The sequence below is a fragment of the Paraburkholderia sp. UYCP14C genome (assembly GCF_004197395.1).
In the GTDB taxonomy this organism is placed as follows: Bacteria; Pseudomonadota; Gammaproteobacteria; order Burkholderiales; family Burkholderiaceae; genus Paraburkholderia.
This window is the reverse complement of sequence record NZ_SELS01000023.1, coordinates 57,672-114,495: the sequence shown is the minus strand read 5'-3', so window position 1 is coordinate 114,495 and position 56,824 is coordinate 57,672. Positions and strand designations below refer to the sequence as shown.

53 protein-coding genes and 2 pseudogenes (2 of these 55 only partly in view) are annotated in these 56,824 nt (G+C 63.7%); 24 read left to right on the top strand and 31 right to left on the bottom strand.

All coding sequences use genetic code 11. The features are described 5' to 3' along the window. Positions 1-1,088, bottom strand: the 5' portion of a protein-coding gene (locus tag EVC45_RS22000; protein ID WP_129960344.1) for a methionine--tRNA ligase. It extends 421 nt beyond the left edge of the window; 1,088 of the gene's 1,509 nt are visible here — the first part of the coding sequence; its start codon is at positions 1,086-1,088; the stop codon falls past the left edge of the window. Then, a complete protein-coding gene (locus tag EVC45_RS21995) occupies positions 1,088-1,471 on the bottom strand; it encodes a cupin domain-containing protein (RefSeq protein WP_129960343.1) in 384 nt (127 codons plus the stop codon). The genes EVC45_RS22000 and EVC45_RS21995 overlap by 1 nt, the downstream gene beginning before the upstream one ends. A gap of 379 nt (positions 1,472-1,850) precedes the next feature. Here EVC45_RS21995 and EVC45_RS21990 point away from each other — a divergent pair, with 379 nt between their 5' ends. The 3 genes from EVC45_RS21990 to EVC45_RS21980 all read left to right on the top strand — a co-directional run bounded on the left by EVC45_RS21990 (position 1,851) and on the right by EVC45_RS21980 (position 4,578). Beyond that, the gene (locus EVC45_RS21990) at positions 1,851-2,732 is read left to right on the top strand and encodes an MOSC N-terminal beta barrel domain-containing protein (RefSeq protein WP_248295213.1); all 882 of its coding nucleotides are present in this window, start codon (positions 1,851-1,853) and stop codon (positions 2,730-2,732) included. A 63-nt stretch (positions 2,733-2,795) separates the two neighbouring features. Then, positions 2,796-4,217, top strand: coding sequence for an aminotransferase class V-fold PLP-dependent enzyme (locus EVC45_RS21985; RefSeq protein WP_129960342.1), 1,422 nt, complete (start codon positions 2,796-2,798; stop codon positions 4,215-4,217). Positions 4,218-4,281: 64 nt separating this feature from the next. Further along, positions 4,282-4,578 (top strand): hypothetical protein, encoded by a 297-nt coding sequence (locus EVC45_RS21980; protein WP_306770783.1) that lies wholly within the window; start codon positions 4,282-4,284, stop codon positions 4,576-4,578. A 418-nt stretch (positions 4,579-4,996) separates the two neighbouring features. Here EVC45_RS21980 and EVC45_RS21975 read toward each other — a convergent pair whose 3' ends face one another. Further along, the gene (locus EVC45_RS21975) at positions 4,997-5,620 is read right to left on the bottom strand and encodes a hypothetical protein (RefSeq protein WP_129960341.1); all 624 of its coding nucleotides are present in this window, start codon (positions 5,618-5,620) and stop codon (positions 4,997-4,999) included. A gap of 59 nt (positions 5,621-5,679) precedes the next feature. On the opposite strand from EVC45_RS21975, the gene EVC45_RS45685 reads away from it, so the two are divergent. Continuing rightward, positions 5,680-5,820, top strand: coding sequence for a hypothetical protein (locus EVC45_RS45685; RefSeq protein ID WP_168991509.1), 141 nt, complete (start codon positions 5,680-5,682; stop codon positions 5,818-5,820). 20 nt (positions 5,821-5,840) lie between these two features. Here EVC45_RS45685 and EVC45_RS21970 read toward each other — a convergent pair whose 3' ends face one another. The 3 genes from EVC45_RS21970 to EVC45_RS21960 form a co-directional block, all read right to left on the bottom strand. Further along, positions 5,841-9,734: a hypothetical protein gene (locus EVC45_RS21970; RefSeq protein ID WP_129960340.1), complete on the bottom strand. Its 3,894-nt coding sequence runs from the start codon at positions 9,732-9,734 to the stop codon at positions 5,841-5,843. A 169-nt stretch (positions 9,735-9,903) separates the two neighbouring features. Next, a complete protein-coding gene (locus EVC45_RS21965; protein ID WP_129960339.1) occupies positions 9,904-10,227 on the bottom strand; it encodes a hypothetical protein in 324 nt (107 codons plus the stop codon). A 924-nt stretch (positions 10,228-11,151) separates the two neighbouring features. Beyond that, a complete protein-coding gene (locus tag EVC45_RS21960) occupies positions 11,152-11,358 on the bottom strand; it encodes a helix-turn-helix domain-containing protein (RefSeq protein WP_306770786.1) in 207 nt (68 codons plus the stop codon). Between the two features lie 129 nt (positions 11,359-11,487). On the opposite strand from EVC45_RS21960, the gene EVC45_RS21955 reads away from it, so the two are divergent. Both EVC45_RS21955 and EVC45_RS21950 read left to right on the top strand, forming a co-directional pair. Beyond that, a complete protein-coding gene (locus tag EVC45_RS21955; RefSeq protein WP_129960338.1) occupies positions 11,488-11,910 on the top strand; it encodes a hypothetical protein in 423 nt (140 codons plus the stop codon). 223 nt (positions 11,911-12,133) lie between these two features. Continuing rightward, positions 12,134-12,622, top strand: a pseudogene (locus EVC45_RS21950) (ATP-binding protein); the annotation flags it as partial. 332 nt (positions 12,623-12,954) lie between these two features. Here EVC45_RS21950 and EVC45_RS21945 read toward each other — a convergent pair. Further along, positions 12,955-13,485, bottom strand: coding sequence for a hypothetical protein (locus EVC45_RS21945; protein ID WP_306770785.1), 531 nt, complete (start codon positions 13,483-13,485; stop codon positions 12,955-12,957). Positions 13,486-13,864: 379 nt separating this feature from the next. Here EVC45_RS21945 and EVC45_RS21940 point away from each other — a divergent pair, with 379 nt between their 5' ends. Next, positions 13,865-14,401, top strand: a complete 537-nt coding sequence (locus EVC45_RS21940) for a TlpA disulfide reductase family protein (protein WP_129960337.1) — start codon at positions 13,865-13,867, stop codon at positions 14,399-14,401. 61 nt (positions 14,402-14,462) lie between these two features. Here EVC45_RS21940 and EVC45_RS21935 read toward each other — a convergent pair whose 3' ends face one another. The 7 genes from EVC45_RS21935 to EVC45_RS21905 all read right to left on the bottom strand — a co-directional run bounded on the left by EVC45_RS21935 (position 14,463) and on the right by EVC45_RS21905 (position 22,629). Further along, positions 14,463-15,812, bottom strand: coding sequence for a sigma-54 dependent transcriptional regulator (locus tag EVC45_RS21935; RefSeq protein WP_129960336.1), 1,350 nt, complete (start codon positions 15,810-15,812; stop codon positions 14,463-14,465). A gap of 31 nt (positions 15,813-15,843) precedes the next feature. Beyond that, on the bottom strand, positions 15,844-17,862 hold the full coding sequence (locus EVC45_RS21930) for an ATP-binding protein (RefSeq protein ID WP_129960335.1): 2,019 nt from the start codon (positions 17,860-17,862) through the stop codon (positions 15,844-15,846). Positions 17,863-17,907: 45 nt separating this feature from the next. Beyond that, positions 17,908-19,200, bottom strand: coding sequence for a dicarboxylate/amino acid:cation symporter (locus EVC45_RS21925; RefSeq protein WP_129960334.1), 1,293 nt, complete (start codon positions 19,198-19,200; stop codon positions 17,908-17,910). Between the two features lie 382 nt (positions 19,201-19,582). Then, positions 19,583-20,335 carry a glycerophosphodiester phosphodiesterase gene (gene ugpQ, locus EVC45_RS21920; protein ID WP_129960333.1) on the bottom strand — a complete coding sequence of 251 codons (753 nt, stop codon included), beginning with the start codon at positions 20,333-20,335 and terminating at the stop codon, positions 19,583-19,585. 98 nt (positions 20,336-20,433) lie between these two features. Continuing rightward, positions 20,434-21,441: a lipoyl synthase gene (lipA, locus tag EVC45_RS21915; RefSeq protein ID WP_129960332.1), complete on the bottom strand. Its 1,008-nt coding sequence runs from the start codon at positions 21,439-21,441 to the stop codon at positions 20,434-20,436. 16 nt (positions 21,442-21,457) lie between these two features. Then, entirely contained in the window at positions 21,458-22,183 is a 726-nt protein-coding gene (gene lipB, locus EVC45_RS21910) for a lipoyl(octanoyl) transferase LipB (RefSeq protein ID WP_129960331.1), read from the bottom strand. Between the two features lie 119 nt (positions 22,184-22,302). Next, positions 22,303-22,629: a DUF2917 domain-containing protein gene (locus EVC45_RS21905; RefSeq protein ID WP_062125729.1), complete on the bottom strand. Its 327-nt coding sequence runs from the start codon at positions 22,627-22,629 to the stop codon at positions 22,303-22,305. Between the two features lie 98 nt (positions 22,630-22,727). On the opposite strand from EVC45_RS21905, the gene EVC45_RS21900 reads away from it, so the two are divergent. Further along, on the top strand, positions 22,728-23,711 hold the full coding sequence (locus EVC45_RS21900) for a transcriptional regulator GcvA (protein ID WP_129960352.1): 984 nt from the start codon (positions 22,728-22,730) through the stop codon (positions 23,709-23,711). Between the two features lie 21 nt (positions 23,712-23,732). Here EVC45_RS21900 and EVC45_RS21895 read toward each other — a convergent pair whose 3' ends face one another. From EVC45_RS21895 to EVC45_RS21850, 10 genes are all read right to left on the bottom strand, one after another. Then, positions 23,733-24,002, bottom strand: a complete 270-nt coding sequence (locus EVC45_RS21895; RefSeq protein WP_129960330.1) for a DUF493 family protein — start codon at positions 24,000-24,002, stop codon at positions 23,733-23,735. Beyond that, positions 23,974-24,942, bottom strand: coding sequence for a D-amino acid aminotransferase (locus EVC45_RS21890; RefSeq protein ID WP_129960329.1), 969 nt, complete (start codon positions 24,940-24,942; stop codon positions 23,974-23,976). Before EVC45_RS21890 ends, EVC45_RS21895 begins: the two co-directional genes overlap by 29 nt. 13 nt (positions 24,943-24,955) lie before the next feature. Beyond that, positions 24,956-26,185: a D-alanyl-D-alanine carboxypeptidase family protein gene (locus EVC45_RS21885; protein ID WP_129960328.1), complete on the bottom strand. Its 1,230-nt coding sequence runs from the start codon at positions 26,183-26,185 to the stop codon at positions 24,956-24,958. A 320-nt stretch (positions 26,186-26,505) separates the two neighbouring features. Next, complete coding sequence (locus EVC45_RS21880) at positions 26,506-27,150, bottom strand: alpha/beta hydrolase (RefSeq protein ID WP_129960327.1); 645 nt, start codon at positions 27,148-27,150, stop codon at positions 26,506-26,508. 32 nt (positions 27,151-27,182) lie between these two features. Continuing rightward, entirely contained in the window at positions 27,183-27,506 is a 324-nt protein-coding gene (locus tag EVC45_RS21875; RefSeq protein WP_129960326.1) for a ferredoxin, read from the bottom strand. 135 nt (positions 27,507-27,641) lie between these two features. Then, positions 27,642-28,799: a VanZ family protein gene (locus tag EVC45_RS21870; protein ID WP_129960325.1), complete on the bottom strand. Its 1,158-nt coding sequence runs from the start codon at positions 28,797-28,799 to the stop codon at positions 27,642-27,644. A gap of 31 nt (positions 28,800-28,830) precedes the next feature. After that, positions 28,831-29,457, bottom strand: a complete 627-nt coding sequence (locus tag EVC45_RS21865) for an ABC-type transport auxiliary lipoprotein family protein (protein ID WP_129960324.1) — start codon at positions 29,455-29,457, stop codon at positions 28,831-28,833. A gap of 30 nt (positions 29,458-29,487) precedes the next feature. Further along, positions 29,488-30,468 (bottom strand): MlaD family protein, encoded by a 981-nt coding sequence (locus tag EVC45_RS21860; protein ID WP_129960323.1) that lies wholly within the window; start codon positions 30,466-30,468, stop codon positions 29,488-29,490. Positions 30,469-30,514: 46 nt separating this feature from the next. After that, complete coding sequence (locus EVC45_RS21855) at positions 30,515-31,393, bottom strand: ABC transporter ATP-binding protein (protein WP_129960322.1); 879 nt, start codon at positions 31,391-31,393, stop codon at positions 30,515-30,517. Then, positions 31,390-32,523: an ABC transporter permease gene (locus EVC45_RS21850; RefSeq protein ID WP_129960321.1), complete on the bottom strand. Its 1,134-nt coding sequence runs from the start codon at positions 32,521-32,523 to the stop codon at positions 31,390-31,392. The genes EVC45_RS21855 and EVC45_RS21850 overlap by 4 nt, the downstream gene beginning before the upstream one ends. A 145-nt stretch (positions 32,524-32,668) precedes the next feature. On the opposite strand from EVC45_RS21850, the gene EVC45_RS21845 reads away from it, so the two are divergent. From EVC45_RS21845 to EVC45_RS21835, 3 genes are all read left to right on the top strand, one after another. Beyond that, positions 32,669-33,607 (top strand): biotin--[acetyl-CoA-carboxylase] ligase, encoded by a 939-nt coding sequence (locus EVC45_RS21845; protein ID WP_129960320.1) that lies wholly within the window; start codon positions 32,669-32,671, stop codon positions 33,605-33,607. Further along, complete coding sequence (locus tag EVC45_RS21840; RefSeq protein WP_129960319.1) at positions 33,604-34,443, top strand: type III pantothenate kinase; 840 nt, start codon at positions 33,604-33,606, stop codon at positions 34,441-34,443. The genes EVC45_RS21845 and EVC45_RS21840 overlap by 4 nt, the downstream gene beginning before the upstream one ends. An 89-nt stretch (positions 34,444-34,532) precedes the next feature. Beyond that, positions 34,533-34,772: a hypothetical protein gene (locus EVC45_RS21835; RefSeq protein ID WP_129960351.1), complete on the top strand. Its 240-nt coding sequence runs from the start codon at positions 34,533-34,535 to the stop codon at positions 34,770-34,772. 68 nt (positions 34,773-34,840) lie between these two features. Here the strand turns inward: EVC45_RS21835 and rfaE2 are convergent, their stop codons facing one another. The 6 genes from rfaE2 to EVC45_RS21805 all read right to left on the bottom strand — a co-directional run bounded on the left by rfaE2 (position 34,841) and on the right by EVC45_RS21805 (position 41,176). Next, complete coding sequence (rfaE2, locus tag EVC45_RS21830) at positions 34,841-35,323, bottom strand: D-glycero-beta-D-manno-heptose 1-phosphate adenylyltransferase (RefSeq protein ID WP_129960318.1); 483 nt, start codon at positions 35,321-35,323, stop codon at positions 34,841-34,843. 154 nt (positions 35,324-35,477) lie between these two features. Continuing rightward, a complete protein-coding gene (locus EVC45_RS21825) occupies positions 35,478-36,353 on the bottom strand; it encodes a ferritin-like domain-containing protein (RefSeq protein ID WP_129960317.1) in 876 nt (291 codons plus the stop codon). A 591-nt stretch (positions 36,354-36,944) separates the two neighbouring features. Then, a complete protein-coding gene (locus tag EVC45_RS21820) occupies positions 36,945-37,742 on the bottom strand; it encodes a PhaM family polyhydroxyalkanoate granule multifunctional regulatory protein (protein WP_129960316.1) in 798 nt (265 codons plus the stop codon). 82 nt (positions 37,743-37,824) lie between these two features. Further along, positions 37,825-38,682 (bottom strand): enoyl-CoA hydratase/isomerase family protein, encoded by an 858-nt coding sequence (locus tag EVC45_RS21815; RefSeq protein WP_129960315.1) that lies wholly within the window; start codon positions 38,680-38,682, stop codon positions 37,825-37,827. A 54-nt stretch (positions 38,683-38,736) separates the two neighbouring features. Next, a complete protein-coding gene (locus EVC45_RS21810) occupies positions 38,737-39,990 on the bottom strand; it encodes an ABC transporter substrate-binding protein (RefSeq protein WP_129960314.1) in 1,254 nt (417 codons plus the stop codon). A 202-nt stretch (positions 39,991-40,192) separates the two neighbouring features. Beyond that, positions 40,193-41,176, bottom strand: coding sequence for a fumarylacetoacetate hydrolase family protein (locus EVC45_RS21805; protein WP_129960313.1), 984 nt, complete (start codon positions 41,174-41,176; stop codon positions 40,193-40,195). A 128-nt stretch (positions 41,177-41,304) separates the two neighbouring features. Here EVC45_RS21805 and EVC45_RS21800 point away from each other — a divergent pair, with 128 nt between their 5' ends. The 7 genes and pseudogenes from EVC45_RS21800 (at position 41,305) to EVC45_RS21770 (ending at position 49,552) form a co-directional block, all read left to right on the top strand. Continuing rightward, positions 41,305-42,231, top strand: a complete 927-nt coding sequence (locus EVC45_RS21800) for an IclR family transcriptional regulator (RefSeq protein ID WP_129960312.1) — start codon at positions 41,305-41,307, stop codon at positions 42,229-42,231. A 41-nt stretch (positions 42,232-42,272) separates the two neighbouring features. After that, the gene (locus EVC45_RS21795; protein ID WP_129960311.1) at positions 42,273-43,646 is read left to right on the top strand and encodes a DUF3108 domain-containing protein; all 1,374 of its coding nucleotides are present in this window, start codon (positions 42,273-42,275) and stop codon (positions 43,644-43,646) included. 151 nt (positions 43,647-43,797) lie between these two features. Then, positions 43,798-44,586: an alpha/beta fold hydrolase gene (locus tag EVC45_RS21790; RefSeq protein WP_129960310.1), complete on the top strand. Its 789-nt coding sequence runs from the start codon at positions 43,798-43,800 to the stop codon at positions 44,584-44,586. 119 nt (positions 44,587-44,705) lie between these two features. After that, positions 44,706-44,963: a DUF3567 domain-containing protein gene (locus EVC45_RS21785; RefSeq protein WP_129960309.1), complete on the top strand. Its 258-nt coding sequence runs from the start codon at positions 44,706-44,708 to the stop codon at positions 44,961-44,963. Positions 44,964-45,276: 313 nt separating this feature from the next. Further along, the gene (locus EVC45_RS21780) at positions 45,277-46,347 is read left to right on the top strand and encodes a homocysteine S-methyltransferase family protein (RefSeq protein ID WP_129960308.1); all 1,071 of its coding nucleotides are present in this window, start codon (positions 45,277-45,279) and stop codon (positions 46,345-46,347) included. Positions 46,348-46,427: 80 nt separating this feature from the next. After that, a pseudogene (metH, locus tag EVC45_RS21775) lies at positions 46,428-49,157 on the top strand (methionine synthase); the annotation flags it as partial. 197 nt (positions 49,158-49,354) lie between these two features. Continuing rightward, positions 49,355-49,552 carry an acid-shock protein gene (locus tag EVC45_RS21770; RefSeq protein WP_129960306.1) on the top strand — a complete coding sequence of 66 codons (198 nt, stop codon included), beginning with the start codon at positions 49,355-49,357 and terminating at the stop codon, positions 49,550-49,552. A 132-nt stretch (positions 49,553-49,684) separates the two neighbouring features. Here EVC45_RS21770 and EVC45_RS21765 read toward each other — a convergent pair whose 3' ends face one another. Beyond that, positions 49,685-50,011 carry a DUF1840 domain-containing protein gene (locus EVC45_RS21765; RefSeq protein WP_018419249.1) on the bottom strand — a complete coding sequence of 109 codons (327 nt, stop codon included), beginning with the start codon at positions 50,009-50,011 and terminating at the stop codon, positions 49,685-49,687. Between the two features lie 462 nt (positions 50,012-50,473). On the opposite strand from EVC45_RS21765, the gene argS reads away from it, so the two are divergent. The 6 genes from argS to EVC45_RS21735 form a co-directional block, all read left to right on the top strand. Then, positions 50,474-52,264 (top strand): arginine--tRNA ligase, encoded by a 1,791-nt coding sequence (gene argS, locus EVC45_RS21760; protein WP_129960305.1) that lies wholly within the window; start codon positions 50,474-50,476, stop codon positions 52,262-52,264. 61 nt (positions 52,265-52,325) lie between these two features. Further along, on the top strand, positions 52,326-53,147 hold the full coding sequence (locus tag EVC45_RS21755; protein WP_129960304.1) for an SPOR domain-containing protein: 822 nt from the start codon (positions 52,326-52,328) through the stop codon (positions 53,145-53,147). A 175-nt stretch (positions 53,148-53,322) separates the two neighbouring features. Beyond that, positions 53,323-53,961, top strand: a complete 639-nt coding sequence (locus EVC45_RS21750) for a thiol:disulfide interchange protein DsbA/DsbL (RefSeq protein ID WP_129960303.1) — start codon at positions 53,323-53,325, stop codon at positions 53,959-53,961. A 15-nt stretch (positions 53,962-53,976) separates the two neighbouring features. After that, entirely contained in the window at positions 53,977-54,750 is a 774-nt protein-coding gene (locus tag EVC45_RS21745) for an SDR family oxidoreductase (protein WP_129960302.1), read from the top strand. 3 nt (positions 54,751-54,753) lie between these two features. Beyond that, positions 54,754-55,572, top strand: a complete 819-nt coding sequence (locus EVC45_RS21740; protein ID WP_129960301.1) for a helical backbone metal receptor — start codon at positions 54,754-54,756, stop codon at positions 55,570-55,572. Positions 55,573-55,873: 301 nt separating this feature from the next. Further along, a protein-coding gene (locus tag EVC45_RS21735) for an ABC transporter substrate-binding protein (protein WP_129960300.1) crosses the window boundary here: on the top strand, positions 55,874-56,824 show its 5' portion. Its footprint extends 636 nt past the window's final position; only the first 951 of its 1,587 coding nucleotides appear in the window; the start codon lies at positions 55,874-55,876; its stop codon lies beyond the right edge, outside the window.

The following is a 56,824-nucleotide window of genomic DNA, read 5'->3' as shown; positions in this document are numbered from 1 at the left end:
TCGGGCGCCACCGACGCGAGATAGAGTCGGACGCTGTCGGGACAGGCTTCGGCGACCAGATCACGTATCCAGATAGCGTAGTTTCGGCTAGTAGATAAATTTTCCCCATTGAGCGTCAGAAACTGATTTGCATAGAAGCGTTGCTTGACCTTGTAACCTGGCATAGTCATCAACAGAGCCGGCATCGCAATCGCATGGCTGTAGAGGCAGTCGTATCCCATGAAATTCGCAAGAATGCTGCCGTCGGTCTTCCAATATTTTGCAAAAATAGCATCCTTGTTAGCATCGCCAGAGAAGAACTCTCGAAAGGAGGCGATGTAACCGGCAAGCGACATGAACCATGTTTGAACCCTGCACGAACCATCTGGCGCAAGGTCAAGTCCTCCGTCGTGCGGCCGTGTGACACCCCAGTCTTCCAGCGATGCGGACAGTGCTTGCTGAATCCAGGCTCGCGTTGATGTACGCAATGGCGTTTCCGCGAAAACCGCCTTAAGCCTGTTGGCAAAGGGACTAATACGAAGGAAGGCGCGATTTACGATCGGCCATGTATGCGCGCTGCCGCAAAGCTTGCATCGAAAATTCCGCATTTTCTTTGCATCTGGAGTGTTAGCGCAGTGTTCGCATTGGCTGGCGTCCGAATCCGCTCCGCAATGGTTGCAGTTCCCTCTTCCGAAGGCCTCGTAACCCCATACATCGCAGCTCGGACAGTATGGCTCCGCAGAATCGCGGAACTCTATTGCACCATCTTCCGCGGCAGAGCAAAAAATTTCACGAACCGCATCGCGGTAGTGGTGATTTCCGTATGGGGACATCCAATGATCGATTTCGATACCAGCAAGCTTAAGCGAACCGGTCATCTTCTCCGTGTTTTCGCGGGCGAGCTCGACGGGATCGCGATCGAGCTCACGGCCTCGTCGCAGCATGTACGACTCGTAATCATCTGAATATGAAACAAGGACGCAGTTGTGACCTCGTTGCCGTTGCGCACGGGCAAAGACGTCCGCTCCCAGGAATGGGCCCGATAGGTGGCCGATATGCAAATCGCCGTTGGGAGTTGGGGGCGTGATGGTAACAATAATATTTGCCATTATTTAGAAACCTCCGCCCCTGTTTCCCGAAAGAAACGAGACGCGTGATTTTCATCCCACCAAACCACGTAGAAGTGAAAATCCTCGTCCGTTTCATTTACAACGTAATGATCCGTATGCTTCGGAATCGCCGCGATATCTCCGAACTCAAAATCATACGTAGATTCTCCAATGACCAGTTTTGCCGATCCTTTCACGGCAATAAATATCTCCTGGTCAATTTGAGTATGCGGACGACTTCTGGTGTGCGGTTTTGCAATACACCATGCACCGCCAAATGGCATGGGGTATCCCTGCCACGGGAGTAGCTGCGAGCCATCCACATCAAAGTCGTAAACCATTTTCGACCAATCCATCTTTCGGAACATTTCGAAAGGCTGCATAACGTACTCCGCAAAAGATTTTTTCGTGGGCTTTGTCAATGCTTGTGAGCACCCTGCGTGATTTCGCACGGCGCAGTAAAAGCAGAACCATTGTTAATTGGCGCTGATAAGGACGCGGAGGCAAGGCAGCTCCGAGTGCCTGCGCAGTATTCGCGATGCTAAGGGCTATGAACAAGCCAATTGTTCTAAATCTTGAATTTAGAATTACTAAACCGAATGAAAAATAAAATGTAACATAATTCAATACGCATCAATTAGCTCAGCGCGGCTCGTTTGCATTGACAGATTACGCTCGATAATTTACTAATAGCCCCGCTACGTGAGAGCGAACAAATTCACAATACGTGAACTTGCGCACACGCGATTGGCTTTGACGGTCATGCTTATGTCACATATAAAATGCATTACGACTTATCCAATTAAATCTTGCGCAGGCATCGACCTCGAACATTGCACAGTCCTGGCTGACGGATTGAAGCTGGATCGCGAGTGGATGCTGATTGATGAGGAAGGCCATTTCTTGAGCCAGCGCCAAACGTCCGAGCTCGCGTTAGTGAAGCCAAGAATGTCTTCTGACGGAAAGAACCTGATAGTTTCTGCACAGGGCATGCAGGACCACGCACTACCAGACGCCTCAGCGACTGTAGTAACGGAGCAGCGCTACGCCGTCAGATTATGGCGCGATGACGTTCGTGTCATTGACGCAGGCGCGGAGGCGGCAGAGTGGTTTTCAGATTTTTTGGGAGTCAAATCTCGGTTGGTGCGCTTCGACAAAGGTGCGGAGCGGTTGGTAGACGAGAACTGGACTACCGCGCGCGCCACCACTCGATTGACTGATGGGTTCCCTTTTTTGATCATCGGACAAGGCTCTCTTGATGACCTTAACTCTCGTCTGGCATCGCGCGGCGTTGCTCCGGTGGAGATGAAACGGTTCAGGCCCAACATAGTAGTCGAAGGCTGGGAGCCATTTGAAGAGGACTACATAGAAAATATTTCCATTGAATTCGATGAAACCGAGCTCGTTTTCAGACTTTGCAAACCATGCACTCGATGTGTCGTTACAACGATAGACCAAGCGACAGGAAAACCGAGGACTAGCTCGCCTCATGAGCCTCTTGACACTCTGTCTTTGTATCGGCGAAGTCCTCGGATGGAAGGTGGAATCGTTTTCGGGCAAAACGCGGTGGTCTCCTCAGGAGAAGGAAGTGAATTGAGAGTGGGTCAGGAAGTCACCGCCGAGTTCGCCTTTCCGGACATGTGAATCAATACAGCGCTGCGCCTCCGTTCCACCGATCTTTCGTTGCTCATATATAAAAGGAAAATTATGAAAAGCCTGGCCCAAGAGACAGCGGTTCTCGACAACGCACTTACCTATGCAAAAAATTACATCGAAGGACTGGCGAACTCAAAAGTTAATGCCAGTGCCACGCTTGATGAACTCCGTGCTCGCTTCCTGAGCGCTCTGCCAGAGGACGGCACTGACGCGTGTGAGGTGATCGATCAACTCGTTAAGGATGCATCTGACGGCATCGTCGGGAGCGCTGGAGGTCGATTTTTCGCGTACGTAATTGGCGGAGCGTTGCCTGCCTCTGTTGCGGCTGATTGGTTAACGTCCGTTTGGGATCAGAACGCGGCCATGCACGCTAGCAGTCCGGCTGAAGGAGTAATCGAAGAGGTTTGCGGAGCATGGTTAAAGGACGTCCTGCATCTACCGGCCTCTGCGAGTTTCGCACTGACGACAGGCTCTCAGATGGCGCATGTAGTTGCACTAGCAGCAGCGCGGCATGCGCTTCTTGCACGGGTTGGATGGGATGTCGAAAAGCGCGGCTTGCGAGGCGCTCCTGAAGTGAGAATTCTAACCAGCGATCAATACCATGGTTCGTTGGAGCGCGCCTTGCGCATCTTGGGCTTGGGGCGGGACGCGCTCGTCCGCCTGGAATCAAACGAGCAAGGAAAGCTTCCATTCGACTTGTTGCAGGCGACTCTTGATCAAAAACCGGACGTCTTAACCGTTGTAGTGCTGCAAGCCGGCGACCTTAACACGGGCGTATTCGATAATTATAGGGAGCTGATCGCGCTAGCTCATTCTCGTCACGCTTGGGTGCACATCGATGGCGCTTTTGGTCTATGGACTGCCGCGAGCGATGTGCATCGGTACCTCGTAGAAGGAATCGATGACGCGGACTCCTGGGTCACTGATGGACACAAATGGCTTAATGTGCCTTACGACTGCGGTTACGTGTTTGTCGCCGACAGAGACGCTCATTTCGGATCGGTATCCCATAAAGAGAGCTATCTTGCCCGTGTCGACAGCGCGCGCGATCCTATCGATTGGAATGCTGAGTGGTCGCGTCGTGGCCGATCTGTCGCGACATATGCCGCCTTAAAGCAGTTGGGTAGAAGCGGTGTAGCTGACCTGATAAATAGGACCTGCCGTTTTGCTGGTCAGCTCGTGGATCGGATCGGCGCGTTGGATGGCGGTGAAGTGGTGTGGCGATCGGAAATCAATCAGGGTTTGGTTCGATTCCTAGATCCCAGGCCGGGGGCCGGGTCTGCCGACCATGACGCTCGTACTGATGCGGTGATATCTGCCGTAACGGCGTCTGGGGAGGCTTTTTTTGGGGGCACGACTTGGCGCGGACAACGATGCATGCGCATCTCTGTCTGTAATTGGCGGACGACATCTGATGATGTTGAGCGGACCGTCGCGGCGGTTGCCCAAGCAATTAGCAGCTGTAGGGGATAGCCTCCGCCGTCGGGTCAAAGTCGACTAGGCGACGGTCCGGCTCGATAGTGTCCAGAAGCGCGTCATGCTGCAGACCGAGGAAGCACGTGATGCACAGCGACGCGCCGAGGCTGCGCTTTCGAAAACCCGTCAGCACAATGAGTGGCTCGTTGCCGACGTCCAGCGAATCTCGGCCGATGCCGCCGAACATCGTCGACTCGCCGAACGGCACGAAAAGCACCTCGCCAATGTGATGGAAGAGGCCCGCGATCTACGCCGTGAACGTGATGCACTCGCGCAGCAGACCGCGTTGCTGCATGGTCAGGTCCATGGCGCCCCCTCGGCGGCACGTGCAAACGGACGTTCACGTCACGAAACCTGATATTGCTTAGCGCGATCTGGAAGTACACGGGATCGTGCGAGAACTCACCCTGCGATCTCGCGTTCTGTTCCAGGCAGATATGATATGACTGATGTACAGCCACGTACGACCGCATAACAGGAAACCGTAAATCTTGAACATGCATGAATCACGAACGCCATCATCCATTCGCCCGTGCAGTTGACGGTTCCACGGCAGCTTGCCTGTGACACTTTCAATTCGCCAGCCGCTGTACAAGCAGGACGAGTAGCGCCACCGCGAAACCCAGGAAAAGCGCCGCATCGACGGGTAGTCGCCGCCGGAAATTGTACAAAAAGGTCGTTACGCCAAACCAGCTACCGTGGCACGCGGCCCAGCTTCGCGGTTGCGTTCAGCTGGAGACCTGGCCATCCCCGTGGTTTCCCGACAAGATAACGGGCTACCTGCTCGCGTAGCGTTGCCGGATGCGCTCCTCATCAGCCCGTAATTCTTCGAAATATTGCGTCTCGGTGGGCTCTGGAAGAAGATCGGCAACTGTCCTTGGGTCGCTATCTGGCAGCCCTGCCAGCCGCTGAAGCAACGCCGCATGTTCCGCTCCGCACTCAACCGGGAATACGCATACGCCCGCCGTGAGTAGCCAGATAGTTCGCGTGATCCCATTCGTGAAACCGAGCAAGTTCGAAGGTGGCCCTTCCTGCCACTCAACATACTTTCGGATACCGAAATAGCGAGACCTCACTATCTTTACTTGTTCGACATATACACCACACGAAACAGAAGCGAGCGGCACCGGATTCCATTCACCCTTCGAAAAACCAGCTTCGGCATGATGAAACTTGTAGTCGGACGGCCAGTCTTTCGGGCCAAGGTGCGCGACTTCCGGATGACTGCTATATGGTTGCCGCCAGAGTTCCAGAAAACGGATTGCGTCCACCTCGACCACAGCCCTTTGAACGGAGGGATCGGCGACGGACATAAACACGTCGCCGCGCGTGACGGTAGGAACCCGAAACACGGCCCGCCGTTTGCCGGAAATTCTTGTGATAGCGTGGAGCGTTTCCATTATTCGTTGATCCTGACACGTAAAACCATCCCGCCTGCGCAGGCCGCGACGAGCCCGCCGTGACGATGTCGATCCCCGCGAGCAAAATGAAATATCGACCCACGATCATCGGACCTGGATCACAAACGGCCGACGGGCGTCTTGGCCAGCGCCTGTTGCGCAACAACCCCGGCGAAGAAAAGCACCGCATCGACTGGTAGCTCGGATCAGGTCACCGTCATCATGAATCGGAATCCTCCCCTGCAATCTTCTTCTCCCACGCGATGCGCTCATCGAGCTTGCGGCGCGTTTCCTTCGCCCAAAAGGAAAGCCCCGAAATTCTATGGCCGTACCAGGACTCGAGCGGAACGAAGTAGGCCTCCAGATAAGGGACCAATGAACCCGACCAGGCGCCAATATGGAGTCGACCGTTGAGCGCGTCACGAAACGCGGCGTGCTCGCCGTATCTGGCCGCGAGCCCTTCCATGGCCGGATGCCAAGCGGTATCTCCGGCATCATCCTTTTCGAAGAGCGGATAGAATTCGCAGAGAAACGGCGCGCGCGTCGGCGCATCGGCATCCGCCCACTCGAAGCACTCTGCCTCGGGAATACCGAACAAGGGACCTGCGCCGTTCTCGCTATCTCCATCGCGACGATAACCCCGCCTCGATTGACCTATCAGACGAGTCAGGTGAGATCGCTCGGTCGGGGTAGCGCGCTCGACAAATCGGGCGACTACCTGCCACAGCGCGAGCGGCCGTTCGGTGACCAGAAGTTTGACGCTTTTCCGGACCGGATCATCAAGAGCATCGAAAACCTCGCCGTCGCCGACTTGGCAGAGACGAACAAACTGCTCCCCCAACTTTTCCACCCAACGGTCATCAAGTCCGGCGTGGTCGCGAATCGACCTGACCATGCTTTCGAAGAGGTAGCCGTCCCGGTTGCCGCGCCTGACTTCCCCAAGAAGCGTCGGCGATACGAGAATGTTTTTGGCGCGGTCAGCCAGATCAGAATCGAAATCACTTCGACTGTGCTGATACATCGAGATGATTTCAAGGGCAGACCAGCCACCTTCCCCTTTGTGGTTGCTCGCCAGTTCGTCGACCAACGGGAAGATCTGGTCGGCCTTCAAATGGGCGAGCCCTCGTCCGTAAGACAGATAGACGCACTGAGTCGCAGCGAGGGTACCTGCCTTGACGCTCTCGACGATTTCAACGAGGCGCTCTACCGAGATTTTCACGGCCATCCGGATTTCGATGGCTCTCGGTTTCAAGGCTTCACTGGCGAGCGCCAACTGGACGCACTTATCCGCGACACTGCTGTCACGGTCATCGATGCCTGCGAGCAGGCCCCGAAGGAATCCGATCCCCTCCAGATCAGCCGATTCGTTAATCACATCAAGCGCGAGCTTGAAGGTCGTCATCGGGTCCGCGACATTTCTGGCCAGTTCGTAGGCAAAGGGATGAGCGTTGTTGAGCTCCTGAGACGTCATTTCGCGTACCGCACGCACCACAAGATCTTCGTCCTTCGCAATCAGCACGGCTACTTCTTTCGCCTTTCGTGACGGATATTCGAAGTCCAGAGTAGTATCGTCACTCCGGCCGTACTCCAGATCGGGATCGTAGAGGTCACTCACCCAGAACTTTGTGTAGAGAAGGGCGAGATGAATCAAATCAGCGGGCATCAATCTGTCATACAAAGCCCTAACTCGTTGCTGAAATTCATCTGGAGAGCCATTGCGGTCAAAGTAGAGCCATAGTCCGACCGCCTGGATTCCTTCGAGCCAGATTCCCCGCCGCTGCACGACGCCATGCACAGCCGCCTCAATGTCCGCGATAAGGGGTTCGCAGATAATTCCTCGCAGACTGGTGGCGAGAACTTCATCGCAGCGATTCTCGAAAGACCTGTGTACGGTGCGAACCCTCTCAAGGGTAGCGAGGCTTCGTCGATGGAAATCAAACACCTCCTCCCAGGTTTGGGGACGCCAATCCCTCAGGGGCGGTTGGCTGCCGATTTCCTCTGCGCCTGAGATTCGGGAGAAATATGTATGACTAAGACTCGTCGCGAGCGCTTCGACGCACACGTTAATGAGTCGCTCGTCGCCAGATGCGATGCCATGATCGACGACGGCGAACCTTTCCGAAGGTTCTGCCTCGGTTCCGCAGAGTTCTATCTGGAGCAACTGCTTGAACTGACCCGTCGCGTTGTTACTCCAACTCTCGGTCTCCACTGCTGCGAGACGCATCAGCAGATGGGCCGCCAAACGGAAAGACTGGCGACGAAAGACAAGTCTTCCGAGCACCAGAACGAGATAACGCCGTCCACCGCCGAGCTCCCGAAGCTCGTCAAGCGGCATTTCGCCGAAAACTCGCCGGACAGTTTCAGCGGCGGTGTCCGGTGCGACATGAGATAAAGCGTGCAGGCATTGGGCTCCGAACTCAGAATTCAACGCATCCAGCACTCCGAATCGTCCTTCGCGTCCTAGCAGCTTCTCAGCTACCGCTACGGCGGTGCGTGTCCGATCAAAATACCGCCACTGCTCTAAAAACGCGCGAACCAGGTCGTTCGGGGCAAACTCGATGAACCGCAAGATCGTTTCGGTGCGCAGTAGCTCAATTCTTCTGGCACCGAGAAAGGCAGCGATCGGAAGTGGTTGCGCGCGAAAGAATGAGCCGCGGCGGTCGACCAGTTCATGCTTCGACGCAGCGGACAGGTGTTCATACATTTCGTCCCCAGACTGCCGCGCGAGCCCTTCGGCAACGAGATCGAGCTGTGCGGCCACGTCCCCTTCTGCCCCTACGCGATCAAACAATGCCAAGCATTCGATGGCACGTAACTGATCCCGGTCGCCGAGGCCACAGCCCGTCACGACCCGTTCGACAACATCCTCCATGGACTTAAGTGCCGGCATACCGCCCAAGTGATTGTCCGTGGCAAGAACGGCGATTCGCGGGAACCCGCCACAGAGATTCTTGAGGTACGAGATCGTTGTACCATCGGCGTTCGGAGCCCGTTGCCGGATGATCCCTTCAACAAGCGCATCATCGCTTCTCGATACTGAAATATTGAGAACGTTCTCCGCAGCGATCGTGCGATCGTCGATATCAATAGTAATCAGTCGAAGTCGGCTATGCGTATTGGACACGATGTCGACCAGAACGGCCGCAGACTCACGCGGGCACTCATCGACAACGACTAGTGCCGGAGCGCCATGTCCAGCCATGGCCGCGACAACCTGGTGAAGGCGCTCTTGTCCAATGCTCCGAAAGTCGCAGTAGATCGCTGACACACCTGTGATGGCTCTTTCTAAGGTGTTCCGGTCACGGAAGAGCTCGTACACAAAGCGGGTCTTGCCGATCCCGGATGGACCGATGACTCGAACACACCGCTTCGGCTCGGCAATGTGCTCAAAGATCCGTTCCCTTGCTTGATGTGAACTTAGCGCGTCGCCGGTTTGGACCTTCCCGTTGTCAGCGTCGCCGATTACATAGCGGGGCGCCTCGTCATCGACGAGCTTGATCGCGCCAAAATCCGTTCGCCCTCCCCAGCCGTCGATCGTCTGAAATCCGCCTAGGGGAACGCCGTTCTGTTCTTCATTCAGCCAAACCGCTACGGCCGGGTGCTGGCAGACCCAGGCGGCAATCTGGTTGGCATCGTAGATAGTGATGGACTCCAGATCGTCCGGATTCGCGCCGGCCTCCCGAATACCCTCCCTGATTCCAGAAAGCCGCCGGCTAAGCTTGTTGCCAACGATTGGTGCCGAGGTAAATCCAATATATGCACCGCGCCCAGCGATCGCGGCCGAAACCGCATCGTTCAATACCCGCGGCACGCCGTCTTTCTGCGAGGCCTTTGTCCACACCTCCTTTTTCCAACCAGCCGGTGCAGGATCTGTTGCTTTGGACTGGAATACATTCATGCGACAAGGGAGGTAATCGGTATCATCATTTCCGCCGGTCCAGTGCACCCGAGCATCCTCCCCACCATCCGCGATGGTGATCTGCAGGGGCGCGGAGACGCCCCGGAGGGCTATTCCGGCACTTTGCGCTTCAGCATGAAGTAGCTTTCGCAACAGCTCGACCAGTTGCAAGCTATTCAGAGATTCAACCTGAGAGGGTGAGATATCGAAGATCATTTTCAGTGTGCTTGCATCGCGAACGACTCAACGCCGTCACGCCGATTCCGTCAGAATTGTGTCCGTCACTCAACATCACTCTACTGCTCGCCATCGGACAACTGCCAGCCGCACCTTCTGTTCCGTCAACGCGTTGGTCCTGTTATCGAATCCCTGGTGGATACCGGATTTACCCAGTCAGCAAGGCATGTTGCTGCGCGTCGTTCAACAAATCGTCGTAGGTTCGTATCAGGAAACCTGATTCTCGGAACATTTTGGACATGCTTAGACATCGGTTGCCGTCCAGTGGCTTTTCCGGCGTCCGAACAGGACGCTTGCCGGTCAGCATCAGGTACTGCGCATCGGGCGTCACCCGGCGCAACTGGTCCGTTGCAGACTTGCTCCCCTGCGGCGGCTTCGCCGGCAAAAGGACGTCGCGATGAAAAACCACACCCGGGCTCATACGCACCAGTTCGTCGGTTTTCTCCGGCCTCCCGCTCACGGATTGCTGCATTTCATTCCTCGACTCATACCGCGCTGCCACGCTCGTCCCGAAACGTTCCTCAAGCGACAATAACGCCGTCCGGCAAAGTCCTGAACATAACATTGTTAGCCTTGATCGACATGCCACTTCCGTTTCGCCAGTGCAGATATGAGAGCCCCCGCCGACGAAGTGCAACGTATGAGACGTCGTATCGTGCACGGGCGCGACGTGGTGGCTCAGCACCCGCGAGAGATCCTCGATCTGGACCCGCCGGATGAGTTAGAACCAGAGCGGCGCGAGATAGCGGATAAAAACGAGATCGCTACGCGGGAAAGGTTAATTGGACACGGTCGGGCCATTGATCGCGATCGAGCGGAAGATCTTGCGGGCGGAATGCGCGAGTCACCTAGTTTCACTAAGTAAGACCATCAGCGACGGCGACGTCCTCGCAGTTTGCGTTTGAGGCGAATGATGGGCTTGACTTTGACCCGATGTCTTAGCGAATCAGATATAACAAGTTCCACGATCGGACTTCCTGCTCGACATACTGTGAAGCCGCGTCTAATGCGTAATTGAGATACAAGCCGCTCGAACCCTGACTTTTCGGCAGACACATTGACGCAACGCCCTCTTATCGCGCACCTCTTTAACATGCACCGGCATACAAGAATGTGCCATGGCGCGAGAATATGGTGCGCATAGATCGCACAGCGATTCAACGGAACATTCCCTGCATCGATGGCAACCGTGATCAGACAACGCCGTCGAGGCCGCCACTGCGCTTCACCATGAACCCGGGACTAGCGTTAGCCCGCTTGCGCCCCCGATCCCGCGTCTGGATCGCCGGCGAATTCTTGTCGCGCCACTTCGAGCACCCGTTTCGGTTGGCATTCCCGGTCATTATCGCGTGAACGCAAAACGGATAAGCGCGGAATCTTGAATTTTTATCCGCCTTCAGATGCTAAACAAATCGGCGATCTTTACACCGAAGGCTATTGCCAGTCTTTCGATATTATCGATCGAAATATTTCTAGCCGCTCGCTCTACATGAGCGACAAACGATCTGTCTAGCCCACATGCTGCCGCCAAGTCCTCCTGGCTCCACCCTCGGTCTGCCCGCATCCGACGGAGATTGTGGGCGAGCAAAGCCCGCGCACTCATCGGGGGGACATTAGGGGCGTTGTATTGCATGCGCGTGATACTGGATACGCGCCGCTTCCCCGTCAGTAGCTTTTAAGTCACAATCTGCACCCTCGCATTGATTTGAGGCGAAATTCGCCAACGACACACATGTTTTTTACACAAAACAATTGGGAAGTGACCAACGGCACGCTTGCTCAACTCGCGGCGCCGCTTAGACCTTGGAGTCGCATGGCGCTGACAACAGTCGCGCCCAAATTTTTGATTGAACTCGATACGCCACCGGAGACATCAAATTTTCGATTTCTTCTCGCGTCTGGCGTCGAGGAATTGCTCGACATTGCGGCAACGCCCGGCAGCCGAATTGTCGCCGCGCACGTAATTGCTCTCGGCGAGCGCGAACAAGGTCCAAGGTTTGAACCTCTGTTCGAAATTCGCAGGACCACGCAGGTCACGTCTCCCGCCATCCACTCTTATCGACGACATGACGGCAGTTGGGCTGCCCTAGAGTTTCCCGCCTCCTGCGCCCAAACTGCTGACGGGCAAGTGACCGTCTTTTCACTAGAGCTGTGACGCAGGGCTCTGGACACACCACTTTTATGTTTTTTGCGAAGAACATCTAACCCCAACACATCTCATTTCACCCCGTGTGCACAACTGAGCTGCCCACACCGCCAGGGTGTGGACAGCCGCTTTCAGCGGTTCCTCAGTTGAACACACTTGAGTCTGACGCGCGCCTGCGGCGCTTGCCCTATTTGAAAAAATGCTCGGAACGATTTCACCACATGGCTGGTTGCTAGCATCAGCCATGAACCCGTGCCCCTGCGGCTGGCGCGGCGATCCGGGCGGGCGCTGCCGCTGCACGCCGGAAGTTGCGGCGCGCTATCTGCGTAAGTTGTCGGGACCGCTGCTCGACCGCATCGACATCCAGCTCGAAATTCCCGCGCTGACCGCCGCCGAACTCGCCACCCGCGCCGCCGCCTCGGGCGAAGCGAGCGCGGCGATCGCGCACCGCGTAAGCACCGCGCGCGAGCGGCAAGTGGCCCGGCAAGGCAAGACCAACCGCGAACTGGACGGACGCGAAGTCGACGAGGTGTGCCGTCCGGACACAGCGGGCGAAGCGCTGCTACGCGAAGCCGGCGAGCGCTTCGGCTGGTCGGCGCGGGCGTACTACCGGGTGTTGAAGGTCGCCCGCACCGTCGCGGACCTGGCCGGCGCGGCGATGCCGAACGCCGCGCAAATCGCCGAGGCGATTCAATACCGTCGCGCTTTTGGCTCGTTGTGATGAGAAAAATCGACTGTCAAGACTTGACTTATTCACACACCCGCGATCCTGTTAGATTTTGATACAAATCAGGAGCACCTCGACGGGCATCTCGCGAAGGCGTTGATTTAATTGACTTTTTTAAAATCCCCTACGCCCTTGGATTCTAACGAAAGGCCCGCCTGATGGGCATTTGCGGCCATTGAAGCCGACTTCTCAACAGAGTTATCCACAGGTTGCATGCCTAACTCAAAAATCTCAACGTAAACCGGTAATTAGCGCGCAAACCTGCGAAGGAACTTTCACTGCGCCTTGCGCTCTGAGGCGCCTTCGATCGGCAAAAAACGCCGCGATCAGTACAGCTGGAATGACGAAAAAAACTGGTCGATCTGGTCCTGTGGCAGCGGTTGATCGGCGATGATCGCGGCCTGGTACACATGCCGGCCGCGCACGACGAGCCGCGCATACACGGTGCGCGTCTCGTGTTTGGCGCCCGCCACGCCGCTCACCGTCATTTCCAGGCCCGGTGTCTTGCCGCCCGCCGCCAGCGGGATCTGCACGGCGTGAGCATCGGGCGTCGCGCCGACGTTGCGTGCCAGTCCCGCGCGCAGGAAATCGAGTGCGGCGCGCTGAGTCGCGTCGCTGTCGTCGGGCAGCATCACGGTGCCGACCGCGAATACCGCGTTGCCGGCTTCGGCACTCTGCATCGCCATCTGCATCGGCGTGCCGTCGATCTGCACCGCGCGCTGGTCATTGCCCGGCTTGGCCGGGAAGTCGACCGTGTAGCCGTTGTCGTTGTTCATCACGGTGCGCCAGTCGAAGGTCGGCGTGCAGGCGCCGAGCGCGACGCCGAGCGTCAGCGCGGCCCCGGCCGCGCCGATCACGGTGCGAGCGTGACGGGGCCGCGTGAAGGCGCGAGGAAAAAGACTCGGCAGTTCGAAGAGGCCCGCGAGGCAGGCGCGCAATCGGCTGATCAACGGGAAATAGTGCGGAACGCGGACCACCGCGCGGGAAACTACTCGGGAAGCAAACCAGCGGAAGCGAAGAACGGTTCGGAGCATGGGGCGAAAGATCGGGTTTGCGGAGCGTAAAGCGTCATTATCCGCTGATCGGTTACCGGCCCGGCGCGCGCAACGGCGCATTCCCGCCATTTCGGCGCAGCCGCCCCAATGGAGCTACAATAGAAAAGCTATTCAGCACCGGCTCAGCGCCATCACCTAGCCCCATTGTTCCGCGCCGCGCGCGACTCACGAGGTTCCGTTCATGAGTTCCAATTCACCGACCGCCGCCCGGCGCACGAACCCGCTTCGCTATCTGATTGCGGTGGCCGTGGCCATCGCGCTTGCCGTCGCCGGTTACTTCGCGTTTGCCGGCCAGCAGCGCGTGCCCGATGCGACCTTCACGCTGCTATCCGGACAGAAGCTCACCACCGCGGACCTGAAAGGCAAGGTTTATCTCGTCAACTTCTGGGCAACCAACTGCGACACTTGCATGAAGGAAATGCCGCAGATGGTCGAGACCTATAACCGCTTCAAGGGCCAGGGCCTCGAATTCGTCGCGGTGGCGATGAACTACGACGCGCCGATGTACGTGACCAATTACACGCAAACGCGTCAGCTGCCGTTCAAGGTCGCCATGGACGACGGCTCGGCCGCCAAGCAGTTCGGCAACGTGCAACTCACGCCGACCACCTTCGTCATCGACAAAGACGGCAAGATCCTGAAGCGCTATGTCGGCGAGCCGCAATTCGCGGAACTCGACCAGTTGCTAGCGAAAGCGCTGAAGCCTGGCGCGGCTTAAGCCGGGTCAAGCAGATCCCCACGCGCCGGCGCAATACTCCCCGCTGCCGGCGTCGCCCTCCTCATCGCTCCCCTTCCCCTTTGGCCGCCAGGCCATATCGCTTGATCTTCTCGTAGAGCGTCGCCTTGCCGAGCTGCAGCCGGTCCGCCGCGACCGCGACCACGCCGCCAGCCTGCTCCAACGCCTCGGCGATCATCGCGCGCTCGAACTGCTCGACCCGCTCTTTCAGCGGATGGGTGACCCCGCCGTCTTCGTCGAACGACAGCACCGGTTCGTCGGCGATGCCGAGCACGAAGCGGTCGGCCGCATTGCGCAGCTCACGCACGTTGCCCGGCCAGTCGCGCTGCATCAGGCCCGTACGTTGACGATCGGTGAGCATCGGCGCCGGCCGCTGATACCGAACGGCTGCATCGAGCAGGAAATGCTCGAACAGCGGCACGATGTCCTCGCGACGCTCGCTCAAAGGCGGCAGCGCGATCGTCACCACGTTGAGCCGGTACAGCAGATCGCGCCGGAACGAGCCATCCGCGACATGCTCGGCCATGTCGCCTTTCGCCGCCGCGATCACGCGGCAATTGACGCGAATCGGCTGATTCGAGCCGAGCCGCTCGAGCACGCCGTCCTGCAGCACGCGCAGCAGCTTGACCTGCAGCGCGAGCGGCATGCTTTCGATCTCGTCGAGAAACAGCGTGCCGCCGGACCCATGCTCGAGCTTGCCGATCCGCCGTTTGGCCGCGCCGGTGAACGCGCCCGGCTCGTAGCCGAACATCTCCGATTCGAACATCGGCTCGGGCAGCGCGCCGCAGTTGACCGCGATGAACGGCTTGTCACGCCGCGGCGACAGCTCGTGCAGACTGCGCGCGATCAGCTCCTTGCCGGCGCCGGTATCGCCGTTGATCAACACGGACGCATCGGTCGGCGCGACGTTGGCGATCAGCCGCCGCACCTGCTCGATTGCCGGACTGCGGCCGATGATGCGCGGCGCGACCGCGTTCTGCCCGGCCAGCTCACGGCGCAGCGCGAGGTTTTCGAGCACGAGCTTGCGGCGCTCCAGCGCGCGCCGCACGGTTTCAATCAGCCGCTCGGACGCGAACGGCTTTTCGATGAAGTCATAAGCACCGTCGCGCATTGCCTGCACGGCCATCGAGATATCGCCGTGGCCGGTGACCAGAATCACCGGCACGTCGGGTGCGCGCTCGTGGCATTGCGCGAGCAGATCGAGGCCGCTCGCGCCGGGCAGCCGGATATCGCTGACGATCACGCCGGAGAAGTCCGCGTTGATCAGCTTCGCCGCCGCCTCGACCGACGCATGGCCGATCACGTCGAAGCCGGCCAGCTGCAGGCTCTGCACGCTCGCGCGCCGCACCAGTTCGTCGTCTTCGATATACAGCACTTGCAGGCCGTCGTTCATTGCGTGTTCCGGGTGATGCTTCGGTGTGAAATCAGGAGCCCGCGGTCAGCGGATCGTGCGAGGGGCTCGCCTGCACGCGTGCGCGACGCAGCGTCAACACGAATGATGCACCGCCGTGCGGCGCGTTGCGCGCGACCAGCGAGCCGCCGCAATCGCGCGCGATCGACGATGAAATCGCGAGCCCAAGGCCGAGCCCCTGGCCCATTTCCTTGGTCGTGAAGAACGGTTCGAACAGGCGTGGCAATACGTCGTCTGGAATGCCCGGGCCGTTGTCGCCGACCGCGATCGACAGGTTCGCATCGCCGGCCTCGACCTCGATCGTGATACGCGGCGGGCTCATGCCGGTGGTCGCGTCGAGCGCATTGCCGAGCAGGTTGATCAGCACCTGTTCGAGCCGCAGATCGTCGCAACTCGCGACCAGCTCCGGATGATCGTCGGCGAGATTCAGCGGCTTGCGCGCGCCGTCTGCTGCTGCATCGACGGTGTCCGCCGCGGCATCGATCAGCACGAACTCGAGCTCGACGCCCTGCAGACGCTTTTGCAACAGCGCGACGACGTTGCGCAGCGCCCGCACGATCGACGCGCGCGCGCTGCGCGGCCGCGCGCGGCCGACGAACAGCTTCAGCTGGTTCGTGATCTTGCCCATGCGCTCGGTGAGCACCGCGATCGCTTCGAGATTCTCGCGCGCTGATGCCTGATCGCCGCGTTCGAGCAGCACGCGCGTGTTGTCGGAAAAACTGCGCAGCGCGGCGAGCGGCTGATTCAATTCGTGCGTAATGCCGGCCGCCATCTGGCCGAGCGCGGCGAGCTTGCTGGTCTGGATCAGTTCGTCGTGCGCGGCGCGCAACTCCTGCTCGGCGCGCGTGCGCTCGGCGACTTCCTTGTGCAACTGCTCGTTCGCCTCGGACAGATCCGCGGTGCGCTCGGCGACGCGCTGGTTCAGCTCGGCGTAGGCCTTCTGCAGCAGCGCGCGGCTGCGCATCATTTCGCGCACCCGCGCGCGCCGCATGCGCCAGTAGAACGCGAGCAGCACCAGCGACACATAGCCGAAGCCGGTGACGATGGTCGCCTTGCGCGCGTCGGCATCGACCGGATCGACCGGCGACATCGTGATCAGATGCCAGTCCGGCTCGCCCATGCCGTGCCGCGACGCGAGGTAGCGCGGCGCGGAGCGCCCGCCGCCGACGCGCAGGATCTGCGCATTGCCTTCGAGCATGCGCTCGACCGTCACCGGCAGCGGCTCGATCGGCTGCTGCGCGTACTGGCGCGCCTGGTAGATCGAATCGGCGATCTGGCCCGGCAGCGGCCGGATCGTGTGGTACTTCCATGCCGGCACTGACGACAGGAAGATCACGCCATGATCGTCGGTGACGACGAGCGGCTCGGACGCGTCGACGCCCTGAAACCATTCGAGATCGAGCTTGACGACCGCCACCCCGACGATCTTGCCGTCGCGCCGCACCGGCTGCGAGATGTAGTAGCCCGGCGCCTGCGAAATCGTGCCGATGCCGAAGAAGCGGCCGACGCCGCCCTTCACCGCATCGACGAAATACGGCCGGAACTGATAGCCCGCGCCGACGAAGCTGCCCGGCCCGCGCCAGTTGCTGGCGGCCACACAGTAGCCGTCGAGCGAAATGATGTAGGTGACCGTCGCGCGCGCGTGGCGGTTCAGGTCTTCGAGATAGAGATTCGCGCGCTCGACGTTGGCGGGATTCGGATCGATCAGCACGTCCTGCACGATCGGATGCTCGGCGAGCAGATAAGGCAGCGATTCGTAGCGCTCGAGCGTGCTCTTGAGCGCGCTCGCGGTGCGCTCGGCGCGCACGGCGGCGTTGCGCCGCAGCGTGTCGACACCGTTTTTCCACGCGAGGCTGTAGGTGAGCCAGCATGCCGCCGCGAGCCCGGCTGCGAGCGCGAACAGAATCAGCAGGCGGCGGGTCACGTTGGCAAAGTCCGATCGATGGGGATCGGACATTGTGGCATAGGGCGGTAACGGATCGCCGCCGGAAGCGATAGACGCCTCGGAAGAGCGCGCGGACGCCGGTTTCATAAGCAGGCGTCCGCGCTGGTCACGACAGGGTTGGCGAAGCCCGGCTCAAACGCCGGCCGGCTCGTCGACCGGCTCTTCGACCGGCACATCGCCGCGCAGCACCTTGTTCAGCCGGGCGCGATCGAGCTCCTTCTCCCAGGCCGACACGACGACCGTCGCGACACCGTTGCCGACGATGTTCGTCAGCGCGCGGCACTCGCTCATGAAGCGGTCGATACCAAGGATCAACACCATGCCCGACAGCGGAATCGTCGGCACCACGGCAAGCGTCGCCGCGAGCGTGATGAAGCCGGCGCCTGTCACGCCGCTCGCGCCCTTCGAGGTCAGCATCGTCACCGCGAGCAGCGTCAGTTGCTGGCCCCACGTGAGGTCGGTGTTGGTCGCCTGGGCGATGAACAGCACCGCCATCGTCATGTAGATGTTGGTGCCGTCGAGGTTGAACGAGTAGCCGGTCGGCACCACGAGGCCCACCACCGAGCGCGAGCAGCCGAGGTTTTCGAGCTTCTGCATCAACTGCGGCAGCGCGGCTTCGGACGAGCTCGTGCCGAGCACGATCAGCATCTCTTCCTTGATGTACGCGACGAAACGCAGGATGTTGAACCCCACCATCCGCGCGATCGCGCCGAGCACGAACACCACGAACACGATCGAGGTCAGATAGAACGTGCCGACCAGCTTGAGCATCGGCAGCAGCGAGCCGATGCCGTACTTGCCGATCGTGAAGGCCATCGCGCCGAACGCGCCGATCGGTGCGAGCTTGGTGATGATGCGCACCATGCCGAACAGGATGTGCGAGATCCCGTCGATGATGTTCATCACCGGCTTGCCCCTCTCACCGGCGGTCGCGAGCACCGCGCCGAACAGCAGCGCGATCAGCAGGATCTGCAGGATCTCGCCCTGCGCGAACGCCGACGTGATGGTGTCCGGAATGATGTGCATGAAGAAGTCGACGCTCGACTGGCCGTGCGCCTTCGCGGCATACGACGCGACCGCGCGGCTGTCGAGCGAGGCCGGGTCGACGTTGAAGCCGGCGCCGGGTCGCAGCAGGTGCGTGGCGGCGAGGCCGAGCACGAGCGCGAAGGTCGAGACGATTTCGAAGTACAACAGCGCCTTGCCGCCGACACGGCCCACCTTCTTCATGTCCTCCATGCCGGCGATGCCCGTCACGACCGTACAGAAGATGATCGGCCCGATCACCATCTTGATCAGCTTGATGAAGCCGTCGCCGAGCGGCTTCATGTCGATGGCGAGGTTCGGGTAGAAATGCCCGAGTACGATGCCGATGATGATCGCCACGATCACCTGGACGTACAGCACTTTATGGATAGGTTTCTTCACGATGGTTCCTGCGAGGGGGATGAGCGGATGACCCGCCGTGAGGCGCGACACGCGAACGATACGTCGTCGCGCGGGCGCATGCTAGCGGGCCGCTGCAAAGACGACGAATTCAGAAATACCGGGAAGGGAAATCGGACATCGTTGTCTCCTTGCTTTATTGTCGGGCCGTGGCGGCCACGCGCTTTATTTTGCAAGGTCGATGCCAGCTCGATATCGGACGCGGAGCCTTGATTTTTATAGGCTTTTCGGCAAGGTTCTGCGCGCGTCGTCCGGGTTTCCGGAAATCCGGACGAGCGCTGTCGGGGAATCCGGAAACCAGTGTGCGCGCGGTTGCGGGGAAACCCGCAGGGGTTTGTGCGGAGCTCGCGAGCGCGACTTCAGATCAGGTGAGCAGATCGATCCGATCCGTGCAGATCATGTCGACACCCCATGCTTCGAGCAACCGTGCGCGCGCCGGATCGTTCACCGTGTAGGCGAGCACCCGCAGGCCGGCCGCGCGGATCTGCGCGACCAGCGGCTCAGTCAGAAAGCGGTGACTCGCGTGCAGCGACACGCAGTCGAGTTCGCGCACGATGCGCAGCCAGTCCGCCGGCACCTGCTCGAACAGCATGCCGCGCGGCAGCGACGGCGCGGCAGCGCGCGCGGCGGCGAGCGCGTCGAACGAAAACGACGACAGCAGCGGCGCCGTCTGCCCTTGCCACAGCGCGAGCGCGCCTTGGCCGACCAGCGTGCCGGTGATGACTTCGCGGCCCGGACACGGCTTGATCTCGATGTTCGCGGCGATGCCGTCGCGCGCGCAACGCTCGGCCGCGTCGGCCAGCGTCGGCAGCCGCGTGCCGGCGAACTCCGCGCCGCGCCATGCGCCGGCATCCAGAGCGGCGAGTTGCTGCCATGTGTGCGTGGCCGCAGGCCCGTGGCCGTTGGTCGTGCGCTCGAGCGTGTCGTCGTGCAGCAGGAACAAGGCGTTGTCGGCGGACAGCTTCGCGTCGAATTCGACCATCCGGTAGCCGTAGCGCACGCACGCGTCGAAACCGGCCAGCGTGTTTTCCGGCGCCAGCGTGCCGCCGCAGCGGTGCGCGATCAGCCGCGGATAAGGCCATTGCGCGGAGGTTGCGCGATCCATCGGAGTTGCCACGGGTTTTTCCCTTGCTGATAGAACAGCGGTCCAAGTAAAAAGCCCGCACATCGGCGGGCTTTTTCGTTTCTGCGGATTGAATGCGAGGCGCCTGCGCGTCAGACTACGCCGGCTCCATGCGCCTGCACGTCGGCGTGATAGCTCGAACGAACCATCGCGCCCACCGCGGCGTGCGTGAAGCCCATCTTGTACGCCTCTTCCTCGTACATCTTGAAGGTGTCCGGATGCACGTACGAGCGCACTGGCAGATGGTGCTCCGACGGCTGCAGATACTGGCCGATCGTCAGCATGTCGACGTCGTGTTCGCGCAGATCGCGCATCACCTGCAGGATTTCCTCTTCGGTTTCGCCGAGGCCGACCATCAGACCGGACTTGGTCGCGACGTGCGGATGCAGCGCCTTGAAGTCCTTCAGCAACTTCAGCGAATGCGCGTAATCCGACCCCGGGCGCGCTTCCTTATACAAACGCGGTACCGTTTCGAGGTTGTGGTTCATCACGTCGGGCGGCGCGGCATTCAGGATGCCGAGCGCGCGGTCGAGGCGGCCGCGGAAGTCCGGCGTCAGGATTTCGATGCGCGTTTCCGGCGACAGCTCGCGCGTCTGACGAATACATTCGACGAAGTGCGCCGCGCCGCCGTCGCGCAGATCGTCACGATCGACGCTGGTGATCACCACGTACTTCAGCTTCAGCGCGGCGATGGTGCGCGCGAGATTGGCCGGTTCGTCGGCGTCGAGCGGATCGGGACGGCCGTGGCCGACGTCGCAGAACGGGCAGCGGCGCGTGCACTTGTCGCCCATGATCATGAAGGTCGCGGTGCCCTTGCCGAAGCATTCGCCGATGTTCGGGCAGCTCGCCTCTTCACACACCGTGTGCAGATTGTGCTCGCGCAGGATCTGTTTGATCTCGTAGAAGCGCGAATTGCCGGTGGCCGCCTTCACGCGGATCCAGTCCGGTTTCTTCAGCTTTTCGATCGGGACGACCTTGATCGGGATGCGCGCGGTCTTGGCTTGCGCTTTTTGCTTCGCGGTAGCGTCGTAGGCGGCGGGGGCCGGCACGCTTTCGGGCGCGGGGGTGGCTGCTGCGGAATTCGCGGTTATGTCAGTCATTCGTTCGATCCAGTCATCAGGCGGTGAGCGCACCGGTCTGCGGTTGGGCGACGGCCGCGGGATTGCCGTCGAGGTTGGCGGTGAGACTTGCTGCGAGGGTACGGGCCACGTTGTCCCAGCCGGCGGCGACGCCAAGCGTCGCCATGTCGACTGTTTCGAGCCCCGCGTAGCCGCATGGATTGATCGCGAGAAACGGTTGCAGGTCCATGTTCACGTTCAGACTTACCCCGTGATAGCTGCAGCCGTTGCGGATTTTCAGGCCAAGCGCCGCGATCTTGGCGCCGACATGCGGCCCGGCCTCGGGCCCGGGCGCCACGTAAATGCCGGGGGCGCCCGCCTTGCGTTCTCCGGCGAGATTATACGCCGCCAGGGTGTCGATCACGGCCTGCTCGATCCGGCTGACCAGTTCGCGCACCATCAGCTTGCGCCGCCGCAGGTCGAGCAGCAGATAAGCGACCACCTGGCCGGGCCCGTGATAGGTGATCTGCCCGCCGCGGTCGACCTTGACGAGCGGAATCTTGCTATCGGCCGCGAGCAGGTGTGCCGGATCGCCGGCCTGGCCGAGCGTGAAGACGGGCGGATGTTCGACGAGCCAGATTTCGTCAGGGGTGTCGGCGGTACGGGCGTCGGTGAACGCGCGCATCGCGTCGAAACTGGTCTGGTAGGGTTTGCGGCCGAGCCAGCGCAGCGTAGGCGGCTCGATGGCAGGAAGAGGAGACGGAGAAACCGGGGTGGCGCACATGATTCCGGGAGTTTACCGAAATCTCGGAAACCGCGCCCGAGGGGACGGGAAACCTGGCGCAGCGGGGCTGGCGCGCCGCCAGCCCTCTCGTAAAGCACAGCGTTGCCGCCGCGCCCCGCTCAAACCGTGCGCCAGCCGCCGCGCACGCGCATCATCCAGCGCTCGCCGATGCGTGCGAGCCAGTTCAGCGCGCGCTCGTCGCAGCGCGTCGGCACCGAGAACGCAACCTTCGCGAACGTGGCGCCTTCGGCGCTGAGCCAGAGCCGCTCGCCGCGCCGCAGATGCAGCGTCTGGCCGGGCTGCAGCCAGTAGTCCTTCGTGTCGTCGCTACGCGTGACCCACACCGCGCCGCCATGCACGCGCAACTTCGTGCTGCGTGCCACCTTCAGCGGCAGCGTGTCGCCGGTGCGGATTTCATATGCAATGCTAGAGGAAATTTCTCGCATAATGCCCTCGCCAAAAATCGTTTCCTGACTAGAATCCTAGGTGCAGCAAGGACTTGGGCAAAACGATCAATTTTCACGTCTATGTGAGAAATATTGCGATGGACCTGCGTCAACTCCCCGCCCTGAACGCGATCAAGGCGTTCGAAGCCGCCGCCCGCCACGAAAGCTTTTCGCGCGCCGCCGACGAGCTCTTCGTCACGCACGGCGCAGTCAGCCACCAGATCCGCGCGCTCGAGGCCGAACTCGGCGTGTCGCTGTTCGCGCGCGACGGCAAGCGCGTGCGCCTCACTGAAACCGGCCGCCGCTACGCTACCCAGGTGCGCGCCGCGCTGATGGAGCTCGTCGATGCGACCCGCGCGATCCGCGCCGGCGACCGCGAGCGGCGTCTCGTGATATCGATGCTGTCGTCGTTCGCGGCGCGCTGGGTGACGCCGCGCATCGGCAGCTTCATCGAGGCGCATCCGCAGTGGGATCTCGAGTTGCTGACCACCAATGCGCTGACGGACTTCGCGCGCGACGACGTCGACGTCGCGATCCGTTTTGGTTTCGGCAAATATCCGGGGCTGCACGCGGAGCTGCTGCTCGACGAAATTTTCTTCCCGGCCTGCTCTCCCAACTTCAACGGCGGCAAGCTGCCGCAAACCCCGGCCGATCTCGCCAAGGTCCCGCTGCTGCGCTCCGACGACGAGCTATGGCGCCCGTGGTTCGACGCCGCCGGACTCACCGACTGGCCGGAGCCGAAGCGCGGCGTGCTGTATCAGGATTCGTCGAATCTGCTGCAGGCGGCCGTCGACGGCCAGGGGGTCGCGCTGACGCGCCGCTCGCTGGCGATGCACGAAATCGCGGCAGGCCGGCTCGTGCGGCTCTTCGATGTGGATGGGCCCAGCCCGTGGCAATACTATCTGGTCTGTCTGCCGCAGATGCTGGAGACCGCGCGGGTCAAGGCGTTTCGCGACTGGGTGTTCGACGAGGTGGCGCGCTTCAGGCTGCTGTTCGATCTCGCCTGCGAGGCGGGCCCCGCGGCGTGCGCGCGCCTCGCGGTGGAGCAAGCGCCGGCGGACGCGTTGCGCGTCGCGCCGTGAGGTAGATAATCGCGCGCGGCGTTACAGCACGACCTTGACCATCGGATGGCCGGTCAGCGCGCGATAGATGTCGTCGAGATGCGCGCGGCTGGTGGCGCGCACGTGGACGGTCAGCCCCGTGTAGGTGCCGCTGCTCGACGGCCGCGTTTCGACCCGAGAAGCATCGACCTCGCTATCGAACACGCGCACCACTTCGACGATCGTCGCGGCAAACTCGGGATGCGATTTGCCCATGATCTTGATCGGGAAATCGCAGGGAAATTCAAACAGTGAGTCGTTCTCGGGATTCATTCTCTACTCCTTCTTCCACAGCGTCCGCCGCGGCGGCTTCAGCCGCCTTGGCTCGCTGATACGCCGCATACAGCGCCGCAAACACCGCACCCGGCCGGCCGGTGCCGACCGGCGCGTCGTCGAGCCGCGTGACCGGCAGCACTTCCTTGGTCGCCGAGCTGACGATGATTTCATCGGCCGCACGCACTTCCGCCTCGGTGATGTCGCGTGCTTCGAAGCGGATACCGCATTCGGCCGTCAGTTCCTCGATGAGCCCGTAGCGGATCCCTTCGAGAATCTTGTTGCTGCGCGGCGGCGCGGCCACCACGCCATTCTTCACGATCCACACGTTCGACGACGACCCTTCGGTCAGCAAACCATCGCGGAACTGCAGCGTCTCGAAGGCGTCGTTTTCGGCCGCGTATTGCGCCATCAGCACGTTGCCGAGCAGCGACACCGACTTGATGTCGCAATTGAGCCAGCGACGATCCTCGGCGCTCACGCAAGCGACACCGCTCGCGCGCTGCGCGGCGGCGGGCAGGTTCAGCGCGGTGACCATCACGAACACGGTCGGCTTCACGCCGGCCGGGAACGCGTGAGCGCGCTTCGCGACGCCGCGCGTGACCTGGATGTAGGCGATCGCGTCCTGATTGGTACGCAAGCCGCCGTCCGCTTCGTTGGCCTCGACCACGCGTTCGATCAGCTCGCGCCAACCGGCGTCGTCGAGCGGATTGGCGATGCCGATCTTGCCGACCGAGCGCGCGAGACGCGCCAGATGCTGCGTCAGACGAAACGCGGTACGGCGCCCGCTCGCGTGCGCATACAACGGCGCCACTTCGTAAATGCCGTCGCCGAAAATAAAGCCGCGGTCGAGCACCGGCACGCGCGCCTCGGACAACGGCACCAGTTCGCCGTTCAGATAAACGATCGGGTCCGGCGAGACCTCGGAGACAGCGGTCATTGCGGCGTAGCCCTTACTTCTTCTTGTTGAACATCAGCATCATCGAATCCCACACGCGGCCAACCACACCGGCTTGCGGGACCGGCTGCAACGCGACCACCGGGAACTGCGCGAGCACCTTGCCGTCGGCGACGAACTTGGCGGTGCCGACCTGCTGGCCGTTCGCGATCGGCGCGACGAGCGGATCGTTGAGTTCGATCTGCGGCTTCGCCTTGTCGGCCGCGCCCTTCGGCAGCGTGACGTACTGGTCGCCCTTCACGCCGACCTGCACGCTGTCCTGCGAACCCTTGTAGACGCGCGGCGTGGCCACGACCTGGTTCGCCTTGTACAGGCGCGTCGTGTCGTAGGCGGTGTAGCCGTAGTTCAGCATCTTCAGGCTGTCCTGCACGCGGTCATGCTCTTTCTGCTCGCCCATCATCACCGAGACGAGACGGCGCGACGCGTCGGTCGCGCCCGGCAGCGGACGCTTCGCGCTCGCGATCAGGCAGTAGCCGGCCGCTTGCGTGTGGCCGGTCTTCAGACCGTCGACGGTCGGGTCGATCCACAGCAGACGGTTGCGGTTCGGCTGCTTGATCTTGTTGTACGTGAATTCCTTGACCGAGAAGATGTTGTAGTAGTCCGGATAGTCACGGATCAGGCGCGCCGACAGGATCGCGAGATCGCCCGCGGTCGTGTAGTGCTGCGGGTCGGGCATACCGTTCACGTCGGCAAAATGCGTGTGCGTCATGCCGAGCTTCTGCGCTTCCTTGTTCATCATGTCGACGAACTGCGCTTCGCTGCCGCCCACCAGTTCGGCGAGCGCGATCGCCGCGTCGTTGCCCGACTGCACGATCATGCCGTACACGAGGTCGTGCACGGTCACCGGCTTGAGCGCCTCGATGAACATGCGCGATTCGTCGTTGCGCACGCGCCGCACGGCTTCGCTCGGCTCGATGCTCTGATCCATCGTGATCTTCTTCGTGTCGAGCGCCTCGAACACGAGATAAGCGGTCATCAGCTTGGTGAGCGACGCCGGCTCGACGCGCTCGTCGGCATTGGCGGACGCGAGCACCTGGTTGCTGGTCGCGTCGACGAGCACCCACGAGCGCGCGTTGACGCCCGGCGGCGGCACCTGCGCGAACGCGCTGCTCGCGACGAGCGTGGCCGGCAGCACGAGGCCGACGGCGATGGCGCGATTGAGCGAAGTGGGAACGAAAGAAGCGACTGACGGGAATGACGTGCGGCCAGAGGAGGAGAAACGCATAGGGTCGATTCGTGCGGAAAAAAACGTTGCGCGACAGCGCGCGGAGTTGGGGGAGCCGGTCGGCGGGGCTTCTGGCCGTAAAACGGCGGGCGCCCGTTGGACTGATGGCGACGCAAGCGGTTCGCGAGCACAGCGCCGCGCACCCGGCCGCGCCCTCCCGCGAAATGACTCCGCGGCGCGCGATTCTGCCGGCTGGGCGGCGCTGTGCCCAAAAAAAGAGCGCTCATTATACGCGCGCTACCTGGTCACTTTCGCGCGTGTGTCGTGGATTTGCACACGTTTGCGCGCACCTGTCCCCCGCAAAACGCGCGTCGCGCGTTTTAGCGCCAGGCGTCGACGATGATCCGCTTCAGGATGTGAAGCTTACGATGCAGAAAGTGTTCGGCACCCGGAATCACGACCACCGGCAGTTCCTGCGGGCGCGCCCAGTCGAACACGGATTGAAGCGGAACGGTCTCGTCGACTTCACCGTGAATCACGAGCGTGCTGTCGGGCACGGGCGCGACGTCCCAGCGGCTCGCCGCGGTACCGACGAACACGATGCGCTCGATTTCCCGGCCTTCTTTGCGCAGCTTCGCCGCGACGTGCGACAGCACCACGGTGCCGAACGAAAAGCCCGCGAGCACGAGCGGCAGATCGCCATAGTCCGGATCGGCGCGCATGTGTTCGAGCACCGCGCACAGATCGTCGCGCTCGCCGACGCCCGCGTCGTGCTCGCCCTGGGTCTGGCCGACGCCGCGGAAATTCGACCGGTACGTGACGTAGTTCAATTGCACGAGCGTGCGCGCGAGCGTCTGCGCGACCTTGTTGTCCATCGTGCCGCCAAACAGCGGATGCGGATGCGCGACGAGCGCGATGCCGCGCGGCGCGGCGCTTTTTTCGCGCGCCGCGTCGGGCAGGTCCAGCGCGACCTCGATCTTGCCGACCGGGCCGTCGATCAGATACTTCTTCGTGTTGACATTCATCGGGATGCCTGTGGATCGTTTCGTGGTTCGCGTTATTGATCGATCTTCAGACGCTCGACGATCTTGCCGTTCGCAAGATGCGATTCGACGATCTCGTCGATATCGCTCTCGTCAACATAGGTGTACCAGACGGCCTCGGGGTACACGACGAGCGTCGGCCCCAGTTCGCAGCGATCGAGGCAGCCGGCCTTGTTGATGCGAACCTGGCCCGGACCGGCGAGGCCGAGCTGTTTCACGCGCTTTTTCGCGTATTCCTGCATCGCCTGCGCGTTGCAGTTCGCGCAGCTCGGGCGGTCGGCGCCGGGGTCGCGTTGATTCAGACAGAAGAAAACGTGGTGCTTGTAGAAGGAATCCATGATGTCCGGGGAGGCAAGCCTGAAAGGGGGCAATGGCACTGGCAGCACGCGGTATGCCGCAGCGCCCGTCGTGCGGACGATTATAGCGACCGGGCTGTGCAGGCGTCGGCGCCCGGCGGCCGGCGCGCAAGCACGTCACACCGGCTTCGCGCGCCGCTTCAGCCACGCCCGCTCGACCGCGAACGCGAGCCACACCAGCGCCGCATAGGGCCACATCCAGGCGAGCCAGCGCGCGAGCCCGTTGAAATGCAGATAGCGACCCTGTCGCCAGTCGGCGAGCACGGCGTCGAAATACGGATTCACCGGCAGCAGATTGACGAACACCAGCGCGACGACCAGCGCGACCCCGGCGAGCGTCGCGCGCACGCGCCGCCGCAACGGTAGCGCGGCAAGCGCGGCGACGCTGCCGCACACGAGTCCAATCAGCGCGCCGGGCGTCGCCCAGTAGAACGCAAGGCCCGATTGCGATTGCAGAAACGTCGCGCCGACCTTCACGCACAAGGTCGCGACGATGAACACGAACAGCAAGCGCACGCGCGGCGCCTGCCGGCGCGTCGGCAGCGACGCGAGCGCGAGCGCCGCGAACAGGTTCAGCGTCGTGATCAGCGCTTCCCACGTGTCGTCGGGCAGCCCCGCGGCGGCGGCCGCCGCCCAGGCGCCGACGTGCCACGCGGACGGAGTCCATGCGAGCAGCGCGTCCTGGGTGGCCGGATCGGAGCTCTGCCACAGCGCGCGCGGCCAGTTGCCGAGGCCGAACAGACGCGGCGCCGGGTACATCGTCGCGAACGGCCACGCGGCGACGAGGCACACGAGCGTCGCATGGCCGCGCTCGAACCACAGCAGCCGCAAACGCCTGAGCAAACCGCGATCGAGCAGCGCGCCGGTCAAGGGCGACATCGTCGCCGCGCCGACCAGCGCCCCGAGCGTGTTGGCGGCAAGGTCGAGGTTGGAGGCGACGCGCGTCGGCAGATAGGTCTGCACGGCTTCCATCGTGCCCGACAGCAATGCCCCGAGCACGAACGCGAGCGCGATGGCCAGCGTGCCGCGCCAGCGCGGATACACCGCCAGCACCACCAGCGCGCCGAACGGCAGATAGCCGAGCACGTTGGTGACGACGTCGAACGCCGTCAGATACTGCGGCATCGGATCGAACAGATAGGCAAACGGCGCGAGGCCGAGCGAGCGCCAGCCCGAGAATGGATACCACGAACCGTAGACGATCAGCGCCGTGTACAGCAGCAGCGCCTGACGGGCCAGCGCCGACGGGCGGCGCAGCCAGGGGCGTTCGCTCATGCAGCGCTCCGATACGTGCGCTGCCCGCCTGTCATTGCGCGGCGACCAGCGCCTGCGAGCCGAGCCACGTGGCGATCTGCGCGACGAGGTCGTCGCTGGCCGCGGCGAGCGCCCGCGCGCCGCCGGCCGCATCGGCCGAATGCGCGGGCGCGCGCGCGACGAAGGTCTGCTGGCCGACCACCTTGCCGCCCAGTATCAGCGTCGCGCGCGCGGTGATCGCGCCGTGGCTGTCCGTCTGGCTGTCGAACACCTGCTCGAATTCGGTCAGATCGACCCGCAGCACCGGCGCGACCACGCCGTCGGCGCCCGTCAGCACGGTGCCGCGCTCGCTCAGCGTGTTGCGCAGGCGCTGCGTCAGCAATTGCGACGGCATCATCGTCCAGTGGCTGTTGGCGTAGGGGGCGGTCTGCTGCGCTTCGGCGTAGCTCAGCCGATAGATCAGCCGGTCGGATTCGAGTACGGACGGCGCGCTGACCTCGAGCACCTTGACGGCCGGCAGCCGGCTCGCGGCGGTGCTCTGCGGCGGCGGCCCGAAGTCGTAGCGGACGTCCGACACCACCGCGGACGTGCCCGCGCAGCCCGTCGCCAGCACGCCGAACGCGAGCAGCGCCGCGAGCGCGGCGCGCGAGGACAACAGTCGGTGAATCGAGCGTGACATGGGCATCTTCCTCTGTTCTGGCCTGCGGATTTATTGGGCTGCGGGGGCTGCGGGCGCGGCCGCAGCGGCGGGCCACGCGAAGCCGGCCTCGCCCGGACCCGGCGCCGGGCGCGGCGCACCGAACAGCACGCTGCGCGGATTGGTGTTGAAGGTGTCGGCGGCGCGGTCGATCGATTGCGCGGCCGCGCGCACGTCCTCGGTGAGCGAATTGACGCGCGGCAGCGTCTCGTAGCCGACCCGCGCGGACAGGTCCTGCAGCGACGCGTTCATCTGCGTGAGCGCATCGCCCGCCTGCTGCGCGGCCGTGCCGACCTTGTTCAGATTGCGGTCGAGCGGGCCGTCCGGCCGGTTCAGGTTCGTGATCATCTGGTTGGTCGACGCGAGCGTGTGGTTCAGCTGGTCGATCGTGCCGGGCAGCTTGCTGGCGACGGGTGCCATTTCCTGAGTCAGCGTCGCGACGCCCGAGGCAGCCTGCGCGATGTTCGCCGCCGTCTCGTGCAGCTGTTCGACCATTTCAGGCGACAGCATGTCGTTCACGTTGTCGGTGACTTTTTCGAGCTTGCGCAGCAGTATGTCGCCGCGTTGCTGCAACTGGTCGAGCAGGCCCGGGCGCATCGGCAGTTGCGCGACCTGTTGCGCCGACGACGGCAGCGGCGTCAGGTCGCGCCCGGTATCGTCGAGCTGGATGAAGGCGATGCCGGTTACGCCCTGCAAGCCGAGGCTGCCGAACGTCGAATGGGTGATCGGCGCGTGCACGTCGACCATGATGCGGATCAGGATCTGCCCCGGATGCGTCCGGTCGAATTTGATCGACTGCACGCGGCCGACGTCGAGCCCGCGAAAGCGCACCGCGGCGTCCGCATAGAGGCCGGTCACGTTGGTGCGCGCGATCAGGTCGTACGGCACCCGCACGGTGCGGTCGACGTTGAACAGGTACGCCGCCAGCGCGATCGCCGCCGTCAACACGACCGTGAAAAGCCCGGCCCAGAACGCATACGCTTTGTTTTCCATTGTCAGTTTTCCTGGATCATAGCGGCCCGCTTGATGGCGGCCGGCCTCACAGCGGCAACTCGGACGACGCCGGCTCGAGCGCCGCCTGCGGCAGCTTTGCGCGGCGCTCGGGCGGCAGCGCCTGCAGCGCGCGGCGCCCGCGCAGGCCGAGGAAATATTCGCGGATGAACGGATGGTCGACGCCCGCGGCCTCCTCGACCGGCGCGTTGACGAGCACTTTGCGATCGGCAATCACGGCCACGCGCGTCGACAGCGCGACCATCGTGTCGAGATCGTGCGTGACCATCACGACCGTCAGACCGAGCGCGCGGTGCAGCCCGGAGATCAGCTCGACGAATTCGTCGGACGCCTGCGGGTCGAGGCCGGCGGTCGGTTCGTCGAGGAACAGCAGTTCGGGTTCGAGCGCGATCGCGCGCGCGATGCCGACCCGCTTGATCATGCCGCCCGACAGCGCCGACGGCATCTTCGACGCGTGCTTGCACGGCAGCCCGACCATTTCCAACTTCAGCATCACGATGTCGCGCAGCAGGTCTTCGGGCACCTTGCCGAGCTCGCGCACCGGTTGCGCGACGTTGTCGAACACGGACAGCGACGAGAACAGCGCGCCGCGCTGGAACAGCATGCCGGAGCGGCTGCGCATCAGCAGCGCGGTTTCGGGCGAGATCGTCGAGAGGTCTTCGCCGAACAGCTTGATCGTGCCCCGCGACGGTCGTTCGAGGCCGAGTATCTGCCGCACCAGCGTGGTCTTGCCGGAGCCCGAGCCGCCGACGATCGACACGATCTCGCCGCGCCGCACGTCGAGGCTCAGATGCTGATGCACGATGTTGCGGCCGTAGCGCTTGGTGATGTCGATCACCTCGATCACCGGCTCGGCGATCGACGGTACGGGCTGGCCGCGGACGGCTTCGGTCAGTGGCGCGATCATCCGAGCCCCACGTTCTGAAAAAGGATCGCGAACACCGCGTCCGCGAGAATCACGATGGTGATCGACGTGACCACCGAAGTCGTCGTGCCTTCGCCGAGACTCTGCGAATTGGCCTTGATACGGAAGCCGAAATGACAGCCGGCGATCGCGATCAGCATACCGAATACCGCGCCCTTGCCAAGGCCAATCCATAGATTCGCGATCGGCACGACGACGGGCAGTTGCCGCGCGAAGAAGCTCATGTCGATGCCGAGCACGAGCTTCGCGGCGAGCGCGCCGCCGGTCAACGCGATCATGTTGGTCCACATCACGAGCAGCGGCATCGCGACGGCCAGTGCGATCACGCGCGGCAGGATCAGCCGCAAACCGTGCGGGATGCCCATCACGCGCATCGCGTCGAGCTCCTCGGTCACCCGCATCACGCCGATCTGCGCGGTGATCGCCGAGCCCGAGCGGCCCGCCACCAGAATCGCCGATAGCACCGGGCCGAGTTCGCGGATCACCGCGAGGCCGAGAATATTGACGATGAACTGGTTCGCGCCAAAGATGCGCAATTGCTGTGCCGACAGATAGCTCAACACGATACCGATCAGGAATGCGACCAGCGCGGTGATCGGCAGCGCGCGGGCGCCGGCGTTGTAGATGTTCGCGGAGATTTCGGTCCACGGCGTGATTTTCGGCTTGCGCACGATCGCCAGCAGATCGAGCACGAAGCGCCCGAGCATCGCGACGCCACCCTGCATGTGCTCGACGAACGAGAACAGCCCGAGGCCGAGACGCGTGAAGGGATCAAAACGGGTGACCGGCTCGGCGCTCTCGCGCACCGTGTCGAGCAGCGCGATGCGCTCGAAAATGTCGCGCTGCGTGTCGGTGAGCGCGGTGCCCGGCGGCATCTTGCGGCCCCACACACGCCACAGCGCCTGGCCGCCGACGTGGTCCATCCTGTCGACGCGCGACAGATCCCACCCGCCGATGCCTTGCGCGCCGGTCAGCGAACGCAGTTGCGGAATCACTTGCCCGGTGGCGCGATCGCGCGCGAGCGCGAGCGCCGTCCACTGGCCCGAGAGACGGACGATCTTGCCTTGGCTGCCGGCCGCGACTTCAAGGCCGGGCGGAGTGTCGTAGTTCAAGGATCGCGTGAATCTGGTTATCGGATTAGGGGCCATTGTAACGAAGGCTCGGCCGCCGGTCCGCACTGATGCACATCGATTCGCGTCGATCTTTACGGTCCGGATTCGGGTTCCGCGCGGGTTCGCTGTGGCTACAATATGAGTCATGAATGCCTCCAAGACTCCCGCCTCCCCGCCCGCTGCTACAAGCGCGCCCGCGGCCTCGTCGTCGGCGTCGACCGACTGGCGCATCGATCGCGAACGCGCGGTCCAGCTGTTCGGCGCGCATGCGCACGACTGGCCGATCGAAATCGTCGAAGAAACCGGCTCGACCAACGCCGATCTGATGACCCACATGAAAGCACTGCCGCGACGGGCGAACGCGCTGCCGCGGCCGATCGTGCGCGTCGCGTATCTGCAGACCGCCGGACGCGGCCGCCGTGGGCGCCCGTGGTACGCGGAGCCAGGCAACGCGTTGCTGTTTTCGGTCGCGTGCGTACTGCCGCGACCGCTCGAAGGGCTCGCGGGCTTGAGCCTCGCGGTGGGCGTCGCGCTCGTCGACGGGCTGCGCTCGCTGCCGGTCGCCGCTCCCGGACAGTTCGCGCTGAAGTGGCCGAACGACGTGCTGCTCGAAGGCGACAAGCTCGCCGGCATCCTGATCGAAACCGCGTGGAGCACCGACGACGCGAGCGCGGTCGTGATCGGCATCGGCACTAATGTGAAGGGGGCCGATGAACTCGCAGCGAAGGTCGGCGCGCTGAACGCCGAAGTACCGCCGCAGGCGCGCGGCGCCGTGCCGACCGCGTTGCAGCGCGCGCTGCCGAACGCGAATCTGACCGATACGCTGGCGGCGGAATTGAACGCGCTCGAACCGATGCTGCAGCGCTTCGGCGCCGAAGGCTTCGCGCCGTTCCAGCCGCGTTGGAACGCGGTGCATGCGTACGCGGGCCGCGACGTCGTGCTGCTCGAGCAAGGCCAGGAGCTCGCGCGCGGCGTGGCGGCGGGCGTCGACGAACGCGGCCAGTTGCTGCTCGATACGGCCGAAGGGCGCCAGAGCATCGCGACCGGCGACGTGTCGCTGCGCCTCGCCGACGGTGCCGCATGACGCAGCGCGCGCCGTATCTGCTGATCGACGCGGGCAATAGTCGGATCAAGTGGGCGCTGGTGCAGCCGGACGGGACGCAGTTGGCGAGCGGTGCGCTGGCGCATGACGACGTTGCCGTATCTCATGGGCGTTCTGGTTTGCAACCCGGTTGGGCCGACTGGCCGACGCCATGTGGAGCGTGGCTCTCCAACGTCGCAGGCGCGGAGGTCGCGGCCCACATCGCCGCGCTGGTCGACGCTCACTGGCCGCAACTGCCGCTCACGACGATCCGCGCGAGCGCGCATCAATGCGGCGTGACCAATTGCTATACGACACCGCACTCGCTCGGCAGCGACCGCTGGGCCGGCGTGATCGGCGCGCACGCGGCGTTTCCCGGTGAACATCTACTGCTCGCGACCTTCGGCACCGCGACCACGCTCGAGGCGTTGCGCGCGGACGGCGCGTTTATCGGCGGATTGATTGCGCCGGGCTGGACGCTGATGATGCGCTCGCTTGGCGAGCACACCGCGCAACTGCCGACGCTCGACTCCGCCCATGCACGCGGTCTGCTAGACCCGGCCGATACCGCCGACGCGCCCCGTCGCGGTCCGTTCTTCGCGACGGATACGCCGCGCTCGCTGTCGGCGGGCTGCACGCTGGCACAGGCGGGATTGATCGAACGGATGTGGCGCGATCTGCAGGATGAGTGGCGGGTGCCGGTGCGTCTCGTGGTCAGCGGCGGCGCCGCCGACGCGGTGGCGAGCGCACTGAAAGTGCCGCATACTCGCCACGATTCGCTGGTTCTGTCGGGGCTCGCGCTGATCGCAGCCGAGGATTCGGCGCGCCGAAGCGGCTGATTGCCGGCCGCGAGCGGGTGTTTTACGGGTACCCGAGTTTCTCCTTGACGCCCCAAGCTCAACTTCTCTCTGGATTGGAAACACCCACGATGCTTCGCTGGCCGATTGCCATTCTGATTGTTGTCAACGTGCTGGCTTTCGTCGCGCTGCGTGGCGCCTTCGGCCCGTCAACCAGTTCCCACGGACGCGAGCCGAATTATCTGACCCGCCAGATTCATCCGGACTGGCTGACGGTGCGGCCGGTCAGCGCCGCCGATGCGTCCGATCAGGCGGTGGTCGGCGGACCCGCGCCGCAGGCGCCGATCTCGACCTCGGAGCTGCCGGAGTAATCAGGTGAGCGACGCGTACGGTTAGCGGTCCAGCCGGCCGCTGCGCGTTGCCGCGGCGGCGCGCGGCATCACCCCTGCGTACGCACCTTCTTCAACAGCGCGGTCGTCGAGCGATCGTGCTCGAACGCAATTGCGAGCGCCTTGCCGCCCCAGCCGCGCACGAGTGCCGATTCGGGCAGCGCGTCCATGTCGTAGTCGCCGCCCTTCACGAGCACGTCCGGGCGCAGCGCGGAAATCAGCTCCACCGGCGTCTTCTCGCCAAAGCCCACCACGTAGTCGACGCTTTCCAGCGCCGCGAGCAAAGCCATGCGATCGGCCTCGTTATTGATCGGCCGGTCGTCGCCCTTGCCCAGCATCCGCACCGATGCGTCGCTATTGACACCGACGATCAGGCACGCGCCCAGCGCCTTTGCGTCGGCCAGATAAGTCACGTGACCGCGATGCAGGATATCGAACACGCCGTTCGTAAACACGACGGGCGCGCGCAGCGAAGGACGCAGCTTCGCGAGAGCATCGCGCGTCAGAATCTTGCGTTCAAAGATGGCGGTCATCGCACGGTCACAGAGTTGGGGGAGTTAAGGAATTGCGGGCAGAGGAAGGCGAGGTGCCGTCACGATACACGCTGGACGGCGCGAAGCAAAACGGTCCGGCAAGCTCACGCTTGCCGGACCGCCTTTTGAAACGGTGCTGAAGCCGCTCGAGCCGTTACGCCGGCTGCTGCGCCGGGTTTTGCTCAGCGGCCTGCAGACGCGCGACCACTTCCTTGCGATAACGGTTCAATTCCTGCGCGGTGTTGAACGTGCGTTCGAACAACAGCGACAGGTTGTGCAAAATGCGCTCGACGACCTTCTTTTCCCAGCCGTCGTCGAAACGGATCTGCTCGTCGAGCCAGCGTTCGAGCCATTCCGGATCCGGCAGACGCGACTGGATCGTGTCGCGCGGGAACAGCGCCTGGTTCACGTGCAGGTTGGTGGGGTGCAGCGGCTTTTCGGTGCGACGCGCCGAGGCCATCAGCACGCCGATCTTCGCGAACGCGGCACGCGCGATGTCGCCGGTTTGCGCCATCGCCTTCTTCATGTAGCGCAGATACGCGCCGCCGTGGCGGGCTTCGTCGCGCGAGATGGTTTCGTAGATGTGCTTGATGACCGGCTCGGTGTGCCATTCGGCGGCGCGGCGATACCAGTGATTCAGGCGGATTTCGCCGCAGAAGTGCAGCATCAGCGTTTCAAGCGGCGGAGCGGGATCGAACTCGAAGCGCACCGCGTGCAGTTCCTCTTCGGTCGGGCACATTTCCGGCTTGAAGCGGCGCAGATATTCCATCAGCACCAGCGAGTGCTTCTGCTCCTCGAAGAACCACACGCTCATGAATGCGGAAAAATCGCTGTCGTGATGATTGTCACGCAGAAACATTTCCGTGGCGGGCAACGCCGACCATTCGGTGATCGCGTTCATCTTGATCGTCTCGGCCTGCTCGTCGGTCAATAGCGATGCATCGAATTTGTCCCAGGGAATGTCCTTCTCCATGTCCCATCGAACGGATTCGAGCGATTTATAAAGTTCCGGATAAAGCATGGTGTTCATAGTCCCACCCCTGTTCTGCACATACTGTGTGTGTCTGTTGCTACGTGTAGCCGTTTTTACCTACGACGAACGGGCGTGCCGTTTATCGGCCAAGCATTCAATTTTACGCGTTAACCGGCCGCCCAGAAGCATCGGGCAGCAAAGAAGTCCGGGCTGTTGTATTGGCGCCTGAAGCGTAAATCGTGAATCGTGAATCGGGCGCCGCGGCCAACCGTGGGTGAGGAATACCCTTTGCCTGAGGTCGAGCCAGTCTGCGAATGACGCGAGGACGGCGGGATTGGTTGTTTTCAGCGCACGCCCCAAAGCCAGATCAAGCTTAGACAATGATAGCACGCGCCTCCCACGAAACCCGTGACAGAAGCCGCGCGAGCGCGCTTTGGCATTGACTTCTCTCAATAAAGTCGGCGATTTGCGCGGGTCGAAATCGCCGGTGCGGGAATACGGCAAAAACGGCGGCGATGAGTTGTCTTCGTTATCGCGAAGTGATTCGTGGAGCGACAGGTAGAAGGGGAAGCGCGGACTCGGCCGCGCTCCATTTGTCCTGGCTGTCGCTGTCGCGCCGGGTGCGGGCGCGTTGCCCGCACCGCCCGCTCAGGTCGATTTTTTCGGCGTTGCCGCGCTCGTCCCCGCGCCGGACGCGCGTTTGGCCGACGGCGCGGCGCGCTTCGCGGCCGGCCGTTTGGCGGCGGGCTTTGCGCTTTGCGCGGCGGCGGCCGGTGCTTGCGCGCCCGACGCATTCGCCGCCTTAGCCGGTTCCGGCGTCCCTTGCGTGCCCCCGCCCGCTGCGGCAACCGCGACGGAAGGCTGCGTCATCGCGAACTGCGCGATCTGGTTGAACTGCGATTGCAGCAGATTCCACCACGCGGATGCGTCGAAACCAGGCGTGGCGGGCGCTTCCTCTGCGTCGCTGTCGGCCGGCGCGGCGCTTTCGGGCGCCGGCTCGGCCGGCTTCGCCCAGCTCGGCGCCGGCGCAGGGCTCGGTGCGGGGCTCGGCGTGTCGCTCGCGGCCGGACCCGACGCAGCCGCCGCCGCCTGCGACATCGACGACTGCGCGAACGCGCCGAACGCGCGCAATGTCGAGAGCGTCGCGCGTTGCACTTCGAGCGCCTGGGTCGCCGACTGCAGCATGCTCAGATTCAGCTTCAGCCATTGCTCGACCGCGCGCATGTCGGTGATGCGCTTGTCGAGTTCCTCGACGCTCGTGAGCGGCGCCATCATGTCGGACATCATCGACAGCGACGGAGTGGTGCCGCCAGCCGGCTGCGCGCCCGTCATGGCGGCGCCGAACGGCGACAGCCGCATCATGCTCCACATGCGATCGAGCATTTCAGCGGGCGGAAAACCGGGAAAGCCGGGAAAGGGCGGCGCGGAGCCAGTGGTGTCGGTCATGGTTGTCGCCTCGGTGCTGGATGATAGGTAGAGCGCGCGACGCCGCGCGCGTTGATTCGATCATACCGTTTGGGATATGACATCAAGGTTGTTCGTCGTGACGTGGACCGGCCGCGCCGAAATCGGGCGCGCGACGCTCGCGCAACGAGCTCAGGCCTTCGCGCACGTCGGGCCCTGCGAAGCCCATGAATTCGAGCGCGAGCGACGTATCGAACGCCGGCCCAGCGGTGCGCAGCCAGTTGTTCAGCGCGTACTTGGTCCAGCGGATGGCGGTCTGCGACCCGTCGGCGAGCTTGCGCGCGACCTCGAACGCCTTCGGCAGCAGTTCGCTTTCGTCGACGGCGAGCGACACGAGCCCGATGCGCTCCGCCTCCTCGCCGCTCACCGGCTCGCACAGCAGCAGGTAGTACTTCGCCTTCGCCATGCCGCACAGCAGCGGCCAGACGATCGCCGCATGATCGCCCGCGGCGACGCCGAGGCGCGTGTGCCCGTCGATGATGCGCGCCGTCTTCGCCGCGATCGAGATATCGGCGAGCAGCCCGGCGACGAGCCCCGCGCCGACCGCCGGACCATGCATCGCCGACACGATCGGCTTGCCGCAGTTGATCACGTTATAGACGAGGTCGCGCGCTTCGCGCCACACCCGCGTGCGCACCTCGAAGTCGTTCGCCATGTCTTCGACGAGCTGCAGATCGCCGCCGGCCGAAAAGCCCTTGCCCTCGCCGCGAATGATCGCGACGCGCGTGTCGGGATCGCGATCGATGTCGCGCCAGATCTCCGCGAGCTCGTAATGCATGCGCGCGTCCGCGGTCGCGAGCCCGCTTTTGTTCGCGCCCTCGCCGCTCATTACGACTTCGAGCACGCCGTGCGGATGACGCTGCAAACGCAGCGACTGATAGTGCGCATAGTACGCGTCGTTCGGTTGCGATGACTGAGCCATGGTGAGCAGTCCGGAAGAGGTTCGTTCAGTCGCGCGCGAAACGTCGCGACCCGTTCAATGCGGCTGATAAAGCCACTTGCCATTGGTGATTTCGACCATCACGCGGGCGCGCTGATCGAGCCCGAGATGATCGGCCGCGCTCATGTTGACGACGCCGTTGGTATCCGCGAGCCCGCGGCTTCCTTCGAGCGCGTCGCGCAGCGCGCGGCGAAACTGCGGCGTGCCGGGCGCGCCGGCCTTCAGCGCGAGCGGAATCGCATGCTCGAGCAACGCGCCCGCGTCCGACGTGTATGAGCCGAACGCCGACACGCTGCCCGCGCCGTGCAGCCCCTCAAAGCGCGCGATGTACTCGAGCGCGAGACGCTTCGCCGGATGATCGGCCGGCAATTGCGCGGCGACCAGCACCGGGCTCGCGGGCAGGAACGTGCCATTGCAATCGGCGCCGCACACGCGCAGGAAGTCGTTGTTGCCGACGCCGTGGTTGTGATAGATGACGCCCTTGTAGCCGCGCTCGCGCAGCGTTTTCGGCGGCAGCGCGGCAGGCGTGCCGGCCGCGCCGACCACCACTGCATCCGGGTGGGTCGCGAGAATCTTCAGCACCTGTCCGGTCACGCTCGGGTCGGTGCGATTGAAGCGCTCGCTCGCCACCACGTCGATGTGATGCAGCTGCGCGAACTTCGCGACCTCGGCGTAGAACGTCTCGCCGAGCGCGTCGGCCTGGCCGATGTACGCGATCGTCTTCACGCCGTGTCCGCTCGCATGCTCGGCGATCGCCGAAGCCATCATCGCGTCCGTCTGCGGCGTCTTGAAGACCCAGCGACGTTTCGCGTCGACCGGCTCGATGATTTTCGCGGACGACGCGAGCGAGATCATCGGCGTTTCACCCTCGGCGACCACGTCGATCATCGCAAGCGAATTCGGCGTGATCGACGAGCCGATGATCGCGTCGACGTGATTCTCGCTGATCAGCTTCTTGGTGTCCTGCACCGCCTGGGTGGTGTCCGATGCATCGTCGAGCACGATGTACTCGACGTTCTGCCCGCCGATCTGTTTGGGCAGCAGGGCGACCGTGTCGCGCGCGGGAATGCCGAGCGACGCGGCCGGCCCGGTCAGCGACAGCACGAGACCGATCTTCACCTGCGCGAACGATGTCAGCGGCAACGCGCAGGCGAGCGCGGCGCACAGCGTCGCGGCGCGCCGAGCGAAGCGCGAGCCGCGTTGATGCGCACCACATGCGCTCGTGCGCGCGTGAACCGATGATGCGCAAGCGCGCCGATGTTCATCTGCGGGGAAGTCCAATCGCGGCATGCCGTCTCCTCACGTCGGGTTTTCGTTGTGATGTATTGCCGATGTGCTACCGATGCGTTGCTGCACGCTATCCGCCGTTCGCGCCATTCGCGCCGTCCCAGCCGGCGCGCCAGTCAGTGTAGCCGCGTGCGCAGGTGGCGGCATCGGGCGAAACCCTTTTGCGCGTGCCGCCGCGTCAACGCACTACCGCGTCACCGCCGCGTCATTCGAGCGGCGCGATGCTCTGCTCGATCGCACCGAAAATCGACTTGCCCGCCTCGTCGAACATTTCGATCTTCACGGTGTCGCCATACTTCATGAACTCAGTTTGCGGCGCGCCGTGCTCGATCGTTTCGAGGCAGCGCTTCTCGGCGATACAGCAGTAGCCGCGCTTCGCGTCCTTGTTCGATACCGTGCCCGAACCGACGATCGAACCCGCACGCAGATTGCGCGTTTTCGCCGCATGCGCGATCAGCTGGCCGAAGTGAAACACCATGTCGGTACCCGCATCGGGCTGGCCGACTTTTTTGCCGTTCCAGTGGACGATCATCGGCCGATGCACGCGGCCCTCACGCCAGTGCTCGCCAAGCTCGTCGGGCGTCACCGCGACCGGCGCGAACGAGGTGGCCGGCTTGCTCTGGAAAAAGCCGAAGCCCTTCGCGAGTTCGGCGGGGATCAGGTGGCGCAGCGACACGTCGTTGACGAGCGTCACCAGCCGCACGCCGCGCAGTGCCTGCTCCGGGGTCGCGCGCATCGGCACATCGCCGGTGATGACCGCGACTTCGGCCTCGAAGTCGATGCCGTACTCTTCCGATGCGCACAAGACGTCGTCGCGCGGACCGATGAAGTCGTCGCTGCCGCCCTGGTACATCAGCGGGTCGGTCCAGAATTCGGGCGGCATTTCCGCGCCGCGCGCGCGCCGCACGAGTTCGACATGGTTCACGTACGACGAGCCGTCGGCCCACTGGAACGCGCGCGGCAGCGGCGCCATGCACTCCTTCGCGTCGAACGAAAAGCTGTTGCGCGCGCGGCCCTGATTCAGCGCGTCGTAGAGGTCGTGCAGTTGCGGCGCGTAGAAGGCCCAGTCGTCGAGCACGCGCTGCAGCGTGGGCGCGATCGCGTCGGCGATGGCCGCCGTGTGCAGGTCGCGGGACACGACGATCAGTTGACCGTCGCGCGTGCCGTCCTTCAGCGAGGCAAGTTTCATAGAGCTGTGAACCGTGTATGAGTGACGATGGAAGGAATCTATTCTACGATGGTGAATCGGCGCGGCCCAATATCTGCGTGTTCGTCGTCGTTGTCACCGTCACTAACGCCACTACGCGCCTTTTGCACATGTCCGCCAACGCCCGCTCCGGCACGATCCGCTCCCGCACCGACCCCGCGTCCGCCGACGATTTGCTCGACCCCGCCGACATCACTGACGCAACCGGCGCCGATGACGAAACCGGCGAACCCGGCGAAGAAAAACTGCGCTCGGGCATCCAGTCGATCGAGGTCGGCTTCAGGCTGCTCGACGTGCTGACCCACGAACCGCGCGCGATGATGCTGCGTGATCTCGCGCAGCGCGCGGGCATGAGTCCGGCGAAGGCGCATCGCTACCTGGTCAGCTTTCTGCGTCTTGGCGTGGTCGCGCAGGACCCGCTGTCGGGCCGCTACGAACTCGGCGGCTTCGCTTTGCAGCTGGGGCTCGCGCGGCTTGCGCGCGTCGACGGCGTGAAGCTCGCGCGCATCGCGCTCGCCGAACTGCGCGACCGCCTCGACCTGACGGTGGGCATCGCGGTGTGGGGCAATCAGGGACCGACGATGGTGCATTGGATGGAGTCGAGCTATCCGGCCAAGGCGTCGCTGAAGCTCGGCGACGTGATGCCCTTGCTCAGCTCGGCGACCGGTCTGCTGTTCGCCGCCTACCTGCCGTCCGGCAAGACCGCCGCGATGCTCGAGCGCGAGTTGGCCGACTCGCGGCGCTCGTCCTACAGCGGCGCGCCGCGCACCCGCGACGACGTCGACAAGGTGCTCGCCGAGGTGCGCGAGCACGAGGCCGCGCGTGTCGAAGGGATGCTGCTGCCGACGATCCACGCGTTTTCGATGCCGGTGTTCGATTCGACCGGCGAACTCGCGCTCGGTCTGGTCGCGCTCGGCCATGAGGGTGCGTTCGATATCCGCTGGGGCGGCGAGATCGATACCGCGTTGCGCGAATGCGCGCGGAAGCTGTCGTACGAACTCGGCTATAGCGCGACACCGCGTAGCGAAGACGGCTGATACGGGCCGAGTTGTTCAAGCACTCACACATTCAAGCGCCGATGGATTTTGCTTCCACCAACCGCCGTCGTGATCGCCTGCCAGCTTTCGGCAGCGGGCCGGGACGCGGCGCGCGCGCGTGGCGCTGGCTTGCGGTGCTGGCGGCCGTGGCGGTGGTGCACTGGATCGCGGCGCAATGGTTCGAGCGCACTCGCGTGAATCTGAATCCGGCGCATCACGAGCACGTGCCGGTGCAGGTCGCGCTGCTGACGCCCGAGAGGGTCGAGCGCCAAGCGGCGCCACAGCCGGCCGCACCCGCCGCGCATCCGCCCGCGCACGCGCACAAGCCCGCGGCGAGTCGGCCGCGCGAACAGCATGTGCTGACCGCGTTGCAGCCGGCCAAACCGAACGAGCCGGCGGCCACACCGGCATCGGAGGTGGCGGCTAGCGCGCCAGCCGCGGCCGCGAGCGCGAATGCAGCGGCCCATGCGGATGCCGGCGGCGCCGCGGCGAGCGCCCCCGCCGCGGCGAGCGCGCCGCCAGCATCGCAGGGCGTGAAGTTTTCGGTGCCGCCCTCGGCCGAACTCGACTACGACACGTTCTACAACGGCGTGCGCAACGCGCCCGGCACGATCCATTGGGCGAGCAACGCGCAGAGCTACGAAATGGTCGTATCGGTGCCGCTGCCGTTCGTCGGTCCGTTCGTGTTTTCGAGCCACGGCGGCATCGATGCCTTTGGCCTCGCGCCGGCGCAGTACAGCGAAAAGCGTGGCCGTCGCGCGGAAGACATCGCGATCTTCAATCGCAACGACAAACAGATCGGCTTCACGCGCACACCCGCCTCGTTGCCGTTGCCCGACGGCGCGCAGGACCGCTTCAGCGTCGTGATGCAGCTCGCAAGCCTCGTGCGCGGCGATCCGGACGCCTATAAGCCTGGCGTGACACGACAGTTTTTCGTCGTCGATACCGATAGCGGCGAGAACTGGCCGATCGAGACGATCGGCGACGAGACGATCGGCGCGGCGCAGGGCTATCTCCAGACGCGTCATTTCAAACGTCTGCCGCGGCACGATGGCGACCAGCGCCGCATCGACGTGTGGCTCGCGCCGTCGCTCGGCTGGCTGCCTGCGCGCATCCTGCAGACGGAGCCGAACGGCACCCAGTTCGAACTGGTGTGGCGCGGCAAGCTGAACGTCGATGGGGTGTCGTCGGATGACGGTGGCAATGGTGCCGCGGCCACGCCTGCCACGGGCGCAGCGCCCACCACAGCCGCCACACCTGCCACGCCCTCTGTCACAAGTCCTGCAACGTCGACGCCAGTGGACACCGCCCCCGCCAACCCGCCCGTCGCGCCGACAGGCGTATCGGCAGTAACGCCCGAGGTCGCCCCACCTCAACCGGTCGATTCGACCGCTCCAACAATCATCAAACCGTGACACGTGTCGTGACAGAGTGTCACGAGCAGATCTGCTCAAGATCGGCGAAACTTCCTTTGCAACGTTGACTCGCACGTCATTGGAAGCCCCGTTCGCACGAACGCGGCGACCCACCGCGCTTTTTCACTGCGTTTCCTTCAAAGGAGTCCGCATGCAAGTGAACATCAACGGTATCGAAACACGCTACGTGCTCAGCAACGAAGGAGGTGGCCCGTGGCTCACGTTCATCCATCAGTTGGGCGGCGATCTTTCCATCTGGGATCAGATGGCCGGCTATTTCCGTGACGATTACACGGTGCTGCGCTACGACGTGCGCGGCCATGGCCACAGCGCGGTTTCGCGCGAGCCGTTCGGCATGCGCGAGCTGGCCGACGATCTCGCCAAACTGCTCGATGCGCTCGGCGCGCGGACGACGCACCTGGTCGGCCTGTCGCTCGGCGGCATGATCGCGCAGCAATTCGCGCTCGACCATCCGTCACGCATCGACACGCTGACCATCGCCGACAGCACCGGCGGCACCCTGCCCGAAAACCGTGAGTTGTGGAATCAGCGCGCCCACACGGCGCGCAGCGACGGCATGGATGCGCTGCTACCGTCGACGCTCGCCCGTTGGCTCACGCCCGACTTTCAGGCCGGGCATCCCGAAGCGGTCGAGCCGATCCGTGAGGCTTTTGCGCACACGCCGCCGGAAGGTTTTGCGATGGCCTGCGAGGCGCTGCGCGATTTCGACCTGCGCCGCCGGCACGACGCGATCCGCTGTCCTACACTGACAGTTGCCGGACGACACGATACGGGCACGCCACCTGCTGCTACGCAGGCGATAGCGGAGGCGATCGAGGGCGCCCGCTTCGAGTTGCTGGACGCCGCGCATCTTGCGCCAATCGAGCAATCGCATCGTTTTGCCGCGTTGCTTGAATCGTTTCTGGAGCGGCGAGTCTAACCGTTAGGTCCGGAGTTTTTTAAGTGCGTCGTCCGGACCCACCCCTTGAATTCCATCTCACATGCTCCACCTATGTTGCAGAAAAGGGCAGGAGCCCAACGGAAATAAGGAGTGTCGCCATGCAAATGATCTATAACAGCCCTAACTACTGTGTCGTCGAGTTTCCTCCGCAGGAAGGTCTGCTGGCCATGAAGTCGGGCGGCTACGAGATTGTCGACAAGAACATGCAGCGCGAAATCTACATCGACGGTGCAATGGCAGCACAGTTTCGCGAGCATGTGCAGAAGCTGATCGAAGGCGAGCCGACGCTCGACGAGGTCGACGAATTCCTCGGTCAGTTCGACAGTCTGATGCATCAACCGGTGGTCCTGCATTGATCGGAGGGGTTTAGCTGGCGCTCTGGCGACATCGACCGACCGCACCGCGCGGCTTTGCCGGCGGGTTTCATCAGGCGATCGGCAGCAACAAAACGGCGCGGCAGGCTTTGGCTTGCCGCGCCGTTTTCTATTGCTGCACCACGATTCCCGTTGCCTGGTTTGTTAGAGCGATTCCGCATTCTTCGCGCGCCGCGTTTTAGTCGGTCGATTTTGCCGATCAGGCCGGACGCCCTCCCCCGCGCCGGGCGCATCCGCGCGGCAACGGCTACAATGACAGGCTTTCCGCCAACGCCGGCGCAAGCCCTCGTCCGCCATGACCCAGCCTGCTCAATCCGCCACGCCAGTCCGTTCCGAGCCCGCCTACACCCGCGGCGCAGCGCTTCCCGCGCTGCTGAACTCGCGCATCCTGATCCTGGACGGCGCGATGGGCACGATGATCCAGCGCTACAAGCTCGACGAAGCAGCCTATCGGGGCGAACGCTTCAAGGACTACGGGCGCGACATCAAGGGCAACAACGAACTGCTGTCGATCACCCAGCCGCAGATCATCGCCGAGATTCACGAGCAGTACCTCGCGGCAGGCGCGGACATCATCGAAACCAACACGTTCGGCGCGACCACGGTCGCGCAATCCGACTACGGCATGGAGTCGCTCGCCGTCGAGATGAACCTCGAATCGGCGAAGCTCGCGCGCGCCGCGTGCGACAAATACGCGACGCCGGACAAGCCGCGCTTCGTCGCCGGCGCGATCGGCCCGACGCCGAAAACCGCCAGCATTTCGCCGGACGTCAACGATCCGGGCGCGCGCAACGTGACCTTCGACGAACTGCGCGGCGCCTACTACGAGCAGGCGAAAGCCCTGCTCGACGGCGGCGCGGACCTGTTCCTCGTCGAAACGATCTTCGATACGCTGAATGCGAAGGCCGCGCTGTTCGCGCTCGACGAGCTGTTCGAAAACACCGGCGAGCGTCTGCCGATCATGATCTCGGGCACCGTCACCGATGCGTCGGGCCGCATTCTGTCGGGCCAGACCGTCGAGGCCTTCTGGAACTCGCTGCGTCACGCGAAACCGCTCACGTTCGGCCTGAACTGCGCGCTCGGCGCGGCGCTGATGCGTCCGTACATCGCCGAACTCGCGAAGCTGTGCGACACCTACGTGTCGTGCTATCCGAACGCCGGCCTGCCGAATCCGATGAGCGACACCGGCTTCGACGAATTGCCCGCGGATACTTCGGGCCTGCTGAAGGAATTCGCCCAGGCGGGACTCGTGAACATCGCCGGCGGCTGCTGCGGCACAACGCCAGAGCACATCGCGGCGATCGCGAAGGCCCTCGCCGAGTTGAAGCCGCGCAAGTGGCCGACGCAGTATCGCGACGCGGCCTGAGCCGGCCTGACGCACTTGACCCGGGCGCCCAGCACGCCCAGCACGTCCCCCAGCACGTCCTTTAACGCACGCACCCGACTCGCACACACGCCATGACCGATCACACCATGCGCCTTGCCGGCCTCGAGCCGTTCAACGTCACGTCCGGGACGCTCTTCATCAACGTCGGCGAACGCACCAACGTGACCGGCTCGAAAGCGTTCGCGCGAATGATCCTGAACAATCAGTTCGACGAAGCATTGGCCGTCGCGCGCCAGCAGGTCGAGAACGGCGCGCAGGTCATCGACATCAACATGGACGAGGCGATGCTCGATTCGAAGGCGGCGATGGTGCGCTTCATGAATCTGATCGCGTCGGAGCCGGACATCGCGCGCGTGCCGATCATGATCGACTCGTCGAAGTGGGAGGTGATCGAGGCGGGTCTCAAGTGCGTGCAGGGCAAGGCGATCGTCAACTCGATCTCGCTGAAGGAAGGCAAGGAGCAGTTCCTTCATCACGCGAAGCTGATTCGCCGCTACGGCGCGGCCAGCGTCGTGATGGCCTTCGACGAACAGGGCCAGGCCGATACGTTCGCGCGCAAGAAGGAAATCTGCCAGCGCTCGTACGACATCCTCGTCAACGAGGTCGGCTTTCCGCCCGAAGACATCATCTTTGATCCGAACATCTTCGCGGTCGCAACCGGCATCGAGGAGCACAACAACTACGCGGTCGACTTCATCGAGGCGACGCGCTGGATCAAAGAGAACCTGCCGTACGCGAAGGTGAGCGGCGGCGTGTCGAACGTGTCGTTCTCGTTTCGCGGCAACGACCCGGTGCGCGAGGCGATTCACACCGTGTTCCTCTACCACGCGATCCAGGCGGGTATGGACATGGGCATCGTCAACGCGGGCCAGCTCGGCGTCTATGCCGAACTCGATGCCGAACTGCGCGAGCGCGTCGAAGACGTGGTGCTGAATCGCCGTGAAGACGGCACCGACCGCCTGCTCGAAATCGCCGACAAGTTCAAGACCGGCGCCGCGAAGAAGGAAGAGAACCTCGAGTGGCGCAACCAGCCGGTCGAAAAGCGTCTCGCGCACGCGCTGGTGAGCGGCATCACGACGTTCATCGTCGAAGACACCGAGGAAGTGCGCGCGAAGATCGCCGCCCAGGGCGGCCGTCCGATCAGCGTGATCGAAGGTCCGCTGATGGATGGCATGAACATCGTCGGCGACCTGTTCGGCCAGGGCAAGATGTTCCTGCCGCAGGTCGTGAAGTCGGCGCGCGTGATGAAGCAGGCGGTCGCGCATCTGATCCCGTTCATCGAGGAAGAAAAGCGCCAGCTCGCGGCGGCCGGCGGCGACGTGCGCGCGAAGGGCAAGATCGTCATCGCGACCGTCAAGGGCGACGTGCACGACATCGGCAAGAACATCGTGTCGGTCGTGCTCCAGTGCAACAACTTCGAAGTGGTCAACATGGGCGTGATGGTCCCGTGCAACGAGATCCTCGCGAAGGCGAAGGTCGAGGGCGCGGACATCGTCGGGCTGTCGGGCCTGATTACGCCGAGCCTCGAAGAGATGGCCTACGTCGCGTCGGAAATGCAGCGCGACGACTACTTCCGCGTGAAGAAGATTCCGCTCCTGATCGGCGGCGCGACGACCTCGCGCGTGCACACCGCGGTGAAGATCGCCCCGCACTACGAAGGGCCGGTGGTCTACGTGCCGGACGCGTCGCGCTCGGTATCGGTCGCCTCGAGCCTGCTGTCCGACGAGGGCGCCGCGAAGTACATCGACGAACTGAACGCCGATTACAGCCGCATCCGCGATCAGCACGCGAACAAAAAAGCGCAGCCGATGGTCACGCTCGCCGAAGCGCGCGCCAACAAGACGAAGATCGACTGGGCCGGCTATCAGCCGGTCAAGCCGAAGTTCATCGGCCGCCGGGTCTTCAAGAACTTCGATCTGAACGAACTCGCGAACTATATCGACTGGGGTCCGTTCTTCCAGACGTGGGATCTCGCCGGCCCGTACCCGGCGATTCTCAACGACGAGATCGTCGGCGAATCCGCGCGGCGCGTGTTCTCCGACGGCAAGTCGATGCTCGCGCGCCTGATTCAGGGCCGCTGGCTGCAGGCCAACGGCGTGATCGCGCTGTTGCCGGCCAACACGGTGAACGACGACGACATCGAAATCTACACGGACGAATCGCGAACCGAGGTCGCGCTGACGTGGCGCAATCTGCGTCAACAGAGCGTGCGGCCGGTGGTCGACGGCGTGATGCGGCCGAACCGCTCGCTCGCCGACTTCATCGCGCCGAAGGATTCGGGCGTCGCCGACTACATCGGTATGTTCGCGGTGACGGCGGGTCTGGGCGTCGACGTGAAGGAGAAGCAGTTCGAGAAGGATCACGACGACTACAGCGCGATCATGCTGAAGGCGCTCGCCGACCGGCTCGCCGAAGCATTCGCCGAAGCGATGCACGCGCGCGTGCGGCGCGACCTGTGGGGCTACGCGAACAGCGAAAACCTCTCCAACGACGAGCTGATCGCCGAGAAATACCACGGCATCCGCCCGGCGCCCGGCTATCCGGCCTGTCCCGACCACCTCGTCAAGCGCGGCATGTTCGACGTGCTGCAGGCGAACGAAATCAACATGAGCGTGACCGAATCGCTGGCGATGCTGCCGGCGGCGAGCGTGTCGGGCTTCTACCTCGCGCATCCGGACAGCACCTATTTCTCGGTCGGCAAGATCGGCGCGGATCAACTCGACGACTACGCGCAGCGGATGGCGCTGTCGAAAGCGGATGCCCAGCGCGCGTTGGCGCCGTTGCTTTGAACGCGAAGCGATTCGTGGCCCGAACGCCATCCGGCCGGGCCGCGCATCGCCTGGGCGCCACTATATCGAGTTCGAAAGACTGAATATTTGGCGCCACGGCAATTTCGGCTTTGTAGACTGAGTCGGCTTTCATCCCGTCAGGCGCGAGCACAACGCGCCGGCTCATCAAGATTGCAACCGACTCCGGAGAAGATCGTATGAAGAAGCTGACGCTGTTATTGACTGCTGTTTCACTGGCCGCGGGCGCTTCCGCGGCGCTCGCGCAACCCGCCGCGCCGGGCGGCTCGAGCGCGGTCAGTTCCTACTCGCCGCCGACCGAGGCGCACGTCAAAAAGGCGAAGAAGCCAAAGACCAAGAAAGGCGCGGCAGCGTCGGCGGCCTCCGCGAGCCAATGAGCGGCAACGGCGGACACGCCCTCTGAATGACAAAGAGCCCGCGTCGAGCGGGCTCTTTTGTTTGACTGCGCAAAAGAAGCGCTGATGAAGACCCGTTCCGAGCGCGCCGCGGCGCCCGGGACCCGGCAGAAATCAAAGTCCCCAAACGATATCCGCGTTTTCCTTCTGCGCCGCGCGCAGCATATCGAGGAACGGATACGCGCGCTGCGCGAGTCCGGGCGGAATCTCATGACGATCGCGGCCGTCCTCGCCTTCGTGGAAATGGCCTTCGTGCTCAGCGCGCTCCTGCTTGTCGGAGGTGATCGCCGCTTCGAGCTTCTCGATGGCCGGGCCCAGTTCGTCGTGAGTGATGACGCCCCGCTGCCCAAGGCGTTTGCCGACAATGCCGACCAGATACTGCGCCAGATTCTCCAGCATCATCACGTCCGGGCAGGCGTGGCACTTGAAAGTAATCAGCATGACTGTTCCCTTTTTCGTTATGTCGGGTGAGCGCACGAGCGTCCCAAGGGCTGCCACTGCGCGCGCCTGGACGCGGCACCGCCAACGCGCGGCGGCCACGGCCCCTTGCGGGCAGCTCATTGAACATATTAGCACCTGCTAAAATCCGTCTGAACGGAAAAGCGCGCCGCCCAGCGCCACGTGCGGCGAGGCTCGACGAGCATCGCGAACGTGTGTAACCGGGGGCGTCGAACCATCGGCCGCAATCCGCATGCCGCGCGAGCCTGCGTAACGGCGAGCTGCCCTGCGGAGCCCCCGCGTTGCGCTGCTGGCGTTGCGTCTCGTCGCATCGCCTCGGGGACGGTCTGCTGGCGGCGCGGCCATCCGCGCGGCAAAGCGCGGCCGCGCTTCACGCTTGCGACACCGGCCGCGGCCGGCGCCTCTTCCGCCTTACCGGATTGCCTCACTGGACTCGCAACAAGCATGCTGCCCGCACATAAACACACACTCGAAACCCTGCTCGCCGACACGGTGAAGCAGGTCGCGACTGCCACGCAAGGCGCGACCGAAGCCGCTTTCGTCTCGCCCGCCATCACGCTCGAGCGCCCGAAAGTCGCCGCGCACGGTGACGTCGCGTGCAACGTCGCGATGCAGCTCGCCAAGCCGCTGCGCGCCAATCCGCGCCAGCTCGCGCAACAGATCGTCGATGCGCTGCTCGGCAATCCGCAGGCCAAAGGCCTGATCGACACCGCCGAAGTGGCAGGCCCCGGCTTCATCAACCTGCGCCTCACGGCCGCGGCCAAGCAAGGCGTGATCGCCGCCGTGTTCGCCGAGCAGGACGCGTACGGCCGCTCGCGGCGCGACGCCGGCAAGCACGTGCTGATCGAGTTCGTGTCGGCCAACCCGACCGGCCCGCTGCACGTCGGCCACGGCCGCCAGGCGGCGCTCGGCGACGCGCTCGCGCACGTGCTCGCGTCGCAGGGCTGGGACGTGCATCGCGAGTTCTACTACAACGACGCCGGCGTGCAGATCCACACGCTCGCGTTGTCCACCCAGGCACGCGCGCGCGGCCTCGCCCCCGGCGACGAGGGCTGGCCCGCTTCGGCCTACAACGGCGAGTACATCGCCGACATCGCGAAGGACTATCTGAACGGCGTCACGGTCGAGGCGAGCGACGGCGAGCCCGTCACCGGCGCGCGCGACGTCGAGGACCTCGAGGCGATCCGCCGCTTCGCCGTGACGTATCTGCGTCGCGAGCAGGATATGGACCTGCAGGCGTTCGGCGTGAAGTTCGACCAGTACTACCTGGAATCGTCGCTGTACACGGAAGGCCGCGTCGAGAAAACGGTCGACGCGCTGATCGCCGCGGGCAAGACCTACGAGCAGGAAGGCGCGCTGTGGCTGCGCACCACCGACGACGGCGACGACAAGGACCGCGTGATGCGCAAGACCGACGGCACCTACACGTACTTCGTGCCGGACGTCGCCTATCACGTCGCGAAGTGGGAGCGCGGCTTCACCAAGGTCATCAACGTGCAGGGCTCGGACCACCACGGCACGATCGCGCGGGTGCGCGCCGGTCTGCAGGGTCTCGGCATCGGCATTCCGAAGGGCTACCCCGACTACATCCTGCACAAGATGGTCACGGTCATGCGCAACGGCGAAGAGGTGAAGATCTCGAAGCGCGCGGGCAGCTACGTGACGGTGCGCGACCTGATCGAATGGTCGGGCGGCGCGACGCCGGGCACCGAAGCGGCCGTCGATCTGATCGACGAGGAAACCATTCGCCGCGGCCGCGACGCGGTGCGCTTCTTCCTGATCTCGCGCAAGGCGGACACCGAGTTCGTGTTCGACATCGACCTCGCGCTGAAGCAGAACGACGAGAATCCGGTGCACTACGTGCAGTACGCGCACGCGCGCATCTGCTCGGTGATCGCCGAGTGCAAGGCGCGCTACAACACGGACGAAAGCGCGCTCCCGAGCGTCGACGTGTCGCCGCTCACGAGCGAGCGCTCGATGGCGCTGCTCAACAAGCTCGCCGAATTCCCGGACATGCTGCAGCACGCCGCCGACGAACTCGCGCCGCACGCGGTCGCGTTCTACCTGCGCGAACTCGCCGGGGAATTTCACTCGTTCTACAATGACCGAGCCGAGCGCGTGCTGGTCGACGATGCGGCCGAACGCAACGCTCGCGTCGCGCTGCTCGCGGCCACCCGCCAGGTGCTGGCCAACGGTCTCGCGACGATCGGCGTCTCCGCTCCCGTCAAGATGTAACTTCTCCAGCGTAATATGCGCGCGGCCGTCGCTATAATCGGCGGCCGTTCCTGGATTCTTTTTGCAGGTGATTCGTACGATGGCAAAACCACGCCGCACAACAAAGCAATCGAAGCAAACCGGGGGCACCTTTCTCGGCATCGTGCTGGGCCTGATCGTCGGCCTGGCGATCGCGGTGGTGGTCGCGCTGTATATCACCCGTGCGCCTACGCCGTTCGTGTCGAAGGTCGCGCCGCCGGCGGCGACCGACAACGGCGCGAGCCAGGCGCAATACGATCCGAACCGTCCGCTGCAAGGCAAGACGCCGGGGCAGCCGGTGCCGCAGGCCGCGCAACCCGCGCCGCCGAACACCGCGCCGGGCCAGACCAACGCGCAGACCCAGTCGGGCATGCTCGAAGAACCGCAGATCGTGGAAGTGCCGCCGTCGGCCGGCAACGCGAATAACAACGGCACGGCGGTCGCGCCCAATCCCGCGCAGGAAAACGGCGGCATCGTCGCACCCGCGCCGGCGAAGAAGCCGCAAACGTCGAGCGCGCCGGCCGCCACCGCGGCAGGCTCCGCGCCGAAGAGCACCAACGCGACCACCCTGGCCAACGTAAAGCCTGGCTCGGCCGCCGCGCCCGCGCCGGCCCCGGGCGACGCGAACACCGGCTACTTCCTGCAGGTCGGCGCGTACAAGACCGCCGCCGACGCCGAACAGCAGCGCGCGCGGCTCGCGTTCCAGGGCTTCGAATCGAAGGTCACGCAGCGCGATGCCGGCGGCGTCACGTACTACCGCGTGCGCATCGGGCCGTTCTCGAAGTTCGAGGACATGAATTCGAGCCGTCAGCGTCTGTCGGACGCGGGTGTCGATACCGCAGTGATCCGCTTCACCAAACAATAAATAAACGGTAACGCCGGCTCGCGCGGCGCGTCGAACTATCGGCGCGGAGCGCGAGTCACAAGCACGATGGCCGCTTCGACCTGCATTGTGGCGGGCGGCCACGCCGAATCCGACCAGCGGTGACGGGCCTTCGCAGAGCGTCACTGCACTACCGCCTTATCTGGGTCTACACAACATGAAAAAACTGCTGAGCATCCTGTTTCTCTCGCTGGGCCTGATCGCGGCCGGCGCGCATGCGTCGCCGAGCGCGCCGGTCGCCGGCAAGGACTACACCGTGCTGGCCTCGCCGCAACCTACCGACGTGCCGGCCGGCAAGATCGAAGTCACCGAATTCTTCTGGTACGGCTGCCCGCACTGCAATGAATTCAACCCGTTCCTCGAAGCGTGGGTCAAGAAGCAGGGCCCGGACGTCGTGTTCCGCCGCGTGCCGGTCGCCTTCCGCGACGACTTCATCCCGCACTCGAAGATGTACCACGCGCTCGACGCGCTCGGCCTCGCGAACGAACTGACGCCGAAGGTCTTCAACGAAATCCACGTCAACAAGAACTATCTGCTGACGCCGGAAGACCAGACCAAATTCCTCGCGAAGCTCGGCGTCGATCCGAAGAAGTACATGGAAGCGTACAACTCGTTCTCGACGCAAAGCGCGCTGCAGAAGGACAAGAAACTGCTCGACGACTACAAGATCGACGGCGTGCCGACGCTCGCCGTGCAAGGCAAGTATGAAACCGGCCCGGCCGCGACCGGCACCCTGCCGGGCACGATCCAGGTGCTCGACTATCTCGTCTCGCAAGTCCGCGCCAAAAAGATGTAATCACGAGGCGCCGGTATGACCTCACCGCTGAAGGTTTTCATTACCGGCGCTTCGAGCGGCATCGGCCTCGCGCTCGCCGGCGAATATGCACGGCGCGGCGCGATTCTCGGCCTCGTCGCCCGCCGCGGCGACGCGCTTGCCGCGTTCCGGCAGTCCCATCCCCAGACCACCGTCTCGATTTATACGCTCGACGTGCGCGACGCGGAAGCGCTCGCCGATGCGGCCGCGCGCTTCATCGCCGCACATGGCCTGCCCGACGTCGTGATCGCCAACGCCGGCATCAGCCGCGGCGCGCTGACCGGTCACGGCGATCTGCGCACGTTCCGCGAGGTGATGGACATCAATTACTTCGGCATGGTCGCCACGTTCGAGCCGTTCGCCGCCGCGATGGCCGACACGAAACGCGGCACGCTGGTCGGCATTGCGAGCGTCGCCGGCGTGCGCGGCCTGCCGGGCTCGGGCGCGTACAGCGCGTCGAAGTCGGCGGCGCTGCAGTATCTCGAAGCGTTGCGCGTCGAAATGCGGCCGTTCGGCGTCGGAGTCGTCACGATCGCGCCCGGCTATATCCGCACGCCGATGACCGAGCACAATCCGTACAACATGCCGTTTCTGATGGACGCCGACCGCTTCGCGGCGAAGGTCGCGGGCGCGGTCGAACGGCAGACGTCGTTCGCGGTGTTTCCATGGCAGATGCGCGTGGCCGCGATGCTGCTGCATGTGCTGCCGCGCTGCCTCTACGACCGCGTATTCGAACGCGCGCCGCGCAAGCCGCGCGCCGCCACCGAGTAATTCATGCAGTCCCGTGCGGTCGATGCAGCCGGCGTCGCGCACGAACCCGCGGGCGCCGAGGCGCGCATCGTGTCGCTGGTGCCGAGCCTCACCGAAACCCTCTTCGCGCTCGGCCTCGAGCGGCAAATCGTCGGGCGCACCGGCTTTTGCGTGCATCCGCGCGACAAGGTCCGCGCGGTGCCGAAGGTCGGCGGCACGAAAGCCGTCAAGCTCGACGCGATCCGCGCGCTGCGCCCCACCCACCTGATCGTCAATATCGACGAAAACGAACGCGACACCGTCGAGCAACTGCGCGCGTTCGTGCCGCACATCGTCGTCACCCATCCGCGCACGCCGCGCGACAACCTCGCGCTGTACACGCTGCTCGGCGCGATCTTCGGACGCGAAGACGCAGCGCGAAGCCTGAGCGGCGCGCTCGAAGCGCGTCTGCGCGAAGCCGCCGCTCGCACGTTCGCCGCGCAAAACGTGCTGTACCTGATCTGGCGCGAACCGTGGATGAGCGTCGCGCGCGACACTTACATCGCCGCGATGCTGCGCCTCGTCAACTGGCACACGCTGCCCGACGTGCGCGGCGGCAACTCGGGCGCCGCGCGTTACCCGACGCTCGACTTCGACTCCGCGCCGTGGCTCGCGCAAGTCGACCGCGTGCTGCTGTCGAGCGAGCCGTATCGCTTCACGGCCGCGCATCGCGATGCGCTCGCGCGCGATCCGCGTCTCACCGGCAAGCGCATCGAGCTGATCGACGGGGAAATGACGTCGTGGTACGGCGTGCGCGCAATCGATGGCATCGGCTACCTGCAGCGCCTGGCCGCGGCGGACTGAGGCGGTCCGGCGCGGCACCAGGGCCACGCCGCCCCATATGGATATGTCGATTAAATTGTTGTCGCCATAATGGCCCTTCGATAAGCTTTCGCCAAGGCGCGCCGCCAGCCAGGCCTCGAAGGTCGGCCGGGAGACAAGCAAAGGCCGCAGGCCGGGGTCGCCCGACCTGCACGGCGGCGCCGGGAACGTATCACAATCGTGGCGACGCGCGCGCCGGGACCGCTCACCTGCCCCGCTCACGCCTCGCCGCCATAAACACAACCAGACGCACTGCCTGACTGCGCTCGTTACCGGAGATCCTATGCGCTTCAAACTGCTCGCAGCCGCCATCCTGCTCACGGCGCCCGCGCTCGTCCTCGCCAAACCGCTGACCGTCTGCACCGAATCGAGCCCCGACGGCTTCGACGTCGTGCAGTTCAATTCGCTCGTTACGACCAATGCATCGGCGGATGTGATCTTCAACTCGCTGGTGTCGTTCGATGAAGCCGCGAAGAAGGTCGTGCCCGCGCTCGCCGACAAGTGGGAAGTGAGCCCCGACGGCCTGACCTACACGTTCCACCTGCGCCCGAACGTGCAGTTCCAGACCACCGACTACTTCAAGCCCACCCGCGCGCTGAATGCCGACGACGTGATCTTCACGTTCGACCGCATGCTCAACGACAGCAATCCGTGGCACAAGGTGGCCGGCGCGAGCGGCTTCCCTCACGCGCAATCGATGGGGCTGCCGAAGCTGATCAAGGCGATCACCAAGGTCGACGACAACACGGTCAAGTTCGAGTTGAACGAACCGAACGCGACCTTCGTGTCGATCCTGACGATGGGCTTCGCGTCGATCTATTCGGCCGAGTACGCGGACCAGTTGCTGAAGGCCGGCAAGCAGGTCGAGCTGAACGCGCAGCCGATCGGCACCGGCCCGTTCGTGCTGAAGAGCTATACGAAAGACGCGGTGATCCGTTACGACGCGAACCCGACCTACTGGGGGCCGAAGCCGAAGATCGAGCGCCTGATCTACGCGATCACGCCGGACGCGACCGTGCGCGCGCAGAAGGTGAAGGCTGGCGAATGCCAGATCGCGCTGTCGCCGAAGCCGCAGGATCTCGCCGACGCGAAGAACGACAAGGCGCTCTCGATCGTGCAGACGCCCGCGTTCATGACGGCCTTCGTCGCGCTGAACACGCAGCAGAAGCCGCTCGACAACCAGAAGGTGCGCGCCGCGCTGAACATGGCGTTCGACCGCACGACGTATCTGAAG

Bases quoted from the DNA above. Each gene is read 5' to 3' on its own strand.
- EVC45_RS21795 (WP_129960311.1), top strand. From the start codon at position 42,273: ATGGATTTTGCTTCCACCAACCGCCGTCGTGATCGCCTGCCAGCTTTC.
- EVC45_RS21785 (WP_129960309.1), top strand. From the start codon at position 44,706: ATGCAAATGATCTATAACAGCCCTAACTACTGTGTCGTCGAGTTTCCT.
- EVC45_RS21770 (WP_129960306.1), top strand. From the start codon at position 49,355: ATGAAGAAGCTGACGCTGTTATTGACTGCTGTTTCACTGGCCGCGGGC.
- EVC45_RS21810 (WP_129960314.1), bottom strand. From the start codon at position 39,990: ATGCCGCGATTGGACTTCCCCGCAGATGAACATCGGCGCGCTTGCGCA.
- EVC45_RS21825 (WP_129960317.1), bottom strand. From the start codon at position 36,353: ATGAACACCATGCTTTATCCGGAACTTTATAAATCGCTCGAATCCGTT.
- lipA (WP_129960332.1), bottom strand. From the start codon at position 21,441: ATGACTGACATAACCGCGAATTCCGCAGCAGCCACCCCCGCGCCCGAA.
- EVC45_RS21790 (WP_129960310.1), top strand. From the start codon at position 43,798: ATGCAAGTGAACATCAACGGTATCGAAACACGCTACGTGCTCAGCAAC.
- EVC45_RS21975 (WP_129960341.1), bottom strand. From the start codon at position 5,620: ATGGAAACGCTCCACGCTATCACAAGAATTTCCGGCAAACGGCGGGCC.
- EVC45_RS21895 (WP_129960330.1), bottom strand. From the start codon at position 24,002: ATGAATCCCGAGAACGACTCACTGTTTGAATTTCCCTGCGATTTCCCG.
- EVC45_RS21815 (WP_129960315.1), bottom strand. From the start codon at position 38,682: ATGGCTCAGTCATCGCAACCGAACGACGCGTACTATGCGCACTATCAG.
- EVC45_RS21805 (WP_129960313.1), bottom strand. From the start codon at position 41,176: ATGAAACTTGCCTCGCTGAAGGACGGCACGCGCGACGGTCAACTGATC.
- EVC45_RS21870 (WP_129960325.1), bottom strand. From the start codon at position 28,799: ATGAGCGAACGCCCCTGGCTGCGCCGCCCGTCGGCGCTGGCCCGTCAG.
- EVC45_RS21940 (WP_129960337.1), top strand. From the start codon at position 13,865: ATGAGTTCCAATTCACCGACCGCCGCCCGGCGCACGAACCCGCTTCGC.
- EVC45_RS21980 (WP_306770783.1), top strand. From the start codon at position 4,282: ATGCTGCAGACCGAGGAAGCACGTGATGCACAGCGACGCGCCGAGGCT.
- EVC45_RS21965 (WP_129960339.1), bottom strand. From the start codon at position 10,227: ATGCAGCAATCCGTGAGCGGGAGGCCGGAGAAAACCGACGAACTGGTG.
- EVC45_RS21745 (WP_129960302.1), top strand. From the start codon at position 53,977: ATGACCTCACCGCTGAAGGTTTTCATTACCGGCGCTTCGAGCGGCATC.
- EVC45_RS21780 (WP_129960308.1), top strand. From the start codon at position 45,277: ATGACCCAGCCTGCTCAATCCGCCACGCCAGTCCGTTCCGAGCCCGCC.
- EVC45_RS21865 (WP_129960324.1), bottom strand. From the start codon at position 29,457: ATGTCACGCTCGATTCACCGACTGTTGTCCTCGCGCGCCGCGCTCGCG.
- EVC45_RS21800 (WP_129960312.1), top strand. From the start codon at position 41,305: ATGTCCGCCAACGCCCGCTCCGGCACGATCCGCTCCCGCACCGACCCC.
- EVC45_RS21845 (WP_129960320.1), top strand. From the start codon at position 32,669: ATGAATGCCTCCAAGACTCCCGCCTCCCCGCCCGCTGCTACAAGCGCG.
- EVC45_RS21855 (WP_129960322.1), bottom strand. From the start codon at position 31,393: ATGATCGCGCCACTGACCGAAGCCGTCCGCGGCCAGCCCGTACCGTCG.
- argS (WP_129960305.1), top strand. From the start codon at position 50,474: ATGCTGCCCGCACATAAACACACACTCGAAACCCTGCTCGCCGACACG.
- EVC45_RS21840 (WP_129960319.1), top strand. From the start codon at position 33,604: ATGACGCAGCGCGCGCCGTATCTGCTGATCGACGCGGGCAATAGTCGG.
- rfaE2 (WP_129960318.1), bottom strand. From the start codon at position 35,323: ATGACCGCCATCTTTGAACGCAAGATTCTGACGCGCGATGCTCTCGCG.
- EVC45_RS21890 (WP_129960329.1), bottom strand. From the start codon at position 24,942: ATGACCGCTGTCTCCGAGGTCTCGCCGGACCCGATCGTTTATCTGAAC.
- EVC45_RS21985 (WP_129960342.1), top strand. From the start codon at position 2,796: ATGAAAAGCCTGGCCCAAGAGACAGCGGTTCTCGACAACGCACTTACC.
- EVC45_RS21970 (WP_129960340.1), bottom strand. From the start codon at position 9,734: ATGATCTTCGATATCTCACCCTCTCAGGTTGAATCTCTGAATAGCTTG.
- EVC45_RS21955 (WP_129960338.1), top strand. From the start codon at position 11,488: ATGTTTTTTACACAAAACAATTGGGAAGTGACCAACGGCACGCTTGCT.
- EVC45_RS21875 (WP_129960326.1), bottom strand. From the start codon at position 27,506: ATGGATTCCTTCTACAAGCACCACGTTTTCTTCTGTCTGAATCAACGC.
- EVC45_RS21765 (WP_018419249.1), bottom strand. From the start codon at position 50,011: ATGCTGATTACTTTCAAGTGCCACGCCTGCCCGGACGTGATGATGCTG.
- EVC45_RS21880 (WP_129960327.1), bottom strand. From the start codon at position 27,150: ATGAATGTCAACACGAAGAAGTATCTGATCGACGGCCCGGTCGGCAAG.
- EVC45_RS21860 (WP_129960323.1), bottom strand. From the start codon at position 30,468: ATGGAAAACAAAGCGTATGCGTTCTGGGCCGGGCTTTTCACGGTCGTG.
- EVC45_RS21995 (WP_129960343.1), bottom strand. From the start codon at position 1,471: ATGCAGCCTTTCGAAATGTTCCGAAAGATGGATTGGTCGAAAATGGTT.
- EVC45_RS21885 (WP_129960328.1), bottom strand. From the start codon at position 26,185: ATGCGTTTCTCCTCCTCTGGCCGCACGTCATTCCCGTCAGTCGCTTCT.
- EVC45_RS21900 (WP_129960352.1), top strand. From the start codon at position 22,728: ATGGACCTGCGTCAACTCCCCGCCCTGAACGCGATCAAGGCGTTCGAA.
- EVC45_RS21930 (WP_129960335.1), bottom strand. From the start codon at position 17,862: ATGAAACCGGCGTCCGCGCGCTCTTCCGAGGCGTCTATCGCTTCCGGC.
- EVC45_RS21740 (WP_129960301.1), top strand. From the start codon at position 54,754: ATGCAGTCCCGTGCGGTCGATGCAGCCGGCGTCGCGCACGAACCCGCG.
- EVC45_RS21905 (WP_062125729.1), bottom strand. From the start codon at position 22,629: ATGCGAGAAATTTCCTCTAGCATTGCATATGAAATCCGCACCGGCGAC.
- EVC45_RS21990 (WP_248295213.1), top strand. From the start codon at position 1,851: ATGCTTATGTCACATATAAAATGCATTACGACTTATCCAATTAAATCT.
- EVC45_RS21835 (WP_129960351.1), top strand. From the start codon at position 34,533: ATGCTTCGCTGGCCGATTGCCATTCTGATTGTTGTCAACGTGCTGGCT.
- EVC45_RS21935 (WP_129960336.1), bottom strand. From the start codon at position 15,812: ATGAACGACGGCCTGCAAGTGCTGTATATCGAAGACGACGAACTGGTG.
- EVC45_RS21820 (WP_129960316.1), bottom strand. From the start codon at position 37,742: ATGACCGACACCACTGGCTCCGCGCCGCCCTTTCCCGGCTTTCCCGGT.
- EVC45_RS21960 (WP_306770786.1), bottom strand. From the start codon at position 11,358: ATGAGTGCGCGGGCTTTGCTCGCCCACAATCTCCGTCGGATGCGGGCA.
- lipB (WP_129960331.1), bottom strand. From the start codon at position 22,183: ATGTGCGCCACCCCGGTTTCTCCGTCTCCTCTTCCTGCCATCGAGCCG.
- EVC45_RS21750 (WP_129960303.1), top strand. From the start codon at position 53,323: ATGAAAAAACTGCTGAGCATCCTGTTTCTCTCGCTGGGCCTGATCGCG.